General features: G+C 63.6%; 31 protein-coding genes (1 of these 31 only partly in view). 19 read left to right on the forward strand and 12 right to left on the reverse strand.

The features are described from left to right. Window positions 1–214: the beginning of a TetR/AcrR family transcriptional regulator gene (locus tag DK366_RS02230; protein ID WP_109123862.1), read on the reverse strand. 416 nt of this gene lie to the left of the window's left edge; 214 of the gene's 630 nt are visible here — the first part of the coding sequence; it begins with the start codon at window positions 212–214; its stop codon lies beyond the left edge, outside the window. 179 nt (window positions 215–393) lie between these two features. On the opposite strand from DK366_RS02230, the gene DK366_RS02235 reads away from it, so the two are divergent. Then, window positions 394–1,332: an aldo/keto reductase gene (locus DK366_RS02235; RefSeq protein WP_109123863.1), complete on the forward strand. Its 939-nt coding sequence runs from the start codon at window positions 394–396 to the stop codon at window positions 1,330–1,332. Window positions 1,333–1,464: 132 nt separating this feature from the next. Here the strand turns inward: DK366_RS02235 and DK366_RS02240 are convergent, their stop codons facing one another. Continuing rightward, window positions 1,465–1,713 carry a hypothetical protein gene (locus tag DK366_RS02240; protein WP_109123864.1) on the reverse strand — a complete coding sequence of 83 codons (249 nt, stop codon included), beginning with the start codon at window positions 1,711–1,713 and terminating at the stop codon, window positions 1,465–1,467. A gap of 147 nt (window positions 1,714–1,860) precedes the next feature. On the opposite strand from DK366_RS02240, the gene DK366_RS02245 reads away from it, so the two are divergent. Then, window positions 1,861–2,775, forward strand: a complete 915-nt coding sequence (locus tag DK366_RS02245; protein ID WP_109123865.1) for a YihY/virulence factor BrkB family protein — start codon at window positions 1,861–1,863, stop codon at window positions 2,773–2,775. A 4-nt stretch (window positions 2,776–2,779) separates the two neighbouring features. On the opposite strand, the gene DK366_RS02250 is transcribed toward DK366_RS02245, so the two are convergent. From DK366_RS02250 to DK366_RS02275, 6 genes are all read right to left on the reverse strand, one after another. Next, entirely contained in the window at window positions 2,780–3,289 is a 510-nt protein-coding gene (locus DK366_RS02250; RefSeq protein WP_109123866.1) for a gluconokinase, read from the reverse strand. A 39-nt stretch (window positions 3,290–3,328) separates the two neighbouring features. Continuing rightward, entirely contained in the window at window positions 3,329–5,005 is a 1,677-nt protein-coding gene (locus DK366_RS02255; RefSeq protein ID WP_198651384.1) for a PQQ-dependent sugar dehydrogenase, read from the reverse strand. 238 nt (window positions 5,006–5,243) lie between these two features. Beyond that, the gene (locus DK366_RS02260) at window positions 5,244–7,664 is read right to left on the reverse strand and encodes a GH92 family glycosyl hydrolase (RefSeq protein ID WP_109123867.1); all 2,421 of its coding nucleotides are present in this window, start codon (window positions 7,662–7,664) and stop codon (window positions 5,244–5,246) included. A gap of 111 nt (window positions 7,665–7,775) precedes the next feature. Further along, window positions 7,776–9,212, reverse strand: coding sequence for a glycoside hydrolase family 125 protein (locus tag DK366_RS02265; protein WP_109123927.1), 1,437 nt, complete (start codon window positions 9,210–9,212; stop codon window positions 7,776–7,778). Further along, complete coding sequence (locus DK366_RS02270) at window positions 9,212–11,851, reverse strand: glycoside hydrolase family 2 protein (RefSeq protein WP_109123868.1); 2,640 nt, start codon at window positions 11,849–11,851, stop codon at window positions 9,212–9,214. Before DK366_RS02270 ends, DK366_RS02265 begins: the two co-directional genes overlap by 1 nt. A gap of 110 nt (window positions 11,852–11,961) precedes the next feature. Then, on the reverse strand, window positions 11,962–14,598 hold the full coding sequence (locus tag DK366_RS02275) for a TonB-dependent receptor (RefSeq protein ID WP_232820868.1): 2,637 nt from the start codon (window positions 14,596–14,598) through the stop codon (window positions 11,962–11,964). Window positions 14,599–15,214: 616 nt separating this feature from the next. On the opposite strand from DK366_RS02275, the gene DK366_RS02280 reads away from it, so the two are divergent. The 14 genes from DK366_RS02280 to DK366_RS02345 all read left to right on the forward strand — a co-directional run bounded on the left by DK366_RS02280 (window position 15,215) and on the right by DK366_RS02345 (window position 36,443). Next, entirely contained in the window at window positions 15,215–15,730 is a 516-nt protein-coding gene (locus DK366_RS02280; RefSeq protein ID WP_109123869.1) for an RNA polymerase sigma factor, read from the forward strand. Next, window positions 15,723–16,838, forward strand: coding sequence for a FecR domain-containing protein (locus tag DK366_RS02285; protein WP_109123870.1), 1,116 nt, complete (start codon window positions 15,723–15,725; stop codon window positions 16,836–16,838). Before DK366_RS02280 ends, DK366_RS02285 begins: the two co-directional genes overlap by 8 nt. 128 nt (window positions 16,839–16,966) lie before the next feature. Next, complete coding sequence (locus DK366_RS02290) at window positions 16,967–19,765, forward strand: TonB-dependent receptor (protein ID WP_232820869.1); 2,799 nt, start codon at window positions 16,967–16,969, stop codon at window positions 19,763–19,765. Between the two features lie 74 nt (window positions 19,766–19,839). After that, window positions 19,840–21,369: a CehA/McbA family metallohydrolase gene (locus tag DK366_RS02295; protein WP_109123872.1), complete on the forward strand. Its 1,530-nt coding sequence runs from the start codon at window positions 19,840–19,842 to the stop codon at window positions 21,367–21,369. Between the two features lie 278 nt (window positions 21,370–21,647). Continuing rightward, window positions 21,648–22,691, forward strand: coding sequence for an HAD family hydrolase (locus DK366_RS02300; protein ID WP_109123873.1), 1,044 nt, complete (start codon window positions 21,648–21,650; stop codon window positions 22,689–22,691). Window positions 22,692–22,790: 99 nt separating this feature from the next. Continuing rightward, window positions 22,791–24,458 (forward strand): arylsulfatase, encoded by a 1,668-nt coding sequence (locus tag DK366_RS02305; RefSeq protein WP_109123874.1) that lies wholly within the window; start codon window positions 22,791–22,793, stop codon window positions 24,456–24,458. A gap of 404 nt (window positions 24,459–24,862) precedes the next feature. After that, a complete protein-coding gene (locus DK366_RS02310; RefSeq protein WP_232820870.1) occupies window positions 24,863–27,376 on the forward strand; it encodes a fused MFS/spermidine synthase in 2,514 nt (837 codons plus the stop codon). Window positions 27,377–27,407: 31 nt separating this feature from the next. Next, window positions 27,408–28,388 carry a MoxR family ATPase gene (locus tag DK366_RS02315; RefSeq protein ID WP_109123876.1) on the forward strand — a complete coding sequence of 327 codons (981 nt, stop codon included), beginning with the start codon at window positions 27,408–27,410 and terminating at the stop codon, window positions 28,386–28,388. A 10-nt stretch (window positions 28,389–28,398) separates the two neighbouring features. Beyond that, the gene (locus tag DK366_RS02320) at window positions 28,399–29,349 is read left to right on the forward strand and encodes a DUF58 domain-containing protein (RefSeq protein ID WP_109123877.1); all 951 of its coding nucleotides are present in this window, start codon (window positions 28,399–28,401) and stop codon (window positions 29,347–29,349) included. 3 nt (window positions 29,350–29,352) lie between these two features. Then, window positions 29,353–29,856 carry a DUF4381 domain-containing protein gene (locus DK366_RS02325; protein WP_109123878.1) on the forward strand — a complete coding sequence of 168 codons (504 nt, stop codon included), beginning with the start codon at window positions 29,353–29,355 and terminating at the stop codon, window positions 29,854–29,856. After that, a complete protein-coding gene (locus DK366_RS02330) occupies window positions 29,843–30,865 on the forward strand; it encodes a VWA domain-containing protein (protein WP_109123879.1) in 1,023 nt (340 codons plus the stop codon). Before DK366_RS02325 ends, DK366_RS02330 begins: the two co-directional genes overlap by 14 nt. Window position 30,866: 1 nt before the next feature. Further along, window positions 30,867–32,486 carry a VWA domain-containing protein gene (locus DK366_RS02335; protein ID WP_109123880.1) on the forward strand — a complete coding sequence of 540 codons (1,620 nt, stop codon included), beginning with the start codon at window positions 30,867–30,869 and terminating at the stop codon, window positions 32,484–32,486. Beyond that, window positions 32,483–33,835, forward strand: a complete 1,353-nt coding sequence (locus tag DK366_RS02340; RefSeq protein WP_157956429.1) for a BatD family protein — start codon at window positions 32,483–32,485, stop codon at window positions 33,833–33,835. The genes DK366_RS02335 and DK366_RS02340 overlap by 4 nt, the downstream gene beginning before the upstream one ends. A 139-nt stretch (window positions 33,836–33,974) precedes the next feature. After that, the gene (locus DK366_RS02345; RefSeq protein WP_109123882.1) at window positions 33,975–36,443 is read left to right on the forward strand and encodes a tetratricopeptide repeat protein; all 2,469 of its coding nucleotides are present in this window, start codon (window positions 33,975–33,977) and stop codon (window positions 36,441–36,443) included. Window positions 36,444–36,447: 4 nt separating this feature from the next. On the opposite strand, the gene DK366_RS02350 is transcribed toward DK366_RS02345, so the two are convergent. Together DK366_RS02350 and ompR are read right to left on the reverse strand one after the other, a co-directional pair. Further along, the gene (locus DK366_RS02350; RefSeq protein WP_109123883.1) at window positions 36,448–37,743 is read right to left on the reverse strand and encodes an ATP-binding protein; all 1,296 of its coding nucleotides are present in this window, start codon (window positions 37,741–37,743) and stop codon (window positions 36,448–36,450) included. Further along, entirely contained in the window at window positions 37,740–38,462 is a 723-nt protein-coding gene (gene ompR, locus DK366_RS02355) for a two-component system response regulator OmpR (protein ID WP_109123884.1), read from the reverse strand. The genes DK366_RS02350 and ompR overlap by 4 nt, the downstream gene beginning before the upstream one ends. Before the next feature lie 177 nt (window positions 38,463–38,639). Here ompR and DK366_RS02360 point away from each other — a divergent pair, with 177 nt between their 5' ends. Together DK366_RS02360 and DK366_RS02365 are read left to right on the forward strand one after the other, a co-directional pair. Continuing rightward, window positions 38,640–39,242 carry a hypothetical protein gene (locus DK366_RS02360; RefSeq protein WP_157956430.1) on the forward strand — a complete coding sequence of 201 codons (603 nt, stop codon included), beginning with the start codon at window positions 38,640–38,642 and terminating at the stop codon, window positions 39,240–39,242. Between the two features lie 22 nt (window positions 39,243–39,264). Further along, entirely contained in the window at window positions 39,265–40,089 is an 825-nt protein-coding gene (locus tag DK366_RS02365) for an alpha/beta hydrolase (RefSeq protein ID WP_109123886.1), read from the forward strand. A 10-nt stretch (window positions 40,090–40,099) separates the two neighbouring features. Here DK366_RS02365 and DK366_RS02370 read toward each other — a convergent pair whose 3' ends face one another. Both DK366_RS02370 and DK366_RS02375 read right to left on the reverse strand, forming a co-directional pair. Further along, the gene (locus DK366_RS02370) at window positions 40,100–40,513 is read right to left on the reverse strand and encodes a DoxX family protein (protein WP_109123887.1); all 414 of its coding nucleotides are present in this window, start codon (window positions 40,511–40,513) and stop codon (window positions 40,100–40,102) included. 132 nt (window positions 40,514–40,645) lie between these two features. Further along, a complete protein-coding gene (locus DK366_RS02375; protein ID WP_109123929.1) occupies window positions 40,646–41,458 on the reverse strand; it encodes an SDR family oxidoreductase in 813 nt (270 codons plus the stop codon). A 306-nt stretch (window positions 41,459–41,764) separates the two neighbouring features. Between DK366_RS02375 and DK366_RS02380 the strand changes: the two genes are divergently transcribed. Beyond that, a complete protein-coding gene (locus DK366_RS02380; protein ID WP_109123888.1) occupies window positions 41,765–42,379 on the forward strand; it encodes a hypothetical protein in 615 nt (204 codons plus the stop codon). The last annotated feature ends 418 nt before the right edge of the window (window positions 42,380–42,797 follow it).

The raw sequence follows: 42,797 nt of genomic DNA on the forward strand, positions 1-42,797 counted from the left end.
TCCGCACATAAATCGCGTGCTTGTCGCCGAAGGCTGCCCGCAAGCTTGGCCGATTCATGCCGGTCGCCGCGCTGATGTCATCGAGTGATGTGCCTGCATAACCAGCCTTCCAGAAAGCATCCGTGGCCTGGCGAAGGGCGACGTCTGGTTCGTAGGCACGGGGACGGCCGCGCGGCCTTATCACCAGATCATCTTTTTTTGTACTTTCTCGCATAAAAATATCGACTCCGGGTCTTCACTTGAATATTATTCGAGATGGAACAAAATTAAAATTGGCCTTTCATGGCGGCGGCCCACGGCAATCCGCCTGCTACAGACCGCCAGCGAACGCACCCCCGGGCACGCGTTGAGTCACAGCGCGCGGCCCATTCACTCCATTCCGGAGTCATCGACATGACTACTTCGTCAACTTTTGCAGACACCAGGATTCCGCTGGCAGGTGGCCAACAAGGCATGCCAGCTGCCGGATTCGGCACGCTGATCCCCGATCCTGTTGCGGCCAAGCGTGCTGTCAAAGCGGCGCTTGAGACCGGTTTTCGCCATATCGATGCCGCCGAGGCCTATCGCAACGAGGATGTGGTGGGTGCAGCCATGCAGGAGTCGTTCGCGGCGGGCGTGGTTCGGCGCGAAGAACTGTTCGTCACCACCAAGCTGTGGAACAACAACCACCGCCCCGAGCGCGTAAGACCCGCGCTTGAAGCAAGCTTGCGTCGCCTGCAGCTGGATCATGTGGATGGCTACCTTATCCATACGCCGTTTGCGTTCCAGCCGGGCGATGAACAGTACCCGATGGGTGGCGACGGACAACCCATCTACGACGATGGCGTCACGCTGCTGGAAACCTGGCAGGCGATGGAGCAACTGGTGGACGAGGGCAAAACCCGTTTCATCGGGCTTTCGGATATTCGCCTGGACAAGGTGAAGGAGATCTACGCTGCTGCCCGCATCAAGCCAGCCGTGGTGCAGGTGGAAAGCCATCCCTATCTACCGGAGTGGGAGCTGTACGAATTCTGCAGGGAACATGGCATCGTGTTGCTCGTGTTTGCTCCGCTTGGACACGGCATGGAGCCACGGGTGGTAAACGATCCCGTGATCGTCGATATCGCACGCCGCATGAACAAGACGCCGGCGCAGGTGGCGCTCGCCTGGGCGGTGCAGCGTGGTACGGCGTTCCTCACCACCTCGACCAACCCCGATCATATTCGGGAAAACTTCGACATCTCGGTCTTGCCGGACGATGCGTTTGAGGAGATGCAACACGGCATCACCACGCGAGTGCGATTGAATCAGGTGGTGGAAACCGGGTTGCCCGGCTTCATTCCACGGGGCTGATTGCGGCGGCTCTTGGCCTCTTTCCGGCGCCGGCCTGGATCGCGCAGAGGCAAGCACTCATGACCGTCGCGCCGATAGCCAGTTCGTTCAGGGGTTCAATGCTCCGTCGCCCTGCAGTTCATTCGTGAACCTTCAATAGTGAAGGTTCAATTCCTCGACATTCGGCCGGTTGGACTCATACCACTCCTGGAATTCTTCTTCGCTCAATTCATCGGGAGCGTAGACCGCCACTTCGTCCCATACGCGATGCGTCGGCCTGGGCAGGCGTGGGCCGCCGCGCAGCGAGAACGTGATGCCATTCCGCTCGATCAGCTCGGGTGCATCATCACGTTGCTCGCGTTCCACAGCGTTGTGCGCGATCAACAGGATGGCTGAAATCATGGGTCGCTCCTTCTTGGCTCCAGGCCTCAGTTAGAGCCTTATTGCTCATAAACGCAAGCCATGTGCTTGTGGTCTGTTGCCACGGGCCTGCGTTGTGCACGCACTTCTTCCACAAGTAGTCCACTTGGCGGGTGCTATTGCTCGGCCATGTCCGCCCTGCGCAAATTCTTCACGGTGATCCGCTCGACCGTCGATGCATTCGCCGACGATGAGTTGCTTACGCGGGCGGCGGCGCTTTCATTTTATGCGGCGCTTTCGCTTGCACCGCTGCTGTTGCTGCTGGTGTGGGCGGTGTCGATCGTGCAGCCGGACTGGATTGGCGGGGTCACGCAGATGCTGGCCACCGTGGTCGGCGAGGGAGGCGCGGTAGCGATCAACGACGTATTGGATGCGGTGAAGGGCAGGACCTTGTCCGGCAACGTGGCGAGCATCATCAGCATTGGTATCACCGTCTTCAGCGCAACCGCCGTGTTCGCGCAGTTGCAGGGCACGCTCAATCGGGTGTGGCGGGTGAAGCCCAAGCCGGGCGCGGCCATCGGCGCATGGCTGCGGGCTCGTGCGCACGCGGCGGCGTTGCTGGAGGGCCTGGGTTTCCTGCTGGTCATTTCGTTTGTCATCAGCACGGCGATCCGCTCCGTCATCCACGGCCAGGGCGAGCTGTGGACAGCGCTCGGTGCCACCAGCGGATTGATCGTGTTGTTCGTCGCCTTCTGCGCCATCTACAAGGTGTTGCCGGACGCGCTGGTGGATTGGTCCGACGTGATGCTGGGCGCGGCGATCACCAGCCTGTTGCTGCAACTGGGCCGCTACGTGATCGATTTCTATCTTGAGCGCGCCAAGGTGGGCAGCGCTTACGGTTCCGCCGCGGGCCTGGTGGTGCTGCTCACGTGGATGTACTACTCCGCGGTGGTGGTGCTGACCGGTGCCTCGTTGACGCGTGCGCTGGCCGATGCGTACGGCAAGCCTATCCGTCCCAGCATGCACGCCGTGGAATTTTTGCCGGGTGAGGTGGAAGTGCCACCGGACGACGCACACGATGACCGCTCCAGCGGAGCGCCTTGACGCGTCAGTTACGCCACCAGGCGTCGACGTCCTCGGCGATGCGCGGCAATGCATCGGTGGCATCCACGACGAGCACATCCGGTTCGCCGATGGGCGGCTCCAGATCGCGAAACTGGCTTTCCACCAGCGTGGCCGGCATGAAGTGGCCCTGGCGTGAGCCAACGCGCGCGGTGGCAGCCTCGGGTGACAGCGAGAGATAGACGAAACCGAGGCGCGGCACGGCAGCACGCAGCGTGTCCCGGTAGCGTTGCTTGAGCGCGGAGCAGGTAAGCACCACACGCTCGTTGGCGGCCCACGCGGCGGCCAGTTCACCGGCCAGTTGTTCCAGCCAGCCTTGCCGATCGGCATCGGTCAGCGGCATGCCGGCGGCCATCTTTGCGACGTTGCTGGCCGGGTGGAACACATCGCCTTCGATAAGGCGCGCGCCGGTGCGTTCGCACACGGCACCCGCCACGGTGCTCTTGCCACAGCCGGCGACACCCATCACCACGATGGCGCGCATGTCATGCCTCATGGATTGTCCTTCCCTGGTCATGCGGCATAGCGTACGCGCTTACTTGCCCTGGTAGCTCACGCGCCAGATCACGTTCGATCCATCGTCGCTCACCAGCAGCGAGCCATCGTGGGCTACGGTGATGCCGACGGGGCGCCCCCATACCTGGCCGCTCGGCAGCGTAAAGCCGGTGAGGAAGTCCTCGTACTCGCCGCTTGCGCGGGCGGTGCCGTGACGTGGCACGCGTATCACTTCGTAGCCCACGCGCACCGAGCGATTCCATGAGCCGTGTTCCGACGCAAAGATGTCGCCGCGATACTCGTCGGGAAACTGCGCGCCGTCATAGAACGTGAGCTGCAGCGAAGCATTGTGCGGATGGAGCAGCACATCCGGCACGATGGTCTTGCTGCCCAGTTCCGGGTGCTTGCCGGCGTGGCGCGGATCCTGATGGTTGCCCATGTACCACCACGGCCATCCGTAGAAGCCACCTTCCTGCACATGCGTGATGTAGTCGGGCACCAGGTTGTCGCCCAGGCCGTCGCGCTCGTTCACAGAACACCACAACTCGCCGCTTTTCGGATCGACGGCGAGGCCCACGGCGTTGCGTATGCCGCTGGCGTAGATGTGCATGTCCGAACCGTCCGGCTTGAACACCAGGATGTCGGCGCGGTTCTTTTCTTCCGGGTGCGTATCCGCATCGTCCACGTTGGATTTCGAGCCCACGGAGACGTACATGCGCGAGCCGTCCGGTGAAAAGGCGATGTCGCGCGTGGAGTGGCCGCCGTCGCTGTGCGGCAGGTCCGCGATGTGTTCGGGCTTGCCCGAGGCCTGCACGTCGCCATCCTTGTAAGCGAAGCGAACGACGGCATCGGTGTTGCCCACATACATCCATTGCGGATGTTGGGCGGGGTAGAACGCGATGCCGAACGGCTGCTTGAGCCCCGTGGCGAAGACGTGCGTTTCTTTCGGACGGCCATCCGGCGTGATGCCGCGGAACATCGTGATGCGTCCGGCCTTCGTTTCGGCCACGAAGACGTCGCCGTTGGGCGCGGTGCGGAGCAGGCGCGGGTTGTCCAGCCCCGTAGCAAACAGTTCCACCTTGAAGCCGGGCGGCGCCTTCGGCCACACGTTGTCGGGGCGCGCCACCAGCTGGGGTCCGTTGCCCGCCGATGTGGTCGCGTAGGGCTTGGGCAGATCGGCTACGGTGATCTTGCGGCTGGTGCCGGGCGACTCGTAGCGGAAATCCGTAAACGGCGGTGTGGGTGCGGGCCAGTCACCCGGCGTCATGGATGCCACGGCCTTCGGCGCGCTGGCGTCGGCTTTGCCGGCATCGAGCGACTGCAGGTAGCTCACCAGCTTCCAGCGCTGGTCTTCCGTCAGGCTGCTCCACGCCGGCATGCCGTTGGGAACGTCGCCCTGGGTAATGAACCAGAACAGCGCGCCCGGCGTCGCTTTCTTTACACCTGCGCTGGCAAGCGGGGGAACGTTGCCATTCCCCTGTGCGGATGCGCCGTGGCAGCTGGCGCAATACGTCCCGTACAAGGTCTTGCCGTCGCCGACGGCGTTCGCCTGATTGGCATTGGGGTTGCGCAGGTCATCCGTGGATGCGGGCGCATGGTGGAAGCGTGGGTTGTCGTCCTGTCCGTGCGCATGCAGCGAGATCAATCCGGCGCAGGCACCGATGACGGCTAACGACATCGCGTAACGACGTGCCCCTGCATGCAAGCGACGCTTCATGGCTGATCCTCGAAACATTCGGGAAAAGAAGCTGCGGATGGATGTCCGTCAAGTCGAGCGCTGAAAGCGTGACGACGGCGTGGAAACACCATCACCATGTTTCATGGAAAACATGACAAGCATGGCGCAAGGCGAGCATGTTGAGTGCTCGCCTTGCATGACAACTTTGTCACTTGCCTCCCGCGAGGTGGAGCCGGGAAGATGACCGGCTACGCCCGTGCAAGGGTGTGCTGCTGCGTCAGCCAACCTGTTCGCTGGCCGACTTGCCGTAGCTCGGTGGACGATCCGCCGGCGATGCACCAAAGGCCGTGTTCGGCTTGTCGCCCATCACGAAAAGCAGCGTGCCGCCAGCTGTGAGTTCGGCATGGCTGATCCAGCTCTTCGTCCACGGCTTGCCATTCCACGTCACGGACTGGATGTACGGACGCCCCTTGCCGTTGCCCTGCGTCTGCACGACCAGTTGCTTGCCGCCCGGTAGCTGCATCTGGGCGCGATCGAGCAGCGGGCTGCCGAACACATAGTGCGTGCTCACCGGGTCGACCGCGTACAGGCCCATGGCGCTCATCACATACCACGCGCTCATCTGGCCGCAATCCTCGTTGCCGGGCAGGCCGTCGGGTTCGGCGCGATACATGGTTTCCAGCAGCATGCGCACGCGTGCCTGCGTCTTGTAGTGCGCGCCGGTGTACGCGTAGAGGTAGGGCATGTGGTGCGCGGGTTCGTTGCCGAAGGCGAATTGGCCCACCATGCCGGCGATGTCCGGCGGCGCGTCGGCGGGCAGCTCGGCGTCGGTGGTGAACAGCTCGTCCAGCTTCTTCTCGAATTTGTCCGAGCTGCCGAACAGCTTCATGTACGAATACACGTCGTGCTGGTTGAGGAAGGTGGCCTGCCACGCGTTCGATTCGGTGAAGTCGCGCCACTTCTTGGAGTGCCCGATGGCAGTTGGATCGAACGGTTCCAACCACGTGCCGTCGCTGCCACGCGGGCGCACGAAGTTCATGGTCTTGTCGAAGACGTTGCGGTAGTTCTGCGAACGCGCCTTCAGCGCCACGGCGTCGTCGTGATGGCCGAGTTGCTCGGCGTAGTGCGACATCACCCAGTCGTCATAGGCGTATTCGAGCGTCTTGCTGACCGCTTCGCCTTCCACGTCGCTGGGGATGTAGCCACGCTTGCGGTATTCGGGCAGGCCGAAGTAATCGTCTTCCATCGCGCGCTTGCGGAACACCGGCCACGCAGCGGCGTAGTCGATGCCGGTGAAACCCTTGGCCTGCGCTTCGGCGATGACCACGGCGGAGTGGTAGCCGATCATGCACACCGTTTCGATGCCCTGCAGCGGCCACACCGGCGGACCGGCGGGGCTTTCCTGCGCCATGCGCACCAGGCCATTGACGATATCGGGCACGCGCTCGGGCTGATAAAGCGTGAACAGTGGGTGCTCGGCGCGGTACGTATCCCACAGCGAATAGGTGCTGTAGTTGTGCTCGCCCTTCGGCAGCTGGTGCACCTTCATGTCCATGCCGCGATAACGGCCATCCACATCGCTGAACAGCGTGGGCGCAAGCATGGTGTGGTAGAGCGCGCTGTAGAAGGTCCGCGTGACGTTGTCGTCGGTCGATTCAATGCGGATGCGAGCGAGTTCCTTCTCCCACGCCGCCTCGGCAGCCGCCTGCACGCCGTCGAAATCCCACGCGGGAATTTCCGCGGACAGGTTGCGCAGCGCGCCTTCCACGTCCACGCCGGAAATACCGACCTTCACCAGCAGTGGTGCATCGTCGAGCCGGTCGTAGAACAGCGCGGCCTTGAGGTTGGTGCCGTTGGCCTGCGCGCTGCCATCCGCCAGTGCCTTGTCGTCGGAGTACAACGTGCCGCGCTTGAACGGGCGCGAGACTTTCATGGCGAAATAGATGTGGCGACCGTTCGCCCACTGGTGTACGCGACGGCCGCCCACCAGGGTGTCGTTGCCGATCAGCTTGAGTTCGGCGTCGGTGACGCGGGTCGGCGTCTTCGGGTCGTCATGAAAGCCGTGCTGGAAATCGACCAGCAGATGCGCTTCGCCCGATTGCTGGAACGTATAGCGATGAATGCCGGCGCGTTCGGTGGCGGTGAGCTCGGCGAGCACATGGCTGTCGGTGAGCTGCACGCAGTAATAACCCGGCCGTGCCTGTTCGCCGGTGTAGTGCGAGCGATACCCCTTGATGCCCGTCTTGTAGCCCTTGGGCGCCGCGCCCTTGCCCGCGTGCACACCGTCGTAGCGGGACGTGTAGTTCACGCCGTCGTAGTCGCGGTCGCCGGGTTGCAGCAGCACGGGGCCCATGGCGGGCACCACCAGCACGTCCAGCATGTCGGCGGCGCCCGTGCCGGACAGATGCGTGTGCGAGAAGCCCATGATGGAACCGTCGCCCTGGTGGTAGCCGGAGCTGCCGTCCCACTGCGAGTCGTTGGTGTCCGGACCCAGCTGCATCATGCCGAAGGGCATCGTGGGGCCGGGGAACGTATGGCCGTGGCCGCCGGTGCCGACGAACACATCCACGTGGCGTGACACGGCATCAGCCAGCGCGGTTTTCTTTGCGGGTGCGGCGAACGTAGGCAGCGTGCTGACACTGCTGCCCAGAGCGGTGAAGGCGGCCAAACCTTGCAGAAAGCGTCGGCGCGAAACCATGGTGACTCCTTGGAAGGTGCGGATGCTGGAGTGACTGTTGCCCGTCATCCCTGCGAAAGCAGGAATGACGGTGAGGGATATGAGTGCTTGGGCGAGAGTTCGCGCACGCGTTCAGAGCGTGCGCAGCACGGCGGGCTGGCGATCAGCCAATTCGACGATCAGCTCGCCGAACAAGGTGTTGGCCCAGGCGAACCACGTGCGCGTGAAGTTCTTCGGGTCGTCCTGGTCGAACGACTCGTGCATGAAGCCGGTGCCGGCGTGCGTGCTCTTGAGCCACGCCAGGCATTGCGCAATCTCACGCGTGTCGTTGGTGGTGAACGCACGCATCATGATCGACATTGGCCAGATCATGCGCAGCCCTTCGTGCGGACCGCCCACGCCTTCGGCGGCGCTGCCCTTGAAGAAGTAAGGGTTGCGCATGCTCCAAACCTGCGCGCGCGTGCGCTGGTAGCGCGCGTCGTCCTGCGCACAGGCGCCGAGATAGGGCAGGGCAAGCAGGCTGGGTACGTTCGCATCGTCCATGAACAGCTGGTTGCCGAAGCCATCCACTTCGTAAGCCCAGTAGTCGCCGGCATCACTGTGGATCACACCGTGGGTGTCGGCTGCGCGCTGGATTTCGTCGGCCAGTGCCACGCAGTCGCTGGCGGTGGTTTCATCGTGGCGTATCGCGCGAAGCATGTCCGCGAGCTGGCGCAGGCTGGTCACCGCGAACAGGTTGCCGGGGATGTTGAACGGATACACCGTCGCGTCATCCGAGGGACGGAACATCGCGTGGATCATGCCGACGGGCTTCGTCGGATTGCCGTGGCCGAGCAGGAACTGCGACTCGGTGGGGCGCGGCGATGTGCGCTGGAACTGATACGGGCCAGGGCCCTCCTTGCGCTGCTGTTCGCGGAACGTCTTGAGCACGATGCGCATCGCGTCATGCCAATCGTCATCGAATGCGCTGCTGTCGCCGGTGGCTTTCCAGTAGCCGTGCGCCAGGCGGATCGGGTAGCACAGCGAATCGATTTCCCACTTGCGCTCGGCCACGCCGGGCTTCATGTCAGTGATGTCGTGCTGCGCCCAGTCCAGGTTCGACTTGGCCGCGGGGTCCGGCATGAAGGCATTGGCATAAGGATCGATGCGGATACAGCGTGCGTGGCGATGGATCAGGCCACGGAACAGCTGTTGCAGTGCCTTGTCCTGCTTCGCCAGTTGCACGTAGGGCCATACCTGCGCGGACGAATCGCGCATCCACATCGCATCGATATCGCCGGTGACGATGAAGGTATCGGGCTTGCCGTCCAGTGTGCCGACGTTGACGGTGGTGTCCAGCGTGTTCGGGAAACAGTTCTCGAACATCCACGCCAGTTCCGGATCGGCGATGCGGGCCTTGGTTTGCGCCAGCAGCTTTTCCACGGCCGCGCTGGTGAACTTGCGCTTGCCAACGGGCGGACGCTGGCTGACGAAGGAGGCCTTGCCGGCAGCGGCGATCGCGCCGTTGGAAAGCAGCGAGGCAGCGGGCGCGAGCGCCATCCATTTGAGCAGGTTGCGACGGGTGGTGATCACTTGGCAGTCTCCGGTTGCACGGCATCCACGAGCGAAGTCATTTTCAGGGCGGCTTTCAGGCTCGCCACGTCAGCACCGCTGTTCACGGCGATATCCACGTGCTCGCCGGGCAACAGGTCGAAGGCATTCATGGAAAGGTGCGCATCGAGCTTGCCAAAGTCGATCCACACCCCGCGCGCGAGACGCCTGGCGCTGATGCGCAGCGTGTTGCCGTCGTCGCGCCATTCGGCCTTCAGGCCCGGCTGGCGGGGAAGAGCCAATGTCTTGGCCACGTCGAAGTAGAGCAGGTGATGCGCAATGACGTTGCCGTTCTCGATGACGTCGAAAGAGGCAACGGTGTTGGCGGGTCGTGCGCTGTGCAGCAGCTGCGCGTCGCTGAACTCCCCGACGTTCGTGCTGCTCAGCGCCGCACCATCGACAGGCTTGCTCTGCTCGCTGAGCATCTTGCCGTTCATGTCGTAGACGCGCGTGCGCAGCGTTGCCTGGAAAGGCGTGGTGCGGTCCGAGACCAGGTGAAGCGTGGTCTGTCCGTTCCGGCGGGTGGGTACGATGTCCACCGGCGCATAGAAGCGCTTGGCGTGGAACTGCAAGGCCTTCCAGCGACCGTAGTAGTCGATGCTGGACCACGACGGTCCCGGCCACACGTCGTTGAGCTGCCAGTACAGCGATCCCATGTTTTGCGGGCGCGCGCTGCGCAGATGCTCGGCGGCCAGCTCGATACCTTCGGCCTGCATCAGCTGGCTGAGATATACGAATGAGGCGAAGTCTTTCGGTTCGCCGTAATTCGCGCGGATGTAGAGCAGCAGGCGGTCGTTGCCGTTGCCGTTGGCAAACTTCTGGTGCGCGCGCATCACCGGCGAGTTCGGCGCCATGTCGGCCGCTGTCGCGAAGCTCTCGATGGTGGCCATCACCGGGAACGATTGCAGGCCGTACTCGGACTGGAAGCGCGGCGTGATGTCCAGGTAATGATCGATGGGCTCGGAACCGGACCACACCTTCCAGTAGTGGTAGTCGCCGTCGTTGAGCACGTTGGCTTCACCGTCGAAATCCGTGCTGGGCGAGCTGGCCCAGTAGGGTACGTCGGGATCGTTGTCCTTAACCACCTTGCGCAACGTGTTGCCGAACAGCTCGCGCATGCCGTTCTCGATGCGCTGGCGCTCGTCCGCGCTGATCGACTTCTTGAAGTCTTCGCGATCCGGCCAGGATTCCCAGCCCGTCTGCACTTCGTTGTTGCCACACCACAGCACGATGCTGGGGTGGTTGCGCAGGCGGCGCACCTGTTCCTCCGCTTCCACGCGCGAGTTGCCCAGGAATTCGTGGTCGTACGGCGTAATCGCGCCGCCGAACATGAAGTCCTGCCAGATCATGATGCCGAGCTGGTCGGCCATGTCGTAGAACGCGTCGCTCTGGTAATAGCCGCCGCCCCACATGCGCAGCATGTTCATGTTGGCGTCGCGCGTGGAGGTGAGCAGCTGCTTCAGCTGCTCGGGCGTGGTTCGCTCGGGGAAGCTGTCGGTCGGGATAAGGTCCGCGCCCTTGGCGAAGATCGGCACGCCATTCACCACGAAGGCGAAGCCGCGGCCCCACTGATCGTGATCGCGTTTCAGCTCGACGCTGCGCAGGCCGGTATTGCGATCGGCGCTGACCAGCGTGCTGCCTGCGCGGGTCACATCGACATGGAAACGGTAGAGGTTCTGCTCACCGTAACCCGCGGGCCACCAGCGTTCGGGCTTGGCGATGGCGAAGGGCACGTGCAACGCGTTGTCGCCGGCGGTGAGCGTGACATCCTGGGACATCGAGCCGGTGCTGCCATCGGGCGCGGTCCAGTTCACGTTGACGCGAGCCGGGCCGGCCTTGCCTGCCTGAAGCGTGACATCGGCGGCGAGCTGTGCGTTGTCGGCATCCACATGCGGCTGCGCGATGTGGAAATCCTGCAGGCGCGCATCGGTCCAGCTTTCAAGGTTTACAGGCTGCCAGATACCCATGGTGACGAAGCGCGGGCCCCAATCCCAGCCGTACTGGTAGTTGGCCTTGCGGACGTAGTTGGATGTCTGTCTGCCCTTGGGCTCATCGCCGAAGGCCGTGTCGAATTCGCCGGGAAGGGCGTATGGCTGAATCAGCAGCCAGGGCTGCAGCTTCGCGATGGGGGAATGCAAGTGCACGGTGAGCGTGTTGCTGCCTGCGTGCAGGATCTTCTTCACCGGCAGGCGCCACTGGCGGAACATGTTGCCGGTCTTCAGCAGCGGCTTGTCGTTGAGCACGATGTCGGCAAAGGTGTCCACGCCGTCGAACACCAGATCCACGTGGTCCTGCTTCAGCGTGGCGGCGTCGACGTCGAAGGTGAGCTGGTAGTCCCACTCGCCCAGGCCGATCCATTGCAGTTGCGCTTCGTTGTCGCGGTAGAACGGGTCGCCGATGTTTCCTGTCGTCAGCAGGTCGGTCTGCACGCTGCCGGGCACCTGTGCGGGCGGCCAGTTCGTCTGGTCCGCGTGCTGGGCGGCCAGCGCCGAGTCGGGTACGAGCCGGAACTGCCAGCCGGTGTTCAACGGCGTGACGGTGGCGGAAGCCAGCGTGAGTGCCGGCGCAAACGCGAGGGCGGCCAGCAGGCCAAGAGACAGACGGGTCGGCGTTAACAAGGCAAGGCGCTCCGTTTCTTGCAGAAGAGCTTCTTATCGCACAGGCGGCAGAAGCGGTCATCGTTCCCCAAAAAAATCGGGCGCCACAAGGGCGCCCGTAAGTGGGGGGCTTACAACTTGAAACCCAGGTTCAGTGTGTAGGTACGTCCGTTCTTGTACGCGTTGAGCGGTTCGGCCGGCGTGTTGTTGTAGACGAAGTACGTCTCGTCCAGCAGGTTGGTGCCATCCAGCGACACGCGCATGTGATCGTTGATCTGGTAACCGATCGATGCGTCCAGTTCGCGGAAGATGCCGGTGATCTGCGAGGACTGCAGCTGCGCGATCTGCGTGAAGTACGACGAGCGCCAGCTGTAGGTCACGCGTGCGCTCCACGGCCCGTGCTCGTAGTACGGCGTAAGGTTGAACGCGTTCTTGGAGTTGTACGGCAGCGGGAACGAGTTGCTGGTGTCTGCATCCGAGTAGGTGTAGTTGGCCAGCAGGCCGAAACCGTAGGCGTAGTTGCCCTGGTAGGTCAGCGACACGCCCTTCACCTTGGCGACGCCGGCATTCACCGGAATCTCCATCGAGTAGCTCGCATCCTGCAGCGTGGTCAGGTCGAAATGCGTCTGCTGCACGTTGGTGTTGAGGATGTAACCGGAAATGCGGCGATAGAACAGTTCCGCCGACAGCAGGCTGTTTTCGCTGAAGTACCACTCGGCCGAGGCGTCGTAGTTGGTGGACTTGTACGGCTTCAGGTCCGTGTTGCCACCGGAACCCGTGAGCGTGCGGTCATCCAGGGCCACGTACGGCGTCATTTCCTGGTAGCGCGGACGGGCGATGGTCTTGGCGGCGGCGAAGCGCAGCGTCACGTCTTCCATGGGGTCGTACGCAATGTTGAACGACGGCAGCCAGCCGCTGTAGCTGCTGCGCTTGTCCACGGGTGCGTACACGTTCTCGCCGACGGAGTTGTAGCCCGTCACCGTGTCGCGCGTGTGGTAGTAACGCGCACCGAAGTTGCCACGGTAGTTGTCGCCGCCGAAATCACCCTGCACGTAGAACGCGCGGTTCTGTTCGGCAATGGCGTAGGTGGCCTTGGGGTCCATCGGCGCGCTGGTATACAGCGACTGCACGTAGTCCTTGAGTGCGCCCGGGCTGATCGTGGTCCAGTCGGCCATGCTCGACGTGGCGTTCAAGCCCGAGAGATAACCGCTCGGCGTGCCGCCACCGGCCAGATCGGCCAGCGAAACGCCCGAGCCATCCGGCGAAGGGATCAGCGCGGCGTAGCCGGTCTGTCCGTTGTAGTGGTTGCTCGCCTTGATGCCGAATTCGATTTCGTTGAGCGGCCCCAGCGCCAGGTCGTGGTTGAAGTCGGCCTGGAAGTAGCGCTCCTTGTCGAAGCTCGGCGCATAGCTGAAGCCGGCGCCGTGCGCGAGCATCGTGCTGGGATCGTTCGGCGAGTTGAAGTTGATCTGCGGGTTCTGGCCGGCGAGGTTCCAGTTGTAGCCACCGAAGCCCTGGAACTGCACGTTGTAGATGCCCTGCGAACCACCGCTGGAACTGGTGTAGCCCAGCTGGCTGGACGCATTCCAGCCGTTGCCGTGCCAGTCTGCGCGCAGCTGCGCCGAACCCGTATTGACCTTGGATTCGCGCTCGTAGCCGTCGAGATACGTCGGGGCGTCGGCGCCGTACGAACCGCTGGTGGCCACGCCGTTGGTGAAGTTGAGCGCCGTGGCATCCGGTGCGCTGCCGGACCAGTCGCCGTAGTGGCTCTGGTTGAAGTTGTTGAACTTCTCGGTGACGTACAGGCCGGTGAAGTTCAGTTCGAACGCTTCGTTCGGCTTCCACTGGATGCCGGTGGACACGCCATCACGCTTGCGCTCCTGCTCGAACAGCGCCGTGTTGATGGCGGTGGGGTACACGCCCGTGGTGCCGGGCGGCACCACCGTTGGCGAGAACTGGTGGCCCGGGTCGGTGTCGGTGGGATCGTTCGCGCGCTGGTAGCCGAAGATCTCGGTGCCTTCGCGCTGGATGGTGCGATCCGAATGCATCACCGAACCGAGGATGCCGAACGTGTGGTCGTCGTTCTTCCAGCTGTAGAGCAGCGAACCCTGCGGCTCGCCCTTGTCGGCGCGGTCGTTGTACTGGTAACCGAGGTTGCCGGTAAGCGTGTTGGCGGGCAGATCCAGCGGACGACGCGTGTTCACGATCACCGTGCCGCCAATGGAGCCTTCATCGATGCGCGCCTGCGGTGTCTTGTAGACCTCGGCGGTGCCGATGATCTCCGAGGTGAGCAGGCTGTAGTCGAACGAGCGGCTGTCCGGGTTGTTCGGGTCGGACGTCCAGTTGGTGGAAGCCAGCGTCTGGCCGTTGAGCAGCAGGCGGTTGAGCGCCGGGTCGGTGCCGAGGATGCTGACCTTGTCGCCTTCGCCGAAATTGCGGTCGACGCTGATGCCGGGCAGGTGCGACAGCGATTCGGCCACGTTGGTATCGGGGAACTTGCCCACGTCTTCGGCGGAAATCGCATCGACGATGGAGTCGGAATTGCGCTTGAGATCCAGCGACTTCTGCAGGCTGGCGCGAATGCCGGTGACGGTGACACCTTCCAGCTGTTGCGCCTTGTTCGGATCGACCGTGCTCGGCTGGGCGCTGTTGTTCTGCTGCGCGGCGTTCTGCGGCGGATTGCTGCCTGCGTCCTGTGCCATGGCCGACGCGCTGGCGATCAACGCTGCGGCCATGCCCATCCAAAGTGCGTTCTTGCGATAGATCACGCGTACCTCTCTCTGCAACGACAGTGCGTTGGCTGAGCCGTGGGACAGCGCGTGGGGACACGCTGTCCGTGAGTTTTTCGGCACAAGTTCGCCCGCATCGCCTGCTGGCAATGGCTGGGTTCGTGCCGTGATGAACATCGAAGGGGCCGGCGGGGGTCTGGGAACCGGTCAGACCCCGCGCCGGGCCACTGGCATCGTGTGGGGCAGCCAGCGGACTCGGTCATTCTTGAAGTCCGCTGATAACGTTGTCAACAGAAAATTTCACTCGATCTAAAGAAATTGACTGTTGTCTAATCTATTGAAATAAAACAGTTAATTGACGCCGCCAAATATTGCATCGCAATATGAAAAGCGACACTTTTGAATCGATCCAAGAACGCAAGCCCGAGCGGCCGATTCCCCTGGCGTCGGGAAACGTCGGTGCCAGCAGGCTTTCGCGCCGAGAACGCCCCGGACGCCGGGTCGGGTGGTGGGGAGGAACCGTTTTGTTGCAATGCACCGCAAAGTGCTGCGGTTTGCGCCGGTCGTTTCACGAAGCCGTCATAACGCCCACCTAGTCTGCCGGCCCGACTTGGCGCCGTAGCCTTCCTCGGCAAACGCGGTGGATGGAGGCGAGGTGCGTGAAAAGCATGGGGCATGGTCGGCGTTGTTCGCGGAGAAGGGCGCGACGCTAAGCAAATATTTCCTCCGGCGCGTGTCGCACCGCTGGGACGCGCAGGACCTGGTGCAGGAGGTCTATCTGCGCCTGCTGCGCATCGGGCCGGACGATGCGGCGAACATCCGCAGTCCCGAGGCTTACCTGTTCACCGTGGCCGCGAACCTGGTGAAAGAGCACGCCGTGCTTCGCCAGCAGCAGCCCTTGGGCAGCGATGAGCTGGATCAGGTGGTGGAACAGCTGGTGGCGCCCACCAACGTCGAAGCGGACATGGACAGCGCGCTGCGCAGCGAGCGTCTGGGCGTGTTGATCGACCGCCTGTCGCCCAAGTGCAAGGCCGTGCTGATCATGCATTACCGCGACGACATGTCGTATCGCGACATCGCCGAGTGCATGTCCATTTCCACGAACATGGTGAAGAAGTACATCGTGAAAGGCTTGGCGGCGTGCCGGCAAAGGATGGCCGACTATGAATGATTCCACGCAGTTCGATGCCGCGCGCCAGGCGCGACGCATCACCGAGCAGGCGGTGTCCTGGTACATCGAGCAGCAGGAACCGCTGAGCGAACGCCAGCGCGTGGCCTTCCTCAACTGGTTGCGCGCGTCGCCGCGTCACGTGGCGGAGTACTTCGCCGTGGCGCAAATGCACGGTGACTTCAAGGCTGCCGCCGCACTGAAGACCATCACGGCCGAGCAGCTGGTGGAACAGGCGGGCCGCGACAATCCGGTGGTGATGTTCCCCTTGATGGGACCCGCCATGCGCAAGGAACCCGCGCCACGCACGGGTCGCACGCATCGAGCGCTGAAAGCGGTGGCAGGCGTGGCCGCTGCGGTGGTGATGGCGTGGCTGGGCACGGATTACTGGCGCGCGTCGCGCGGCAACATCGAGCAGATGTATCAGGGTGACGTGGCTTCGGTACGTTCGCTGACCCTGCCCGATGGCACCCTGGTGCAGCTGGAGCAGGGCGGCGCCATTCACGTGCATTTCGATGGCCGCTACCGCCGCATCGAGGTGGTGCGCGGCAATGCGCTGTTCGATGTGGGCAAGGACGCGAAACGGCCCATGTTCGTCAGCGTGGGCGGCCACGTGCTGCAGGACATCGGTACGGTGTTTGACGTCAAGCGCGATGCGGGTGGAGACACGCTCACGGTCATCAGCGGTCGGGTGCGCGTGCTCGATGCGCCAGCCTCCGCACTCAAGGGCATGGACCTGCCCTTGCTCGATGGCGTCGTTGTGGCCGACCTCACCGCCGGCCAGCAGATTTCGATGGGCGCCACGCAGGTGGGCACGAAGCAGCCCGCGCAGATCGCCAAGGTCACCGCCTGGCTGCCCAGCGAGATCCGCTTCCAGCATGAGACCATCGGCAATGTCGCGCGCCGCTTCAATGCGTATACCAGCAAGCCCCTGGTGATCGACAACGCCACCATTGCAGATGAACGCATCAGCGGCATCTTCCACGCGAACAATCCCCAGGCGTTTGCTGCGTATCTGGCGACGCTGCCGGATGTGCGCGTGATCGACGAGAGCGATCGCGTGCGTGTGGTGGCGTCGAATCAAACGGCAATAAAAGCGGATCGACTGTAAGAAAAGATTCATGCAATTGGCGGTACCCGGTTTCGCATCGATGGGCTCTTCAAAGGTATAGGCCGGCAAAAGATGCATCTGCATCGCGTGTCGGCCATTCCTTTACCCCACTCAGAGCTTCTCCCCACATGCGTAATCGTTTGGCCTTCCAAATTGCTCTCGCGCTTGGCGTCTGTCTGCCGCTTTCCTCGTTCGCACAAGCGCCTTCGGCCGTGCACACCACGGCCATCGCCGCGATGCCACTCGCCAAAGCCCTGGAGAATTTCTCGCACGAAGCGGGGATGCAGGTGGTCTATGGCTCGGAGATTCCCGACACCATCCGCAGCCCTGGCGCAGACGCCGGACTTGCGCCGGAAGCGCAGCTGCACCAGCTGCTGGCGGGCACGGGCCTCACCTATCGCCTCGTCACGCCCAACACGGTGTCGATCGTCCCGGGAAACGTGGCAGCCAATGCGGGCAACCCGGCCTCCGCTGCGGTGACGACGGCCGGTAACACGGACTCCGCATTGGCCAGCGAAACGATGGCGGCTTCGGGCAGCAACAAGAGCGCCAAGGATCTCGACCAGGTGGTGGTCACTGCGCGTTCGGGCGTGGATGAACGCACCAAGGCGCAGACCAGCTACTCCATCACCACCATCGACGAGGATCGCCTGCGCATGCAGAACCCGACATCCGTCACCGAGGCCATGAAGTCGGTGCCGGGTTTCTGGGTGGAAGCCTCCGGCGGTGAGGCCAGCGGCAACATCCGTGCACGCGGTATTCCGGTGGACGGCTTCGGCTCGGTGAACCTGCTGGATGACGGCATTCCCGTGCAGCACGACCCGGCGCTGGGTTACCTCAATGCCGACCAGGCGTTTCGACTGGATGAAACCATCGACCACATTGAAGTGGTGCGCGGTGGTCCGTCGTCGATCTTCTATTCGAACGCACCGGCGGGCGCGATCAACTTCATTCCGCGTGCAGTCGGCGATTCGGCGGAAGGCCTGGTGAAATACACCGTGGGCAACTACGGCCTCAATCGTCTGGACTTCTGGTACGGCACGCCCATCGGCGATGGTTGGAAGCTGAGCGCGGGCGGTTTCTATCGCCAGGACAACGGCATCCGCAGTCCGGGCTTTACCAACGATCAAGGCGGTCAGTTGCGCGCCACGCTGTCCAAGCAGTTCGAGGAAGGCAGCATCAGTTTCGACATCAAGCGCCTCGACGACAAGGTGGCGCTGGACCTGGGCATTCCGATGTACCGCAATGCCAGCGGTGATCTGGTGGCCGTGCCGGGCTTCAACGGCAACTACGGCACGCTGGCCGGGCCGGAAACCGAACACGTGCAGATGATCCAGGGCAACGGCAGCCTGTACAACTTCGACAACAGCGACGGCACGCAGGTCAAGCGCACGCAGTTCACCACCAAGTTCGACTACAACCTGGGCGATGGTTGGAAGATTGCCGAAGACCTGCGCTACAGCGATACCGACACCGTGCGTAACGGCGTGTATCCAAATGCAGTGCAGACCACATCTGACTTTTTCACCACGGCCAAGACGCAGCTCGCCAAGTACTACCCCAATGCCGCGGGCATGCAGCTGCAATACGTGGACAATGGACAGGCGTACAACGCCAGACCCAACAACAACCTGATCGTGACGGGCGGCTTGCGTGGCATCACCATGCCGGTGAACGAATTCACCAGCAACACGCGCCTGATGCGCAAGTTTGAACTGGGCGACCAGACGCACGACGTCACGTTCGGCTACTACTACGCGCACTTCAACCAGAGCTTCGAACGCTATTCGTCCACCGCCATCCTCACGGCCACCGACAACGCACGCCTGCTGGACGTGGTAGCCGTGGACGCCAACGGCAATGCGCTGGGCAAGCTCACCAATGGCGGCATCTACGGTTACGGTTACGAGTGGGCGCACGCCAGCGGCACGTCCAACACCAACGCGTTCTATGCCTCCGACGAGTGGCAGGTGAACGATCAGCTGCGCATCGATGGCGGTGCACGTTGGGAGCGTGTGAATACCACCGGCTGGACCGAGCTGTCGCAGAACGTGAACCTCGGCACGCCGCCCACCAGCAACATCCTCACCGGCAGTGGCCAGTACGTCAGCTATGACCACAGCTTCAACAAGCTGGGCTGGACGCTGGGCGCCAACTACCAGTTCAGCGACCACCAGGGTGTGTTTGCGCGATACACGTCCACGTTCCGACTGCCCAACCTGAGCTCCTACATCACCACGCCGACGGCTACGCCGATCACGCAGACGATGATCCTGCCGGAGATGGGCTACAAGTACAGCAACCGCTACATGGATGCGTACGCCACGCTGTTCTACACGAAGTACAACAACGTCAGCTTCAGCAACTACGTATTCGATCCGAACACGGGCGTGTCCACGCCGCAGACGGGTTATGCCAACACGGAAACCTACGGCCTGGAACTGGAAGGCACGTTCTATCCGTCCAAGTGGTTCGACGTGCAGTACACCGCCACCATCCAGGACCCCAAGTACAAGGGGCTGACCTATACCACCGTCACTGCCGGTGCGCCGGTGCTGCTCGACTACGACGACAACCAGCTCATCCGCGTGCCGAAGAACAGCTTCCGCGTGGTGCCCGGCGTGAACCTGCTGGACGACAAGCTGCGCCTGCAGATGTCCTACGAGTACGAAGGTCGCCGCTACGTGGACACGGCCAACTCGGTGGTGTTGCCGCAGTACCACACTATCGGGTTGAGCGCGCGCTACCAGATGACGCCCGAGCTGTCGTTCTTCTTCTACGCCGACAACCTCAACAACTCGCTGGGCCTGACCGAAGGCAATCCGCGTGCGGGTGAGCTGGCCAGCAGCGATGCGACCAAGAGCGTGTTCATCGCGCGCCCCTTGCTTGGCCGCTCGTTCCGCGCCTCGGTCATGTACCGCTTCTGATGACGTTTGGACTCCCGTGCGTCGCTCCGCATGGCGACGCACGGGAGGGTTTCTCCTGTATCGGAAAGCACGCCATGAAAGAACACGATCGTTACTCCGTTCACTTCCTCGGGTTGGTCGCCCTGTGGCTCGCCATGCTGGGCGTGGCTTGCGCGACGGATACCGCACCCGATGTCGTACTGCATGGCCAGCTGCAGGGCAGCGACAACCATACCTATCGCGAGGTGCCGTTCCAGGTGCCGGCGGGTGTGAACCGCATCACCGTGCAGTTCGAATACAGCGGCCGCGACGAACACACCACGGTGGATCTTGGGCTGGAGGGGCCGGAAGGTTTCCACGGCCAGCAGGGCTTGCGTGGATGGACGGGCGGTAGCAAGCAGCTCTTTACCGTGGGAGCCGTGGATGCCACGCCGTCGTTCGCGCCGGGGCCCATCCCGGCGGGACGTTGGTCGCTGCTGCTCGGCATACCCAATATCCGCCCGTCGTCCAAGGCAGACTTCACCGCGAAGATCTGGTTTGGCCATCCCGGCGATCCCGCGTGGTTGCCGACGGTGCTCAACCCGCCGTTGCACAAGGGGCCGGGCTGGTATCGCGGTGATCTTCACATGCATGGCGCGCATAGCGACGGCAGCTGCCCGACGCAGAGCGGTGATGCGCGCGCGCCATGTCCGCTTGTCTTCACGGTTGAGGATGCCGCCAGGCGTGGACTCGACTTTATCGCGCTGAGCGACCACAACACCGTGTCGCAGGCCAACGACATTCGCGAGCTGCAGCCTTACTACGATCGGTTGCTGCTGATCCCTGCACGCGAAATCACCACGTTCCAGGGGCACGCCAACCTGTTTGGCACCACGGAGCCGCTGGATTTCCGCCTCGGCAGCGCCACGGTCCCTGATTGGAATACCTTGCTGACCCGCGCTGCCGCGTTGCACGGCGTGCTTTCCATCAACCATCCCATCCGCCCGAACGACGAAACCTGCATGGGCTGCGGCTGGACGCCGGAAAAGCCCGTGGACATGCACCTGGTACAGGCCATTGAGGTCGTCAACGGCATGGATGCACTGAGCCCCACCTACAGCGGCATTCCCTTCTGGCAGGAACAGTTGAGCAAGGGCTTCCATCTCACCGCCATTGGCGGCAGCGACAACCACAACGCGAAAGTGCCGCTACCCATGCCGGGTGGAAGTACGGCGATCGGTCTCCCGACCACCGTCGTGCACGCCAGCGACTTGTCGATGAAGGCCGTGCTCGACGCCATTCGCGAAGGCCACGTGTTTGTCGATGTGCAAGGTAGTCGCGACCGCCTTTTCGACATGACGGCACAGCAGGGCCATCAATCGGCAGGCATGGGCGATGCGTTAGGTGCGCCCGCCGGCAGCGTTGTTCACGTCACCTTGCATGCAAGCGCCATGAACGGCGCGCATGTCGAAGCTATCGTGGACGGGAAGACCTATTCGCCGAAAAACGACTTGGCCATCCAGGGGGCGGCACAGGCGCTGACATTCGATTGGCCCAGTGATGGCAAGCGCCACTGGATTCGCGCCAACGTGCGCGGGGCCGACAACGCGCTGTGGGTGGTGGGCAATCCGATCTATATCAACTGAGTCGCTTTCCTTCACTGCTGTCAGCGGCCGTCGCCTTCACCTATCCATCACGTCGCTGCATTTTTTCCTGCGAAAACTTCGCCAATCGATCCGGTGAGGCGGGAAGTTCGGTAATTTTGCTTAGACCCTGTACGTAGTCTCTCGAATTGTCACTGAGCCCTAAATCCGCGACCGTGAGTAACGGTGCGCACTGTCTCTGCGTGCCTTGATCAGAGCGGCTGCGCGGGACACGTCCCGCGCCCTGGTCGCCACGGAATGGATTCATCGGGAGCAGCGGCATGCAAGTTTCAAGCGTCCCTGGCGTGGCCAGGGCAGGGGAAAACCGTCGACACACTAGGTCTTGGGTGTGGCTGTGCCTGCTCGCGCTGTTTGCGTGGGCCAACGTGTCACTGGCTGCGCAAGATCCTCTGCCGTCGTGGAACGACGGCAGCACCAAGCAGCAGATCGAGAATTTCGTCCACAAGGTGACCACCACGGGCTCACCCGACTTTGTCGCGCCGGAAAAGCGCATTGCCGTGTTCGACAACGACGGCACCTTGTGGGCCGAGCAGCCGGAGTATTTCGAAGGCTTCTTCGCGCTGGATCAGGTGAAGGCGATGGCACCGCAGCACCCGGAATGGAAGACCACCGAGCCGTTCAAATCCGCGCTGGCAGGTGACATGAAGGGTCTTGCTGCCACCGGTGAAAAGGGGGCGCTCGAATTGGTGGTCGCCACGCATTCGGGCATGACCACCGATGAGTTCGCGCGGAACGTGAACCAGTGGGTTTCGACCGCCCGCCACCCCAAGACGCATCGCGTATTCACCGAGATGGTCTACCAGCCGATGCTGGAGTTGCTGCACTACCTGCGCGACAACGGCTTCAAGACATACATCGTGTCGGGTGGCGGCCAGGACTTCATGCGCGCCTGGGTTCCCGCCGTTTACGGCATTCCGCCCGAGCAGATTGTCGGCAGCCAGGGCGAGTTGAAGTACGAGATGCAGAACGGCGCCCCGGTACTGGTGAAGCTGCCCACCGTGGCGCTGGTGAATGACGGCCCGGGCAAGCCCGTGGGTATCCAGCGCGCACTCGGCGTGAAACCCATCTTCGCCTTCGGCAATTCCGATGGCGATCAGCAGATGCTGGAGTGGACGGTCTCCGGTGACGGCGCACGCTTCGCCGGCATCGTTCATCACACGGACGCGGCGCGCGAGTGGTCATACGACCGCAATTCCAGCATTGGAAAGCTCGACAAGGCACTCGATGAGGCTACGGCCAAGGGCTGGACCGTGGTGGACATGAAGAATGACTGGAAAGTGATCTACCCCGCTGAAAAGCAGTAGCGAAGAAGGCGGCGCAGCCTGTAGTGCGCCGTTGCGGAATGAATGATGTGGTCATCGTTGGCTGCCTTGCGCAGTCGTGAAACACATGAGGAGGTTCCCATGTTTCGCCCGTGGCAGCGCAGCAGATTGTTGACATCCCTAAGCACGGTAGTCGCGACGGCATTGCTCGTCGTCGCTGCCGTGACTCTTCAACCGCCGGTGGCCAAGGCTCAGCCCGCGCAGGACCAGAGCCAGGACCAGAGCGACAACGGCAAGCCCAACATCCTCGTCATTTTCGGCGATGACGTGGGCCAGTCGAACATCAGTGCGTATTCGATGGGTCTGGTGGGCTATCGCACGCCCAACATCGATCGGATCGCCCGCGAGGGCATGATCTTCACCGACTATTACGCCGAGAACAGCTGTACGGCGGGCCGTTCGACCTTCATTACCGGCCAGACGGTATTGCGCACCGGTCTTTCCAAGGTCGGCATGCCGGGTGCAAAGGCGGGTCTGCAGGATCGCGACGTCACCATCGCGCAGGCGCTGAAGGGGCAAGGCTATGCCACGGCGCAGTTCGGCAAGAACCACCTGGGTGACCGCGACGAATTCCTGCCGACCCGGCACGGCTTCGACGAATACTTCGGCAACCTCTACCACCTGAACGCCGAAGAAGAACCCGAGCGCCCGTATTGGCCGTCGAACGATCCCAACTTCCTCAAGGTGTACAACCCACGCGGCGTGATGCACACCTTCTCGGACGGCAAGATCCAGGATACCGGCCCGCTCAACGTCAAGCGCATGGAAACGATTGACGACGAAACCACGGGTGCCGCGATCGGGTACATCCAGAAGCAGGCACAGGCCAAGCAGCCGTTCTTCGTGTGGATGAACTTCACGCGCATGCACATCTTCACGCACGTGCGTCCGGAGTACATCGGCAAGGCGGGCCTGGGTAAAGGCCACGAATACGCCGACGGCATGTGGGAAATGGACCAGAACGTCGGCAAGCTGCTGAAGACGCTGGACGATGCGGGTATCACCAAGAACACCATCGTCATCTTCACCACCGACAATGGCCCGAACTTCTTCACCTGGCCGGACGCCGCCAACACGCCGTTCCGCAGCGAGAAGGACTCCAACTGGGAAGGTGCCTTCCGCGTGCCGGCCATGATCCGCTGGCCGGGCCATATCCGTCCCAACACCGTGAGCAACGCGCTGATGTCGGGCCTGGACTGGTTCCCGACCCTGGTGGCGGCCGCTGGCGAAGGCGACATCGTCAACAAGCTGTTGCATGGCGACAGCATTGGCGGAAAGTCGTTCAAGGTGCATCTGGATGGCTACAACTTCCTGCCCTATTTGACGGGAAAAACGAACGTCAGGCCACGCGACGAGTTCTTCTATTTCGACGATGACGCCGAACTGGTCGCCGTGCGTTGGGACCCGATGGAGCCCGGTGCGACCGTGCCTGATGCATGGAAGGCCGTATTCTGCGAGCAGCGCGCTCCGGGTGGTTTGCAGATCTGGATGGAACCGTTCACCTGCCTGCGCTTGCCCAAGCTCTACAACTTGCGCATGGACCCGTACGAGCGTGCCGACATTGGTCCGACCACTGGCTACTACCGCTGGGAGACGGAAAATGCGTATGTCGCCATCGAGGGCAATATGCGTGCGGCGCGGTTCCTTGCCACGTTCAAGGACTATCCGCCGAGCCAGACGCCTGACTCGTTCACCATCGACAAGGCGGTCGAGGCCATGAAGGAAGACTTGCGCAAGCAAGGTAAATAAGCCCAAGTACTCCGTGGCGGCGTGCCGTCGTGGAAATAGCGTTCGCAGCTGCCCGCCTCGCGCGGGCAGTCTGCTTTTTTGGCACTCGTTTTTTCCGGTCTCCATGAGGTGGCGTGGCGCCGCTTGCGCAAACGTCGGCAGCGCAAGGTTAGAGGTAAGGGTAAGGTCACCCATGACGCCGACCTACGCTTCATGGAACGGATGATGCGGTTGGGAAATACGGAGACGATGACGCGGAAAGGCAGGGCAGATAGCCGACCCCGCGGATGTCGAAGGAAGCGGTTGGCGATGCACCATCCGTTTCCTGTTCCGAAGAATCCTTTCTTACTTAAGTATGGCTTTCGCGCGTGGATTCCTCTCTATACTCCGATGACATCCTGTTACGCGCGAGTTCCATGCCTGCCATGAAGCCTCCCCGCGTTGGAAAACATGCCTTCGTGCCCGTACCGGTCGCCTCGCCGATGGCGCGATGGGCTGCTGCGTTGCTATTGGGGTCGGGCGCGGCATCGTTGGTATATCAACTGCTCTGGATCAAGCAGCTCTCGCTGGTGGTGGGTGTGGAGGTTTACGCCGTCACTATCGCGGTGAGCGCGTTCTTTGCCGGTCTCGCGCTCGGTGGCGCGTGGCTGGGGCGCGTGGCGGATCGCCTGGCGCATCCCCTGCGCATGTATGCGTGGCTTGAAGTGACCATTGCCGTGCTTGCCATCGCATGCACGGTTGCGCTCGCACACAGTGCTTCGCTGTTCGCCAACCTTGAGCAGCATGTTGGCGTGGCTGCGTGGTTGCTACCGTTTGTGCTGGTCGGTGTGCCCGCCATTGCCATGGGCGGAACGTTGCCGGTGCTGGTGCGCGCAAGCGCGGGCAGCAGCGTAGCTGCCACGGGTGGACGCTTGTATGCCGCCAATACGGCGGGTGCCATTGCCGGTGTATTGATTGCGCCTTTCCTGCTGATACCCGCGCTGGGTGTGCTGGGGGCTGCGCTGGCTGCTGCCGCCGTGAACATTTTGCTGGCGCTGGTGGCGTGGCTGCTGCGTCGCCGGGAAGCATCGTTACAGGTGGCCGAGAGTGTTGATCGCACCGCGACACATCGCCTGGCCCGCCTCGCGCTTGTTCTCTATGCCGTGGCCGGTGGCATTGCCCTCGGTTACGAGGTGATCTGGTCGCAGACGGTGGTTCAGTTCATGAGCACGCGCACGTTCGCGTTTGCCATGATGCTGGCGGTGTATCTGCTGGGCCTGATGCTGGGCAGCGTCGTCTACGCGCGCTTCGCCGACCGTGTGCGCGATGCATGGCTGGCTTTTGGCGTACTTATCGCCATGGCGGGTCTGGTGGCGCTGTTGCAGGTGAGTTTCCTTGGCGGCTGGTTGCCTGCATGGCAGGGTTATGCCGCGAGTGCTGTGACGTCGCTGACAGGGAGTCGCATGGCGGCGATGTGCGCGCGCTTCGCTGTTGCCGCGCTGGCCATGGTGTTGCTTCCGACGATGCTGCTTGGTGCGGCTTTCCCGGCGGTGCTTCGCCTTGCCGCGCAACGGGATCGCAGCGGCCAGGGCGTGGGTGCGGCAGTGGCGCTCAATACCTTGGGCGGCATCGCGGGCACGTCGTTGACCGGCTTCGTGCTGGTGCCGGCGTTTGGACTGGTGCGTTCGCTGGCGTTGCTGGCCATCGCGGCGTCTGCGGTTGGCCTGATCGCCGTCTTTGCCGGTTCGACGTCTCGCGGAAAGGCACGCTGGGTGGTTGCCGCCATGGGGGCGTGTGTCGTTCTGGCGGGGGTACTGCCGCCACCGCAGAAATTCGCCCAGTTGCTTTCGCAATCGCGCGGCGGTGACCTCACCTATTACGAAGAAAGTCGCGGCGGCACGGTGGCGGTGTTGGCGCAAGGGCAGGGCGACAACCGCTTCCATCGTTTGTACATTCAGGGCGTATCCAACTCCGGCGATACGCTGCCATCGCAGCGGTACATGCGTCTGCAGGCATTGCTGCCGCTGATCATCCATCGCAGCGAGCCGCGTTCGGCGTTGGTCATCGGTTTCGGCACGGGCATTACCGCGGGTGCGTTGTCGCAGTATCCGGGCCTCACGACGCGCGTGGTGGCTGAGTTGCTGCCAGCGGTGGTTCGTGCGGCGCCGCAGTTTCAAGGCAACTATGCAGCGAACCGCGATCCAGGTTTGGAGATTCGCCTTCGTGATGGTCGTCGCGAATTGCTTGCCAGCAACCAGACCTACGACATGATCACGCTGGAACCACCGCCGCCCTCGGCAGCAGGCGTGGTGAACCTGTATTCGCGCGATTTCTATCAGCTGGCGGCCAGGCGGCTCGCACCCGGCGGCATTCTCGCGCAGTGGTGGCCCATTCCTACCCAGAACGACGAGGACTCGCGCGCCATGGTGCGTGCGTTCCTGGATGTGTTTCCGCACGCCACGCTGTGGACCACCGAGCTGCACGAGATGCTGCTGGTGGGTTCGATGGAGCCGATCGAACTTGACGCCCCGGAGATCGAGCGGCGCTTCAACCAGCCAACCGTGGCCAAGGCGTTGGGTGACGTGGGCGTGGCGACGCCGGCGGCGTTGCTTGCCACCTGGGTGAGCGATCGCGCGGGGCTGGAGACTTATGCGGGCAACGTGCCGCCGGTGACCGACGATCACCCGAGCATTGAATACGCCACCTGGGTACGTCGCAATGAAATCGTGCGCGTGCTGCCAGAGCTTGTCGCGCTGCGAACCGAGCCGCCGTTGCGTGGCGCCAGCCCCGAATTGATCGAGGCGATGCATCGGCAGCGCGATGTGCTTTTCACGTTCTACGCCTCCGGCCTTGCCGCCTACCAGGGTGATCGCGACCAATGGTCCGAAGCATTGGGGCTGGTGATGCAAGCCGATGGGCAGAACCCGTACTACCGCTGGATTGCCGGTGGCGGTCCGTAATCCACACCGAGCAGGGAGCCGCGAGGACACCATGAGCGCACGAGATACCATTGCGACACTGCAGGCGCGGATGGAGGAATCCATCATCGGCCAGCGCGACCTTATCCGTCAGATGATCGTCGGCCTGCTGGCCAACGGTCACCTTCTGTTGGAGAGCCTTCCCGGGCTGGCCAAGACGCGCGCGGTGAAGAGCATGGCGAAGAACCTGGATGCGGATATGCGCCGCATCCAGTTCACGCCCGACCTGCTTCCGTCGGACATCACCGGCACCGAAGTGCTGCACCAGCAGGGCGGGCAGAACGTGTTCCAGTTCCAGCCGGGACCGATCTTCGGCAACGTCATCCTCGCCGATGAAATCAATCGCGCACCGGCCAAGGTGCAGGCGGCCCTGCTGGAGGCGATGGAGGAACGCCAGATCACGGTCGCCGGCACCACGCACAAGATGCCCGATCTGTTCATCGTGATGGGCACGCAGAACCCCATCGAGCAGGAGGGAACCTATCCGTTGCCCGAAGCCCAGCTGGATCGCTTCCTGATGAAGGTGCTGGTGGATTATCCGGATAAGGACAGCGAAATCGGTGTGCTCGAACTCGTACGCGGCGAAGAGGTGGGTGCCTCGGCATCCAAGGGCACCGAGTCGCGCGCGCCTATCGAACCCGCCAGCGTGTTCGATGCACGTGGGGAAATCCATGCGATACATGTGGCGCCCGCCATCGAGCAATACGTGATGGCGCTGGTCGATGCGACGCGGCATCCGGCCAACTACGACAAGCAACTGGCCACATGGATCCAGGTGGGTTCCAGTCCGCGCGGCGGCATTTCGCTGGAGCGAACGTCGCGCGTCCATGCATGGCTGGAAGGCCGCGACCACGTCACGCCGGACGACGTGCGCGCGATGGTTCATCCGGTGCTTCGCCACCGCATCATTCTTTCGTACGACGCCAGTGCCGAAGGCGTTCATGCCGATCAGGTGATCGACAAGATCCTGGAACTGGTGGCGGTGCCGGCCTGAGGCCCGTGCGATGACTGACGTGGCCGCAGGCGATATCGGTACGGTGTATGTCACTCCCGCGCACCTGGCGCGCATGGAGTACGACGCACGCCGCCTGCGCGCCACGCCGCATCGACCGCATCACAGCATCCTTGCCGGACGGCATGCGTCGCGCCTGCGTGGGCGCGGACTCAATTTCGAAGAAATACGCGCCTACGTGCCGGGCGACGATCTTCGCCATCTCGATTGGAAGGCATCGTCACGCGTGGGGCACGCGCTGGTGCGTTCGTATACCGAGGAGCGCGACCGTCCCGCGTTGTTCGTGGTGGATCAGCGCATCTCCATGTTCTACGGCACGCGTCGCGCGATGAAATCCGTGGTGGCGGCGGAGGTGGCGGCGTTGTGTGCGTGGATGTCGTTCCAGGCCGGCGATCGGGCCGGCGCCGTGGTGTTCGACGACAACCACATCGAAAGCATTCGCGCGCATCGCAGTCGCTCGCGCGTGCTGTCGATGCTGGGAGCGTTGGCGCGCAGCAATCAGTCGTTGCATGCGGACAGTCCCGTGCGGGTGAACCCGGGACAGCTGGATGCCGCGTTGCGCTCGGCGCTTCATCTGGCAACGCACGACTACCTGGTCTGCATCGTCAGTGATTTTCTGGGCGCGAACGAGACCACGCTTCAGCTCATCCGGGAACTGGCCACACACAACGATGTGGTGGCTGCGCTGGTGTTTGATCCTTCGGCGCGGTCCGTGCCCAGTGGCGGCAAGATCGTCGTGACCGAAGGTGAGCTTCAGGTGGAGCTGGACTTCGATCGAAAAAATATCCGCGAGCCGTTGAGCGCGATGTTCGACGAGCGCCTGAAGCAGACCGTGGATCTGGTGCAGCGCTGCGGCGTACCCATGCTCGCCATCGACACGGAGCAGCCGACGCTGTTGCAGGTGGGGCGTTTGCTGGGTCATTTCGCGCTGCGGGGGAGGTAGCGCATGCTCCTGTTTCCCGCCAAGACGCCCATGGCCTCGATCGCGGATCTCAAGGACATTCCCGCGCCCGCTCCCGTGTCGTACATGCCGCAAGCGCCGGGCTGGTGGGTGGTCGGCGGACTGTTGCTGTTCGCGTTGCTGGTGTTTGCAGTGCTGAAGCTGCGGACATGGTGGCGCAATCGTTACCGCCGGGAAGCCCAGGCTGAGCTTGCCCTCATCGAACAATCCCTCAACGACACGCGCACACGGCCCGAAGCACTGGCCGCCCTGCCTGCGCTGGTGAAACGCACGGTGCTGGCCTGGGCACCGCGAACGACGGTGGGGCCGATGAGCGGCGACGCCTGGCTTCGCTATCTCGACAGCACCTATCCGAAGGGTGGCTTCGTGCAAGGACCCGGTCGCCATCTCGACACACTGGCTTACGGGCACGGCGACATTGGCAAGGGCGAACTCGCAGCGCTGTTGACGTTGCTGCATCAATGGATCGATGACCATGTTGCAGCTTGAGCATCCCTGGCTGCTGACCTTGCTGCCGCTGCCTTTGCTGGTGTGGTGGTTGCTGCCACCCTATGGCGAACGCACGCGTGCCATCCGCGTACCGTTCTTCGACGAACTGGCGCAGGCGACCGGGCAAACACCGGCGCGCGGCGCGGTGGTGCTGCGGGGCAATTGGTTGCGCCGTGTGCTGGCGCCGCTGTGCTGGGTGCTGGTGGTGCTGGCGCTGGCTGGCCCGCAACGGTTGGAGCCGCCCATCGAGCGCACCGAATCAGCACGCGATCTGCTGCTGGCCATTGACCTGTCGGGTTCCATGGCGACGCCCGACTTCCTGGATCCGCAAGGCGAGCGTATCGATCGCCTGAGTGCAGTGAAAGGCGTGGTGGATGACTTCATTGCCCATCGCACCACCGATCGCATCGGTCTCATCGTCTTCGGTACCAATGCGTTTCCGCAGGCGCCGCTCACGCTCGATCACACTGCCGTTCGGGAATTGCTGGATGAACTTCGCGTGGGCATGGCCGGTGAACAGACAGCCATCGGTGACGCCATCGGCGTGGCGGTGAAGATGACCGAGCACTCGCAACAGCGCGAGCGCGTGTTGATCCTGCTCACGGACGGCAACGACACGGCGGGCCGCATTCCCGCGGAAAAGGCTGCCGAGATCGCCAAGGCCAGTCACATCGTGGTCGACACCATCGGTATCGGCGACCCCCATGCCAAGGGCGAGAACCGCGTGGATCTGGACGCGCTCAAGCGCATCGCCGTGGCCACCGGTGGACGCAGCTTCCGCGGCGAGAACCGCGAACAACTGGCCGACATCTATGCGTTGCTCGATCGCATGACGCCGAGCAAGGTGAAGCATTCCATCTTCCGTCCCAAGGTGAAGCTCTACTACGTGCCGCTGGGTGCGGCGCTGCTTCTGATGCTCGCTTATCACCTGCTGATGCTGGGCGTGCTGTCGCCGCTGGCGCGTCGTCGCACGGCATCCACGCTGGCCCCTGGCGAGCAGGGAGGCTGAGATGGATCAAGGCTTCCATTTCATCCGGCCGCTGTGGCTCCTGCTGTTGCCGCTGGGGCCGTTGCTGCTGTGGTGGTGGCAGCGGCGCAACGATCCGCTGCAGCGCTGGAAAGGCATGATCGCCCCGCACCTGCTCACGCATCTCGTCGTGGGTGGCGGGCAGGGTTGGCGGCCTCGGCCGATCCATCTGGTCTGTGCCGTCATCGTTATTGGCAGCATCGCCTGTGCCGGGCCGACGTGGGAGCTGGAATCGCCACCGTTCGCGGAAGACCGTGCGCCCATGATGGTGGCGGTGGACCTGTCCCCTGCGATGAATGCCATGGATGTATCGCCGACACGCCTGGAGCGTACCAAGCAGAAGGTGCGCGACCTGATGGCGTTGCGCGCCGGCGGCCGTACCGGTCTTATCGTCTACACCAATACGGCGCACATGGTGTTGCCACCTACTGACGACGCCGCGCTGATGGAGATGTTCCTGTCAGCGCTGAGCACCGATCTGCTTCAGGCCAGGGGGCAGAATGCGGGGGCGGCGCTTGCCGTGGCCGATCGCCTGCTGAATGCGGAGCCCGATCCCGGCACCATCGTGTTCTTCACCAGCGGGTTCGACGACTCGCAGATTCCCGCCTTCGTGGCGCATCGTCAGCATTCGCGGCAACAAGTGCTGATGCTGGCGGTGGGCACCACGCGCGGTGGGCCGCTGCGTGCAGCGAACGGTTCGGTGCAGACCGGCACGGATGGTTCGCCAGTAGTTGCCAAGCTCGATGACGATGCGCTGCAACGGCTCGCGTCGCAGGCGCATATACCACTCGCGAGCATCACCTCAGGCAACGATGACATGCAGTGGGTGCAGCGCGAAGCCGTGCATCACCTGAAGATCGTGAGCGACAAGGCGAATACGCACTGGAAGGAATACGGCTATTACCTGTGCTATCCCCTCGTGCTGATCGCCTTGTTCTGGTTCCGCCGAGGCTGGATGGTGCGCTGGGTGTTCGTGCTGGGTTTCGTCGGACTGGGGGCCATGCCGGCGCCGGCCGCCGCGGCGGGTTGGAACGTGGCCGACTGGTTCTTCACTCCTGACCAGCAGGGCCGCTGGTACTACGAACACCGCGACTTCGCCAAGGCGGCGGAGCATTTCCAGGATCCGGCCTGGAAGGGATGGGCGCTCTACCAGCATGGCCGCTATGACGATGCGCGGAAGATCTTCGAAACATTGCCGGGCCCGGATGCCAAGTTCATGACGGGTAACAGCTACGCGCACCAGTTCCAATACGAAGAGGCCAAGGACGCCTACAACGAAGCGTTGCGCATGAAGCATCCCTTCCCGGAAGCGGAAGCCAACCTGCGCCTGATGGTGCAGCTGATGAAGCAGCGCGAGAGCGTGCCGCCCGAGGACGAAGACGACGAATACCGGCCGGACGAAGTGAAACAGGACAAGGAAGGCGCGAAGGGCAAGGGCACCACGAAAGTGATGGGCAAGCGCTCGGTGCAGGTGCCCGCCGATGTATGGATGCGCAACCTCAGCGTGTCGCCCGCGGATTTCCTGCGGACCAAGTTCAGTATCGAGAGTGGACAGCCGCCGCCGTCTGCGCCCGCGCCGGCATCGTCGGGAGCGAGGCCATGAGGGTCTGGCTGCTGTGCATGCTGGCGTTGCTGGCCATGGCGGCACATGCGGAACAGCCGGCATCTTCGTCCTCGGCTGCTGCACCGCCGCTGCCCATTCGCGTGCGCGTCCACCAGGAGCCTGCGGGCGCCCTGATGCAGGGTGAAACCACACGCATCGTGGTGGACCTGCTCACCACCGACTTCTTCACCGATGCTCCCGTACTGCCCGAGTTGCACGTGGATGGCGCCTATCTTTCGCTGTCCGACGAAACACCCGGCCACCTGGTGGAAACCGTGGATGGCCAGACGTGGTCTGGCGTATCGCGCACGTATCTCATCACGCCGTTGATGTCGGGCGAGATGGACATACCCTCGTTCGAGATTGCGGCCCACCTTGGCGCGCAGAGCACACCCGTCACGGTGCAGACGCAGCCGCTGACGCTGAAGGTGCGCGCGCTGGTGTTGCCGGCGGGTGTCACCGAGGCATTGATTGCGCGCTCGCTGACCGTCACGCAGACCATCACGCCCAAGGACGAGGGCCTGCATGTGGGCGACACGGTGACCCGCCGCATCGAGATCACCGCCGAAGGCGCACCCGCGATGATGCTTCCGCCCACCACGTTCGCCGTCGTGGATGGATTGACGCTGTATCCCGCATCCCCGGTGGTGCGCGATGCGGTGGACAATCATGGCGGGTTTGTTGGCGGCAATCGCGTGGATACGGCGAGCTATGTGATCGATCATCGCGGTCGCTACACGTTGCCGCCGCTCACCGTGCGCTGGATGGACAGCCGCACCCGCGAGTGGCGCGAGAGCACGGTCCCTGCGGTGCAATTCCATGCCTGGTGGGGCTCGCCGGACAAACCGCGCTTTGCGCTGCCGCAACAGGGTTTCATGCCGCGGTTGATCGAATGGCTGTCCAGTGATGTGGGCATCGCGGTGATGGTGCTTGCGGTGCTGGCATGGCTGGCCTGGTACTTCCGAACCTGGTGCGTGAAGCAATGGCGTGCGTGGAAGGCCTGGCGTTATCGCCGTCGTCATTCGGAGCGCGTGGCGTTCCATGCAGTGACGCGGCGGCGTCACGCGACGTCTGCCAGAGCCGTATCCGACGTCGTGGATGCCTGGGTGCGACGTGCAGCGGAAGACGGTGCGCCGCCCAGTATCCATGAATGGGCCGACCGTTTCGGCGATGAACGGCTGCATGCCCAATGGAACGCCGTGCAGGACACGCTGTACGGAAAGGGCGGCGCCGCATGGTCTGCTTCGGAGCTCGTCGATGCGCTTGTGTCGGTGCGAAAGCAATGGAAGCACGCAGGCCGGCGATGGCAGCCGCAGGCGGCACTGCCACCGTTGAATCCCGCGTCGTGATCACCGGGTTTCCCGGGCATCGTGCGACGTTCACGGCGCCATCGCATGCGCCCGCTACCATGCCCGCGCATGCCGGCAGAACACAACGCCCCAGGAAGGGGTGCACAACATTCGAGCGGTGGGCACCGGGGAGAGAGGGATGGGTCGTTCCAGAAAGAGCCATGGCAAACGCTCTGGCAAGGCTGCGCCTGCGCGGCCGACGCCGGCAGCATCGCCGTCCGGCGAGCGACGCCACCTCTGGTGGTTGCCGCTGGGCGTCGCCGTGCTGGTGCTGGTGTTGCTGGGCTTCTGGTGGCTTCGCATGCCGTCGCCGGGCGTTGCCACCACGCCCGTGGCATCGGTGGCAACGGCGCCCACGCCGGCATCGCCGGCATCGCCGGCACTGCCACCTGCACATTACGTGGGCGCCCAGGCGTGCGCCTCATGCCATGCCAAGGAAACGCAGGCCTGGCAACAATCCCATCATGCGTTGGCCATGCAGGTGGCGGACGACAAGACCGTCGAAGGCCATTTTGATGGCGCGTTGAAGCAGGATGGTTCGACCGCCAGCTTCCTCAAGCGCGATGGCAAATACTTCGTGAAGACGGATGGCCCCGATGGCAAGCCCGCCGAATTCGAAGTGAAGTACACCTTCGGCGTGTATCCCCTGCAGCAATACCTTGTCGCCTTTCCCGACGGACGCCTGCAGACGCTGCGCACGTCCTGGGATGCACGCCCCGCTGCCGAAGGCGGCCAGCACTGGTTCAACATGTACCCCGGCGACCACATCGATGTGCACGACACGCTGCATTGGACACGCCTGAACCAGAACTGGAACTACATGTGCGCGGATTGCCATTCCACGAACGTGCAGCGCAATTACGATCTGGCGAGCAATACGTTCAAGACGCAGTGGAACGAGATCAACGTGGCCTGCGAAGCCTGTCACGGACCAGGTTCACGCCACATGGAATGGTCCAATGCAAGCGAGGAAAAGAAGCGCGCTGATCCGTCGATGGGACTGACCATCGCGCTGAACGAACGCAAGGGCGTGCACTGGATTCCCAACCCAGCGACCGGCAATCCGTCACGCAGTGCGCCCATGGATTCACATCGCGAGGTGGAAACCTGCGCGGTCTGTCATTCGCGCCGGGGCATCATCGCCAAGGACACGGCGCCCACCGGGCGCCTGATGGACACGCACGATCCCACGCTGCTGGTCGAAGGTCGCTACCACGCCGATGGCCAGCAGCTGGACGAGGTGTACGTGTATGCCTCGTTCCTGCAGAGCCGCATGTACGCCAAAGGCGTGACGTGCAGCGACTGCCACGACCCACACACTGGCCAGACGCGCGCGCAAGGCAATGCGTTGTGCGAAAGCTGCCATACGCCAGCCGTGTACGATACCGCCGCCCACCACATGCACAAGGAAGGCAGTGCAGGCTCGCAGTGCGTGGCGTGCCACATGCCGTCGAAGAATTACATGGTGATCAACGCACGCCCGGATCACTCCATTCGCGTGCCGCGGCCAGACCTCACGTTGCAGTACGGCGTGCCCAACGCCTGCGCCAACTGCCATGCCGACAAGGGCGCGCAGTGGGCAGCCGATGCCATCGCCAAGGCGCATGGGCCCGAGCGCAAGGGTTATCAACACTTCGTCGAGGCACTGGATGCCGCGCGCCACGGGAAGCCCGGTGCGGCAGCGCTGCTCACCACGCTGGCAGCCGACGCGACGTCGCCGATCATTGCCCGTGCCACCGCCGTCAACGAGCTCAGTCACTACGCGAGCCCGGATGCGGTGCCGACCATCCAGTCTGCGCTGGGCGATGCCGATCCACTCATGCGCGTTGCCGCACTGGATGCCTTGCTCGCCTTTCCGCCGGAAGTCCGTGGGCCCATGGCTGCGCCGCTGGCCGACGATCCCGTGCTTGATGTGCGGGTGAAAGCGGGCCGCGCGTTGGCCAGCGTTCCCGATGCGCAGCTCAATGCCACGCAGCGCGAACAACGCGACCGCGCCTTTGCGATCTATCAGCAGTCGCAGGAGGCCGTGGCCGATCGTCCGGAGTCGCACTTCGACCTGGGCATCGTCGACATGGAGCGCGGCGATACCGCGGCGGCCGAACAGGCGTTCCGCCAGGCGCTGAAGCTGCAACCGGATTTCGTGCCGGCGTACATCAACCTGTCGGACCTGTATCGCGGAACAGGGCACGAAGCGGAAGCGGAAAACACCATCGACGAAGGCCTGAAGACGGTGCCGAACAATGCCAGCCTGCTGCACGCCAAAGGGCTTTCGTTGATTCGCCAGAACGAAGCGCAGGAAGCGTTGCCGTGGCTCGAACGCGCACACCGTGCGGAGCCTTCCAACGCACGTTTCGCCTATGTGTACGGCGTGGCGCTGAATTCCGCGGGCAAGGTCGATCAGGCACACCAGGTGTGGGAAGCCAGCTTGCTCAACGCACCGTACGACCCCTCGCTGCTCTACGCGCTGGCCGGCGCCGAACGCGACGCGGGCCACAAGGACAAGGCGCGCGAATATGCCGAACGCCTGGTCGCCGTGGCACCGCGTTCCCGCGATGCGCAGGAGCTTCTGCAGAGCCTGGGCGGCAGCTCCATGCCCGCCTTCCACTGACGAGTCAGCGAGGCGGCGACCGGGCGTCGTCGCTTCGCAGCGGCAACACCAGCATCGCCTCGAAGCCACCGGCGGGAAGGTTGCGCAGCAACAGCCTGCCGCCGTGCTGTGCCGCGATGCGGCGCGTGCTGGCCAGTCCAAGGCCGTTGCCGACGGCATCGCTGCGGGCCTCGTTGCCGCGGAGGAAAGGCTCACCAAGCCGGTTGAGGAGATGCTCCGGCACGCCGGTGCCGTGATCCGTGATCACGCAGCGAGCCTCGTTGCCGGCAACCACGAGCGATGCGCCATACGGCGCGGCGCCGTGGCGCATGGCGTTGCGCATTAGGTTGTCGATGGCGCGCCGCAGTGCCATGGGCTTGCCGAGGATGCGCACGTGCTCCGGTACGTCCACCTGCCACGTGTTGGCATCCACGTCGTTGAGCGTGGCCAGTTCGCGCAGCAGCGCGGCAAGGTCAACCGGACTGGTGCTTTCCTCGCTGCCGTCGCGCACGTAGGCGATGAATTGCGCACTGAGTGCATCGATGGCTTCGATGTCGCTCACCAGACCTTCGCGCAGGGATGGCTCGATGGAGGCGCTGGAGAGTTCCAGTCCCAGGCGAAGACGTGCCAGCGGTGTGCGCAGATCGTGCGAGATGGCGGCCAGCATGACATCGCGCTCGCGTGCATTCCGGCGTACATCCGCTGCCGCCATGCCGAGGGCAGCATTGAGCTCCACCAGTTCCCCTGCGGCGCCATGGGGCAGATCCGGTGGCGGCGTGCCGCCGACGACGGATGGCGCGGCATCGGCCAGCCGTTTGAGCGGCTGCGTAAGGCTGCGCGCGTAGGACGCCGCCAGCAGCAATACCACCAGCGTGGAAAGCAACACGGTGAGCAGCGTGCTTCGTACCAGCGGCGCGCGCCATTCTTCGAAAGGAATGCCAATCCATCCCTGACCGGGCTCGCGCGCGATCAACCACAGCATGGGTTGGCGCCAGCCGGAAATCTGCACGTTGCGATCGGGCAGGCGAGTGCGAAGCTGATCGCGCACATGGCGCAGCAACGGCATCGAGGGTTCACGACTGGCCGGTGGCGCCGCACGGTGCTCGATGCCCAGCGCGGTCAGTGCGGCATCGCCCCGGCCTTCCTCAAGCAGCGTGTCTGCCGCCGTCACCTGCATGGTGAGCACGCGCGCCGTGTAGTCGCTGGCGACACCGCTGCCGGTCACGCGCAGCGCGAACATGGCGATCAGCAACACCAGGCAGGCTGTGCCGATCAACAGCCACACCAATCGCGTGAACAAGCCCGTGGATGCCGCGCTCACAGCGGTGCTCCGTCGGGCACGAACACATAACCGTGGCCCCAGACTGTCTGCAGCCAGCGCGGCTGGCGCGGGTCGTCTTCAATCAGTCGGCGCAGGCGGCTCATCATCACGTCCATGCTCCGATCGAATGCATCGTGCTCACGGCCGCGGGCCAGGCTCATCAACTGGTCGCGTGTCAGCGGTTGGCGCGGGCGTTTCACCAGTGCCGCCAACACGGCGAATTCGCCGGTGGTGAGTCGCAGCGCTTCGCCGTTGCGCAGCAGTCGCCGCGTATCCAGCTCCAGCACGAAAGCGCCGAAGCTGACATTGCCACCGTCGGGTTGTGGTGCGCCGAGGGCCGGACGGCCGCGGCGGAGCACCGCGTTGATGCGCGCCACCAACTCACGCGGATTGCCTGGCTTGGGGAGGTAGTCGTCGGCGCCGATTTCCAGTCCTACGATGCGGTCGATCTCGTCGCCGCGCGCGGTGAGCATGATCACCGGCGTGACCACGCCCTGGCCGCGCAGGCGACGGCAGATGGAAAGCCCGTCTTCGCCCGGAAGCATCAGGTCCAGCACGATCAGGTCCACATGCCGGCGCGCCAGTTCCTTGTCCATCTCGCGACCGTCGCCGGCCACGTGAATCGTGAATCCCTGCTGCTCCAGGTAACGCTGCAACAGGTCGCGCAAGCGACGGTCGTCGTCGACGATCAGCACGTGCGGGGTGGCGTTGGTGTTCATGGCGCGATTCTGCCGCGGCCGGGGAAGCGCGGCGAGCCCATTTGTAACGAGATGTTTCCAGCGCCGCCGGCCGCAACATTCTTTTGCATTCCCTTGCGAAGCCGATACGACTGGCCGTGGGCGGGGCGGGAGCATGGCCTCGGGCCCATGGCCTTCTTTCCACCATCGGAGAACACCATGCAGAAGATCATCGTGATGACCGGACTGGCAGTCTCCCTCTTCGTCGCCTCGACCTTGCCCGCCGCAGCGGCCGGCCGTTTCGCAGCACGCGGCATGCTGGCGCAAGCCAATGGCGGCACCGTGAGCGAGCACGTCGCAGGATTCCGCGGTCCCCGTGGCGCCGAAGGCGTCCATGGCCGCCGCACCATGACGGACGGCCAGGGCAACGCCGCCACGGCCAGTGCAGGTGCATGGCGTGGACCCCTTGGCGGCACGGCGGCCCGGGCGGGGGAAACCAGCCGCAGCAGCGACGGTTCTTGGCAACATCAATCGGGCTTTGCGGCGAACGGACCGAACGGCGGCAGCGTGCGCAGCTCCGGCAGTGCCAGCGGCAATGGCCAGGGTGATGCGAGTTTCCAGCGCCAGACCACGGCCAGCGGAACACGCGGCACCTACGATGGCACCACCAGCGGCGCGACGGGCCAGGGCGTGACGCATACGACCCAGGCGACGGGGAAGAACGGCGACACCTATGATGGCCAGACCACGGTGAGCAAGAACGGCGTGACCCATTCCGGCAGTTGCACCAACGCCAGTGGGCAGTCGATCACGTGTCCGTAAGGCGCCCGGCGAGGAGATGGCCATGAAGGTTTGCCGTGGGTTGTTCACCTGCCTGCTTTTGCTATGCGGCCTGGGTGCCGTCCATGCGATGGATGTGCGGCATGACGTGCCTTATGGGGCGGCACCGCAACAGCGTATGGACGTCTATCTTCCGTCGCAGCCCCGCGCGGCTCCGGTCATCGTGATGGTGCACGGCGGCGCATGGATGATCGGCGACAAGTCGAACCGTGGCGTCGTGGAGCCCAAGGCAACGCACTGGACGCAGGCAGGCTATGTGTTCATTTCCATCGACTACCGCATGCTGCCGGAGGCCAATCCGCTGGAGCAGGCCAACGACGTGGCGGATGCGCTGGCCTACGTGCAGAAGCACGCACGCGACTGGGGCGCCGATCCCTCGCGCGTGGTGTTGATGGGACATTCCGCGGGAGCGCACCTGGTGGCGCTTCTGTCGGCATCGCCATCCATGGCTACCTCGCGTGGCGCCACGCGCTGGCTGGGCACGGTGTCGCTGGATAGCGGCGCCATCGATGTGCCAGGCATCATGAATTCCCCGCATGCGCGTCTTTACGATCGCGCCTTCGGCAGCGATCCCGCGCAGTGGCGGCAAGCGTCGCCACTGGATCGCCTGGATCGCGACGGGTTGCCCATCCTGCTGGTGTGCTCCAGCAAGCGGATGGAATCGTGTCCGCACAACCGTTCCTATGCGGCAAAGGCGCAGACGTTGGGTGTGCGGGCCAGCGTATTGCCCGAGCCACTGACGCACGGCGACATCAACGCGACGCTGGGCGAGCCCGGTGGCTACACCGATGCCGTGGATGCGTTCCTGCGCAGCCTGGGTCTTCCCTGAAACGGCGCGATCAGCGCCGGTCCAGCGAGTATTTGCCCGGTCCCGCTATGCACAGCAGCAACAAGCCGCCGGCAATGCTGACGTTCTTGTAGAAGTTGATCATGGCTCCGATGCGCTCGGGGTCCACCATGTTCCAGAACTGGTGGCCGATGATCGCCGCCGCGAGCGTATACAACGCCAGCACGATGGCCAGCGGCCGCGTGTAGAAACCGACGGCAATGGCGATGCCGACGAAAAACTCCATGATCACGGCGATGGCCGCCGATACCGCCGGCATGGGAACACCCACCGATCCCATGTACGCCACCGTGGACGAGAAGCTCAAGAGCTTGCTCCATCCGAAGATGACGAATAGGACCATCAGCAGAAGGCGGGCGAGAAGCAGCATGCCGTCCCTGCTGCCTGCCAGTAACGTATAACGCATGGTCGTTCTCCCATGACTCTACGTGAGGCTCTGGGCACGCAGGCAACGGCCCGCGCGGATCGCGCCGGCAACAGCACGGTCGACCACACTATATGCCTGTAAGCGGCCAAGGGTGCAGCCGCATGTCGCGATTCAGGCGTCTTCGGGAATGTCGCTCTTGTAACGATCGGCAGCGACACTAAGCGAAAGCTCGGGCGCCATGCGTCGGCGCGCTTCGTCGAAGCGGTTCCATTCGTCGATGTCGGGCAACGAAGGAATGGTGACGACCTCGCCCATGTCGTAGCCGGCGAGCGCGGCATCCACCATTTCGTCCACTTCCATGATCATGTGCGCGGGAATGGCATCGAGTCCGCCGGACTGACCCCAGATCTCCGTGCGCGTCACACCCGGAAGCACGCATTGCACGCGAATGCCGCGCGCGGCCACTTCCTTGTTCAACGCGATGCTGTAGGTCAGCACGTAACTCTTGCTGGCGGCATACGCACCGCCAAACAACTCCGGCGCCAGTGCCAGCACCGAGGCAATGTTGATGATGCCGCCATGCCCGCGCGCCACCAGGCGAGGCAGTGCAGCCGCCACCAGTCGCGAAGGTGCGGTGACGTTGAGTTCAATCATGGCCTGCACGGCATCGGGTGGTGTCTGTGCGAGAACCGATCCGCCACCCATGCCCGCGTTGTTCACGAGGATGCCAATGGCTTGATCTTCCGCGAGGCGCCTTTCGATGACTGCGCGCTCGGTTGGTGCGGTGAGGTCAGCTGCCAAAACCTCGACTTTCACATGGTATTCACGGGAAAGGCGTGCGGAGAGCTCTTCAAGTCGCTGTCGATTGCGCGCGACCAGAACGAGAGGATGTCCGCGCCGTGCGAATCGATCGGCATACGTGGCGCCGATGCCGGTGGAAGCACCGGTGATCAGGACGGTGTCGAGCTGTTCTGCAACGGACATGGTCATTCTCTCCTGGAAGCTGCGCGAGCCATCCATGCAGCTTGCGCTTGCCTTGCTGCGGTGTCACGCCCGTTTGGGTAGCGGGGGCCAACGGTAGAACTACGTAGTGCGCTTGGGTGGTTTTACGCTCGTGGCTCGCGGCGTACTGGTCGAACATGTTCCGGTGGGAAAACCGGCGGATGCGCGCCCGTGAACGAGCGGCGTCTCTCCGGCTTGGCTGGCTGCGATGCGTTGGCAAACGCTTGCGCTTTGGCCTTCCGCGCACAACCCGGCACCGGGCGATCGATACCCCAAAGGAGACACACCATGAAGAAGCTGCAACGTTCCACCGCCTGCCTGCTCGGCGCGGCGATGGCCTTGTCCGCACCGATGTTTGCGCTGGCACAACAGGCGGCCAATGAACCGGCCGTCAACTCCACGGTGCACGAGCTGGGCCGCGAAGACAGGACGATCACCGCCACGGTGGTGTCGGTGGACCCGTCCACGCGCATGGTGACGCTCAAGGGCCCCAAGGGTAAGGAAGTCACCGTGCAGGCTGGCCCCGAGGTGCAGAACCTCGATCAGGTAAAACCGGGAGACCAGGTGACGGCGCACTACCAGGCCGCCGTGGCCGTGCAGGTGATGCCGGCCGACAGCGCCAAGGAAGGTGTGGACTATCAGGCAGGCCAGGCCACAGCACCCAAAGGAAGCGAGCCAGGCCTGAGGGCTGGCCAGGCGGTGACGGTGACGAGCAAGCTTTCAGCGGTGGACCTGAAGCACCACACCGTGACGCTGACGGGCCCGGACGGCAAGGAGCGCACCATCGAAGTGAAGGATCCGGCGCGTCAGGCCCAGCTGTCGAAGCTGAAGGTGGGTGACATGGTGGTGGCCACTTATGTGGAAGCGTTGGCGGTGACGGTGACGCCGAAGGCTGCCAAGTAAGGTGTGAGGGGCGCTGGCCTCGAGGTCTTTTGGCTCCCTCTCCCCTCCGGGGAGAGGGTTGGGGTGCGGGGCGGGTGCTTGCGATGCCGCTTCTATCCCTCACCGTCATCCTTACAACGGCGTCTCTAACCCTCACCGCCATCCTTGCGATGACTTCTTTACCCCTCACCGTCATTCCCGCGAAGGCGGGAATCCAGTGACTTTGCTTTTAGCTCTGTCGCTCGGTTGAGCCGATGCCGCGACCTGGCTCGCCTGCCGCGGGCTTCCGACCTCCTGCCGGAGGCCGGGTCACTTTTCTTTGCTTGCCCAAAGAAAAGTAACCAAAAGAAAGGGCACCCCCGCTTGGCGCTGTCTGGGCTACGCCCAGCCAGTCCGTGAGGGGCGGCCGGGCTTTTCGACCGGGCTCCTGCCCGGGCGA

Source organism: Dyella sp. C11, assembly GCF_003121485.1.
Taxonomy (GTDB): Bacteria; Pseudomonadota; Gammaproteobacteria; order Xanthomonadales; family Rhodanobacteraceae; genus Dyella.

Bases quoted from the DNA above. Each gene is read 5' to 3' on its own strand.
- DK366_RS02235 (WP_109123863.1), top strand. From the start codon at position 394: ATGACTACTTCGTCAACTTTTGCAGACACCAGGATTCCGCTGGCAGGT.
- DK366_RS02240 (WP_109123864.1), bottom strand. From the start codon at position 1,713: ATGATTTCAGCCATCCTGTTGATCGCGCACAACGCTGTGGAACGCGAG.
- DK366_RS02245 (WP_109123865.1), top strand. From the start codon at position 1,861: ATGTCCGCCCTGCGCAAATTCTTCACGGTGATCCGCTCGACCGTCGAT.
- DK366_RS02250 (WP_109123866.1), bottom strand. From the start codon at position 3,289: ATGAGGCATGACATGCGCGCCATCGTGGTGATGGGTGTCGCCGGCTGT.
- DK366_RS02255 (WP_198651384.1), bottom strand. From the start codon at position 5,005: ATGAAGCGTCGCTTGCATGCAGGGGCACGTCGTTACGCGATGTCGTTA.
- DK366_RS02260 (WP_109123867.1), bottom strand. From the start codon at position 7,664: ATGGTTTCGCGCCGACGCTTTCTGCAAGGTTTGGCCGCCTTCACCGCT.
- DK366_RS02285 (WP_109123870.1), top strand. From the start codon at position 15,723: ATGAATGATTCCACGCAGTTCGATGCCGCGCGCCAGGCGCGACGCATC.
- DK366_RS02290 (WP_232820869.1), top strand. From the start codon at position 16,967: ATGCGTAATCGTTTGGCCTTCCAAATTGCTCTCGCGCTTGGCGTCTGT.
- DK366_RS02295 (WP_109123872.1), top strand. From the start codon at position 19,840: ATGAAAGAACACGATCGTTACTCCGTTCACTTCCTCGGGTTGGTCGCC.
- DK366_RS02300 (WP_109123873.1), top strand. From the start codon at position 21,648: ATGCAAGTTTCAAGCGTCCCTGGCGTGGCCAGGGCAGGGGAAAACCGT.
- DK366_RS02305 (WP_109123874.1), top strand. From the start codon at position 22,791: ATGTTTCGCCCGTGGCAGCGCAGCAGATTGTTGACATCCCTAAGCACG.
- DK366_RS02310 (WP_232820870.1), top strand. From the start codon at position 24,863: ATGAAGCCTCCCCGCGTTGGAAAACATGCCTTCGTGCCCGTACCGGTC.
- DK366_RS02315 (WP_109123876.1), top strand. From the start codon at position 27,408: ATGAGCGCACGAGATACCATTGCGACACTGCAGGCGCGGATGGAGGAA.
- DK366_RS02320 (WP_109123877.1), top strand. From the start codon at position 28,399: ATGACTGACGTGGCCGCAGGCGATATCGGTACGGTGTATGTCACTCCC.
- DK366_RS02325 (WP_109123878.1), top strand. From the start codon at position 29,353: ATGCTCCTGTTTCCCGCCAAGACGCCCATGGCCTCGATCGCGGATCTC.
- DK366_RS02330 (WP_109123879.1), top strand. From the start codon at position 29,843: ATGTTGCAGCTTGAGCATCCCTGGCTGCTGACCTTGCTGCCGCTGCCT.
- DK366_RS02335 (WP_109123880.1), top strand. From the start codon at position 30,867: ATGGATCAAGGCTTCCATTTCATCCGGCCGCTGTGGCTCCTGCTGTTG.
- DK366_RS02340 (WP_157956429.1), top strand. From the start codon at position 32,483: ATGAGGGTCTGGCTGCTGTGCATGCTGGCGTTGCTGGCCATGGCGGCA.
- DK366_RS02345 (WP_109123882.1), top strand. From the start codon at position 33,975: ATGGGTCGTTCCAGAAAGAGCCATGGCAAACGCTCTGGCAAGGCTGCG.
- ompR (WP_109123884.1), bottom strand. From the start codon at position 38,462: ATGAACACCAACGCCACCCCGCACGTGCTGATCGTCGACGACGACCGT.
- DK366_RS02360 (WP_157956430.1), top strand. From the start codon at position 38,640: ATGCAGAAGATCATCGTGATGACCGGACTGGCAGTCTCCCTCTTCGTC.
- DK366_RS02365 (WP_109123886.1), top strand. From the start codon at position 39,265: ATGAAGGTTTGCCGTGGGTTGTTCACCTGCCTGCTTTTGCTATGCGGC.
- DK366_RS02370 (WP_109123887.1), bottom strand. From the start codon at position 40,513: ATGCGTTATACGTTACTGGCAGGCAGCAGGGACGGCATGCTGCTTCTC.
- DK366_RS02375 (WP_109123929.1), bottom strand. From the start codon at position 41,458: ATGTCCGTTGCAGAACAGCTCGACACCGTCCTGATCACCGGTGCTTCC.
- DK366_RS02380 (WP_109123888.1), top strand. From the start codon at position 41,765: ATGAAGAAGCTGCAACGTTCCACCGCCTGCCTGCTCGGCGCGGCGATG.